The sequence below is a fragment of the Neptunomonas japonica DSM 18939 genome (genome assembly GCF_000422765.1).
In the GTDB taxonomy this organism is placed as follows: Bacteria; Pseudomonadota; Gammaproteobacteria; order Pseudomonadales; family Balneatricaceae; genus Neptunomonas; species Neptunomonas japonica.
In genome coordinates this window covers 173,015-230,685 of the sequence record NZ_AUGR01000002.1, presented here as the reverse complement: position 1 = coordinate 230,685, position 57,671 = coordinate 173,015, and the positions used below count along the sequence as shown (strand labels likewise).

The 57,671-nt window shown below is 44.0% G+C and carries 53 protein-coding genes, 2 tRNA genes and 2 pseudogenes (2 of these 57 running past the window's edge); 28 read left to right on the top strand and 29 right to left on the bottom strand.

The annotated features are described in order from the left end of the window. From cydD to G511_RS0103125, 7 genes are all read left to right on the top strand, one after another. A protein-coding gene (cydD, locus tag G511_RS21650; RefSeq protein WP_051221491.1) for a thiol reductant ABC exporter subunit CydD crosses the window boundary here: on the top strand, positions 1-420 show its 3' end. Its footprint begins 1,317 nt before the window's first position; only the last 420 of its 1,737 coding nucleotides appear in the window; its start codon lies beyond the left edge, outside the window; its stop codon occupies positions 418-420. Continuing rightward, positions 413-2,038 carry an amino acid ABC transporter ATP-binding/permease protein gene (locus G511_RS0103150; protein WP_028468337.1) on the top strand — a complete coding sequence of 542 codons (1,626 nt, stop codon included), beginning with the start codon at positions 413-415 and terminating at the stop codon, positions 2,036-2,038. The genes cydD and G511_RS0103150 overlap by 8 nt, the downstream gene beginning before the upstream one ends. A gap of 154 nt (positions 2,039-2,192) precedes the next feature. Then, complete coding sequence (locus tag G511_RS21645) at positions 2,193-2,792, top strand: TetR/AcrR family transcriptional regulator (protein ID WP_036551057.1); 600 nt, start codon at positions 2,193-2,195, stop codon at positions 2,790-2,792. Positions 2,793-2,959: 167 nt separating this feature from the next. Continuing rightward, positions 2,960-4,150 (top strand): NAD(P)/FAD-dependent oxidoreductase, encoded by a 1,191-nt coding sequence (locus tag G511_RS0103140; RefSeq protein WP_028468336.1) that lies wholly within the window; start codon positions 2,960-2,962, stop codon positions 4,148-4,150. Between the two features lie 20 nt (positions 4,151-4,170). Next, entirely contained in the window at positions 4,171-4,593 is a 423-nt protein-coding gene (locus G511_RS0103135; RefSeq protein ID WP_051221488.1) for a helical membrane plugin domain-containing protein, read from the top strand. A gap of 171 nt (positions 4,594-4,764) precedes the next feature. Further along, positions 4,765-5,469 carry a DsbA family protein gene (locus G511_RS0103130; RefSeq protein WP_028468334.1) on the top strand — a complete coding sequence of 235 codons (705 nt, stop codon included), beginning with the start codon at positions 4,765-4,767 and terminating at the stop codon, positions 5,467-5,469. A 293-nt stretch (positions 5,470-5,762) separates the two neighbouring features. Beyond that, positions 5,763-8,258 (top strand): bifunctional diguanylate cyclase/phosphodiesterase, encoded by a 2,496-nt coding sequence (locus G511_RS0103125; RefSeq protein WP_028468333.1) that lies wholly within the window; start codon positions 5,763-5,765, stop codon positions 8,256-8,258. Between the two features lie 152 nt (positions 8,259-8,410). Here the strand turns inward: G511_RS0103125 and G511_RS24610 are convergent, their stop codons facing one another. After that, positions 8,411-8,656, bottom strand: a complete 246-nt coding sequence (locus tag G511_RS24610) for a hypothetical protein (RefSeq protein ID WP_211224854.1) — start codon at positions 8,654-8,656, stop codon at positions 8,411-8,413. 40 nt (positions 8,657-8,696) lie between these two features. On the opposite strand from G511_RS24610, the gene G511_RS0103115 reads away from it, so the two are divergent. From G511_RS0103115 to G511_RS24600, 9 genes and pseudogenes are all read left to right on the top strand, one after another. Then, the gene (locus G511_RS0103115) at positions 8,697-10,235 is read left to right on the top strand and encodes a methyl-accepting chemotaxis protein (protein ID WP_051221485.1); all 1,539 of its coding nucleotides are present in this window, start codon (positions 8,697-8,699) and stop codon (positions 10,233-10,235) included. A 272-nt stretch (positions 10,236-10,507) separates the two neighbouring features. Then, positions 10,508-11,011, top strand: a complete 504-nt coding sequence (locus G511_RS0103110; RefSeq protein ID WP_028468330.1) for a DUF3087 family protein — start codon at positions 10,508-10,510, stop codon at positions 11,009-11,011. A gap of 44 nt (positions 11,012-11,055) precedes the next feature. Then, complete coding sequence (locus tag G511_RS0103105; protein WP_028468329.1) at positions 11,056-11,469, top strand: hypothetical protein; 414 nt, start codon at positions 11,056-11,058, stop codon at positions 11,467-11,469. A 108-nt stretch (positions 11,470-11,577) separates the two neighbouring features. Further along, positions 11,578-13,014 carry a YcjX family GTP-binding protein gene (locus G511_RS0103100; protein ID WP_051221483.1) on the top strand — a complete coding sequence of 479 codons (1,437 nt, stop codon included), beginning with the start codon at positions 11,578-11,580 and terminating at the stop codon, positions 13,012-13,014. Beyond that, complete coding sequence (locus G511_RS23725; protein WP_051221480.1) at positions 13,014-14,036, top strand: TIGR01620 family protein; 1,023 nt, start codon at positions 13,014-13,016, stop codon at positions 14,034-14,036. Before G511_RS0103100 ends, G511_RS23725 begins: the two co-directional genes overlap by 1 nt. A gap of 121 nt (positions 14,037-14,157) precedes the next feature. Continuing rightward, positions 14,158-16,278, top strand: a pseudogene (locus G511_RS0103090) (PAS domain S-box protein); the annotation flags it as partial. 15 nt (positions 16,279-16,293) lie between these two features. Continuing rightward, positions 16,294-18,342 (top strand): sensor domain-containing protein, encoded by a 2,049-nt coding sequence (locus G511_RS24790; RefSeq protein WP_051221478.1) that lies wholly within the window; start codon positions 16,294-16,296, stop codon positions 18,340-18,342. A gap of 144 nt (positions 18,343-18,486) precedes the next feature. After that, positions 18,487-19,860, top strand: coding sequence for an ABC transporter substrate-binding protein (locus tag G511_RS24605; protein ID WP_211224853.1), 1,374 nt, complete (start codon positions 18,487-18,489; stop codon positions 19,858-19,860). A 23-nt stretch (positions 19,861-19,883) separates the two neighbouring features. After that, positions 19,884-20,804: a transporter substrate-binding domain-containing diguanylate cyclase gene (locus G511_RS24600; protein ID WP_211224852.1), complete on the top strand. Its 921-nt coding sequence runs from the start codon at positions 19,884-19,886 to the stop codon at positions 20,802-20,804. 56 nt (positions 20,805-20,860) lie between these two features. Here G511_RS24600 and exaC read toward each other — a convergent pair whose 3' ends face one another. Then, a complete protein-coding gene (gene exaC, locus G511_RS0103075; RefSeq protein WP_028468326.1) occupies positions 20,861-22,381 on the bottom strand; it encodes an acetaldehyde dehydrogenase ExaC in 1,521 nt (506 codons plus the stop codon). 454 nt (positions 22,382-22,835) lie between these two features. Between exaC and G511_RS0103070 the strand changes: the two genes are divergently transcribed. Further along, positions 22,836-23,732, top strand: a complete 897-nt coding sequence (locus tag G511_RS0103070; RefSeq protein ID WP_028468325.1) for a LysR family transcriptional regulator — start codon at positions 22,836-22,838, stop codon at positions 23,730-23,732. An 82-nt stretch (positions 23,733-23,814) separates the two neighbouring features. Here the strand turns inward: G511_RS0103070 and G511_RS0103065 are convergent, their stop codons facing one another. From G511_RS0103065 to G511_RS0103040, 6 genes are all read right to left on the bottom strand, one after another. Beyond that, positions 23,815-25,605: a PQQ-dependent methanol/ethanol family dehydrogenase gene (locus G511_RS0103065; protein WP_028468324.1), complete on the bottom strand. Its 1,791-nt coding sequence runs from the start codon at positions 25,603-25,605 to the stop codon at positions 23,815-23,817. 215 nt (positions 25,606-25,820) lie between these two features. Continuing rightward, entirely contained in the window at positions 25,821-26,756 is a 936-nt protein-coding gene (locus G511_RS0103060) for a quinoprotein relay system zinc metallohydrolase 1 (RefSeq protein ID WP_036551052.1), read from the bottom strand. A gap of 9 nt (positions 26,757-26,765) precedes the next feature. Next, positions 26,766-27,530 carry a quinoprotein dehydrogenase-associated SoxYZ-like carrier gene (locus tag G511_RS0103055; protein ID WP_051221476.1) on the bottom strand — a complete coding sequence of 255 codons (765 nt, stop codon included), beginning with the start codon at positions 27,528-27,530 and terminating at the stop codon, positions 26,766-26,768. 47 nt (positions 27,531-27,577) lie between these two features. After that, positions 27,578-28,486 carry a substrate-binding periplasmic protein gene (locus G511_RS0103050; RefSeq protein WP_036551049.1) on the bottom strand — a complete coding sequence of 303 codons (909 nt, stop codon included), beginning with the start codon at positions 28,484-28,486 and terminating at the stop codon, positions 27,578-27,580. Then, complete coding sequence (gene pedF / locus G511_RS0103045; protein ID WP_028468515.1) at positions 28,479-28,922, bottom strand: cytochrome c-550 PedF; 444 nt, start codon at positions 28,920-28,922, stop codon at positions 28,479-28,481. The genes G511_RS0103050 and pedF overlap by 8 nt, the downstream gene beginning before the upstream one ends. Before the next feature lie 355 nt (positions 28,923-29,277). Further along, positions 29,278-29,715, bottom strand: coding sequence for a cupredoxin domain-containing protein (locus G511_RS0103040; RefSeq protein WP_036551047.1), 438 nt, complete (start codon positions 29,713-29,715; stop codon positions 29,278-29,280). Positions 29,716-29,891: 176 nt separating this feature from the next. Here G511_RS0103040 and G511_RS21625 point away from each other — a divergent pair, with 176 nt between their 5' ends. Genes G511_RS21625 through G511_RS0103020 form a run of 4 tightly spaced genes read left to right on the top strand, consistent with a single transcriptional unit; the run spans position 29,892 to position 33,633 of the window. After that, positions 29,892-31,112: an ABC transporter substrate-binding protein gene (locus G511_RS21625; RefSeq protein ID WP_036551045.1), complete on the top strand. Its 1,221-nt coding sequence runs from the start codon at positions 29,892-29,894 to the stop codon at positions 31,110-31,112. A gap of 15 nt (positions 31,113-31,127) precedes the next feature. Further along, positions 31,128-32,108: a YVTN family beta-propeller repeat protein gene (locus G511_RS0103030; RefSeq protein ID WP_028468319.1), complete on the top strand. Its 981-nt coding sequence runs from the start codon at positions 31,128-31,130 to the stop codon at positions 32,106-32,108. Continuing rightward, on the top strand, positions 32,105-32,839 hold the full coding sequence (locus G511_RS0103025) for an ABC transporter ATP-binding protein (protein ID WP_028468318.1): 735 nt from the start codon (positions 32,105-32,107) through the stop codon (positions 32,837-32,839). The genes G511_RS0103030 and G511_RS0103025 overlap by 4 nt, the downstream gene beginning before the upstream one ends. Beyond that, the gene (locus G511_RS0103020) at positions 32,836-33,633 is read left to right on the top strand and encodes an ABC transporter permease (RefSeq protein ID WP_342664780.1); all 798 of its coding nucleotides are present in this window, start codon (positions 32,836-32,838) and stop codon (positions 33,631-33,633) included. The genes G511_RS0103025 and G511_RS0103020 overlap by 4 nt, the downstream gene beginning before the upstream one ends. Positions 33,634-33,709: 76 nt before the next feature. Here G511_RS0103020 and G511_RS24115 read toward each other — a convergent pair whose 3' ends face one another. From G511_RS24115 to G511_RS0103005, 4 genes and pseudogenes are all read right to left on the bottom strand, one after another. Beyond that, positions 33,710-33,877, bottom strand: coding sequence for an oxidoreductase-like domain-containing protein (locus G511_RS24115; protein ID WP_084628991.1), 168 nt, complete (start codon positions 33,875-33,877; stop codon positions 33,710-33,712). Positions 33,878-34,093: 216 nt separating this feature from the next. Continuing rightward, positions 34,094-34,156 (bottom strand): annotated as a pseudogene (locus G511_RS24975) (WYL domain-containing protein); the annotation flags it as partial. After that, on the bottom strand, positions 34,141-34,524 hold the full coding sequence (locus G511_RS21620; RefSeq protein ID WP_245573802.1) for a helix-turn-helix transcriptional regulator: 384 nt from the start codon (positions 34,522-34,524) through the stop codon (positions 34,141-34,143). The pseudogene G511_RS24975 and the gene G511_RS21620, both read right to left, overlap by 16 nt. Before the next feature lie 75 nt (positions 34,525-34,599). Beyond that, the gene (locus tag G511_RS0103005) at positions 34,600-34,920 is read right to left on the bottom strand and encodes an antibiotic biosynthesis monooxygenase family protein (RefSeq protein ID WP_028468315.1); all 321 of its coding nucleotides are present in this window, start codon (positions 34,918-34,920) and stop codon (positions 34,600-34,602) included. Positions 34,921-35,064: 144 nt separating this feature from the next. Between G511_RS0103005 and G511_RS0103000 the strand changes: the two genes are divergently transcribed. From G511_RS0103000 to G511_RS0102990, 3 genes are all read left to right on the top strand, one after another. Further along, complete coding sequence (locus G511_RS0103000) at positions 35,065-35,682, top strand: LysE family translocator (protein ID WP_028468314.1); 618 nt, start codon at positions 35,065-35,067, stop codon at positions 35,680-35,682. Between the two features lie 125 nt (positions 35,683-35,807). Beyond that, on the top strand, positions 35,808-36,404 hold the full coding sequence (locus G511_RS21615; protein ID WP_211224851.1) for a rhodanese-like domain-containing protein: 597 nt from the start codon (positions 35,808-35,810) through the stop codon (positions 36,402-36,404). Between the two features lie 59 nt (positions 36,405-36,463). Continuing rightward, on the top strand, positions 36,464-37,132 hold the full coding sequence (locus G511_RS0102990; RefSeq protein WP_028468313.1) for a response regulator: 669 nt from the start codon (positions 36,464-36,466) through the stop codon (positions 37,130-37,132). Here the strand turns inward: G511_RS0102990 and G511_RS0102985 are convergent. The 4 genes from G511_RS0102985 to ercA all read right to left on the bottom strand — a co-directional run bounded on the left by G511_RS0102985 (position 37,129) and on the right by ercA (position 43,815). Continuing rightward, the gene (locus tag G511_RS0102985; protein ID WP_028468312.1) at positions 37,129-39,690 is read right to left on the bottom strand and encodes a hybrid sensor histidine kinase/response regulator; all 2,562 of its coding nucleotides are present in this window, start codon (positions 39,688-39,690) and stop codon (positions 37,129-37,131) included. The two genes, G511_RS0102990 and G511_RS0102985, sit on opposite strands and share 4 nt — an antisense overlap. Next, positions 39,683-40,825, bottom strand: a complete 1,143-nt coding sequence (gene nosP, locus G511_RS0102980; RefSeq protein WP_051221474.1) for a nitric oxide-sensing protein NosP — start codon at positions 40,823-40,825, stop codon at positions 39,683-39,685. The genes G511_RS0102985 and nosP overlap by 8 nt, the downstream gene beginning before the upstream one ends. A 106-nt stretch (positions 40,826-40,931) precedes the next feature. Then, positions 40,932-42,668, bottom strand: a complete 1,737-nt coding sequence (locus G511_RS0102975; protein WP_028468310.1) for a hybrid sensor histidine kinase/response regulator — start codon at positions 42,666-42,668, stop codon at positions 40,932-40,934. After that, entirely contained in the window at positions 42,652-43,815 is a 1,164-nt protein-coding gene (gene ercA / locus G511_RS0102970) for an alcohol dehydrogenase-like regulatory protein ErcA (RefSeq protein WP_028468309.1), read from the bottom strand. The genes G511_RS0102975 and ercA overlap by 17 nt, the downstream gene beginning before the upstream one ends. Before the next feature lie 340 nt (positions 43,816-44,155). On the opposite strand from ercA, the gene G511_RS0102965 reads away from it, so the two are divergent. Continuing rightward, a complete protein-coding gene (locus G511_RS0102965; protein ID WP_028468308.1) occupies positions 44,156-45,280 on the top strand; it encodes a porin in 1,125 nt (374 codons plus the stop codon). A gap of 53 nt (positions 45,281-45,333) precedes the next feature. Here G511_RS0102965 and G511_RS0102960 read toward each other — a convergent pair whose 3' ends face one another. Then, complete coding sequence (locus G511_RS0102960; RefSeq protein WP_028468307.1) at positions 45,334-46,281, bottom strand: DUF808 domain-containing protein; 948 nt, start codon at positions 46,279-46,281, stop codon at positions 45,334-45,336. A 282-nt stretch (positions 46,282-46,563) separates the two neighbouring features. Then, positions 46,564-47,181, bottom strand: a complete 618-nt coding sequence (locus tag G511_RS0102955) for a gamma-glutamylcyclotransferase family protein (protein WP_028468306.1) — start codon at positions 47,179-47,181, stop codon at positions 46,564-46,566. A gap of 179 nt (positions 47,182-47,360) precedes the next feature. Between G511_RS0102955 and G511_RS21610 the strand changes: the two genes are divergently transcribed. Continuing rightward, complete coding sequence (locus G511_RS21610; RefSeq protein ID WP_051221473.1) at positions 47,361-48,620, top strand: peptidoglycan DD-metalloendopeptidase family protein; 1,260 nt, start codon at positions 47,361-47,363, stop codon at positions 48,618-48,620. A gap of 16 nt (positions 48,621-48,636) precedes the next feature. On the opposite strand, the gene G511_RS0102945 is transcribed toward G511_RS21610, so the two are convergent. The 7 genes from G511_RS0102945 to G511_RS0102920 form a co-directional block, all read right to left on the bottom strand. Next, on the bottom strand, positions 48,637-50,511 hold the full coding sequence (locus G511_RS0102945) for an alpha/beta hydrolase family protein (protein WP_028468305.1): 1,875 nt from the start codon (positions 50,509-50,511) through the stop codon (positions 48,637-48,639). Further along, positions 50,492-51,649, bottom strand: coding sequence for a pyrroloquinoline quinone biosynthesis protein PqqE (pqqE, locus tag G511_RS0102940; protein WP_028468304.1), 1,158 nt, complete (start codon positions 51,647-51,649; stop codon positions 50,492-50,494). Before pqqE ends, G511_RS0102945 begins: the two co-directional genes overlap by 20 nt. Further along, positions 51,646-51,921 carry a pyrroloquinoline quinone biosynthesis peptide chaperone PqqD gene (gene pqqD / locus G511_RS0102935; protein ID WP_051221471.1) on the bottom strand — a complete coding sequence of 92 codons (276 nt, stop codon included), beginning with the start codon at positions 51,919-51,921 and terminating at the stop codon, positions 51,646-51,648. Before pqqD ends, pqqE begins: the two co-directional genes overlap by 4 nt. After that, entirely contained in the window at positions 51,918-52,691 is a 774-nt protein-coding gene (pqqC, locus tag G511_RS0102930; protein ID WP_084628990.1) for a pyrroloquinoline-quinone synthase PqqC, read from the bottom strand. Before pqqC ends, pqqD begins: the two co-directional genes overlap by 4 nt. Before the next feature lie 8 nt (positions 52,692-52,699). Next, the gene (gene pqqB, locus G511_RS0102925; protein ID WP_028468301.1) at positions 52,700-53,632 is read right to left on the bottom strand and encodes a pyrroloquinoline quinone biosynthesis protein PqqB; all 933 of its coding nucleotides are present in this window, start codon (positions 53,630-53,632) and stop codon (positions 52,700-52,702) included. 134 nt (positions 53,633-53,766) lie between these two features. After that, a complete protein-coding gene (gene pqqA, locus G511_RS24110) occupies positions 53,767-53,838 on the bottom strand; it encodes a pyrroloquinoline quinone precursor peptide PqqA (RefSeq protein WP_084332595.1) in 72 nt (23 codons plus the stop codon). A 188-nt stretch (positions 53,839-54,026) separates the two neighbouring features. Continuing rightward, positions 54,027-54,746, bottom strand: coding sequence for a hypothetical protein (locus G511_RS0102920; protein WP_051221468.1), 720 nt, complete (start codon positions 54,744-54,746; stop codon positions 54,027-54,029). A 203-nt stretch (positions 54,747-54,949) separates the two neighbouring features. Here G511_RS0102920 and G511_RS0102915 point away from each other — a divergent pair, with 203 nt between their 5' ends. After that, complete coding sequence (locus G511_RS0102915) at positions 54,950-55,693, top strand: HAD family hydrolase (protein ID WP_028468299.1); 744 nt, start codon at positions 54,950-54,952, stop codon at positions 55,691-55,693. Between the two features lie 52 nt (positions 55,694-55,745). On the opposite strand, the gene G511_RS24285 is transcribed toward G511_RS0102915, so the two are convergent. Further along, entirely contained in the window at positions 55,746-55,922 is a 177-nt protein-coding gene (locus G511_RS24285) for a hypothetical protein (RefSeq protein WP_156905133.1), read from the bottom strand. Positions 55,923-56,951: 1,029 nt separating this feature from the next. Between G511_RS24285 and G511_RS24785 the strand changes: the two genes are divergently transcribed. After that, complete coding sequence (locus G511_RS24785; protein ID WP_281170390.1) at positions 56,952-57,077, top strand: hypothetical protein; 126 nt, start codon at positions 56,952-56,954, stop codon at positions 57,075-57,077. Positions 57,078-57,269: 192 nt separating this feature from the next. On the opposite strand, the gene G511_RS0102895 is transcribed toward G511_RS24785, so the two are convergent. The 3 genes from G511_RS0102895 to znuA all read right to left on the bottom strand — a co-directional run. Next, positions 57,270-57,356: transfer RNA gene (locus G511_RS0102895), tRNA-Leu, on the bottom strand. Positions 57,357-57,440: 84 nt separating this feature from the next. After that, positions 57,441-57,527, bottom strand: a tRNA-Leu gene (locus tag G511_RS0102890). A gap of 98 nt (positions 57,528-57,625) precedes the next feature. Continuing rightward, positions 57,626-57,671: the 3' portion of a zinc ABC transporter substrate-binding protein ZnuA gene (znuA, locus tag G511_RS0102885; RefSeq protein WP_036551038.1), read on the bottom strand. 908 nt of this gene lie beyond the right edge of the window; only the last 46 of its 954 coding nucleotides appear in the window; the start codon falls outside the window, past its right edge; its stop codon occupies positions 57,626-57,628.

Sequence of the window (57,671 nt, the reverse complement as noted above, 5' to 3'; positions counted from 1 at the left end):
TATATGGCACAGCAACCAGAATTGTTGTTTGACAGCGTTCGTCACAACCTTTGTCTGGGCAGAGCATTTACTGATGAACAGTTATTTGACGCTCTAGAGGCGGCACAAGCTGGTGCTCTGGTAAGAGGGCTTCCTAAGCAGCTGGATTATCAGATCAGTGACAGCGGCGGTTACTTATCAGGAGGACAGGCGCAGCGTATTGCGTTGGCACGTATATTTTTGCACCAGCCAGACCTGCTCTTACTGGATGAGCCGACAGCCAACTTGGATGACGATACCGCCGACCTGTTTTTAAAAGCTCTGCAACAATTTACCCAGCAAGGAGGCATGCTAATCATGGCAAGCCACCGCATCAGTGATACGGCATTTTTTCAGCAAGTCATCACCCTACATAGTAAAGAGGAAGCCACTGATGCCTAGGTTAGTAGCACGCTATTTCAGCTTATTGTGGGAACAACGTTCAATGGCCGTTATTGGACTATTACTGGCAACCATTACCGCTATCGCAGGGATTGCACTGCTGGCAGTATCAGGTTGGTTTATTAGCGCCACAGCATTGGCAGGGTTGAGTATCGCAGGAGCCCACAGCTTTAACTACTTTGCTCCGGGCGCTATTGTCAGGGGCTTATCGATAACACGTACCGTGGGCCGTTATGGCGAACGAGTCACAACTCATGAAGCGACGTTACGTGTGATATCCAAGCTCAGAGCAGAACTGTTCAAAACAATAGCCAAGCAAAACTGGCAAGAAAACCCACTCAATAGCCACGAAACCAGCAGTCGCTTATTAGAAGATATTAAACATGCCGAGGCACTGTATTTGTCAGCACTCGTTCCAGGCTTGGTGATGCTCTTGTGTTGTCTGCTGTATCTTTTCGCCATGGCTGTTTTTTTACCTAATAGCGGTATTTGGTTAGTGCCATTAGTACTCACCTCAATCTTATTCATGCCTTGGCTATACCTGCGTAAAGTACTGGCACCGCAAAACAAACTCCATCGAGAACGTAACCTACAATGGAGCACCGCAAGCTCTATATTCAATAACCTACGCTTACTCATCCTGCATCAGCGCCTTGAAAAAACAGGCTCTGCGCTACTGGATCAAGCAAGTATTGCCGACTCTACCGAAAAACAAACCAGCCTTGCCCGAGAAGCCGTACTTTCAATCAATCAAGCCATTTTAGCCATACTCACGCTCGTTGTTCTCTGGCAAGGGCTGCTCGCTTTATCAGCAGCACAAATTGAAGGTTCCCAACTATTTATGTTGCTGTTATTGACGCTGGGCACACAAGAAATCATCTTAAACGGCACCAGTGCATTGGCAAATTTTGGGCTGGGGTACGCCGCGCTAGAAAGAATTGATAACCTTTCTCCCTCTCACGCCCAACCTGAGAGTGAATATGGGTCTAGGCAATTTATTGATACACAAAATATTTCAGTACAATTCTCTAATCTAAACTATCAATACCCTCAACAAACTCCAGCAGTCATTTCGCAGCTCAGCGGCACACTAACCGCTCCCCATTGGTATTGGTTAACAGCGCCTAGCGGGCATGGAAAAACAACATTGCAGCACTTGCTAACAGGACGCCTTACACCTAGCTCTGGAAATATAAATATTCACGGTAGTCATGCTGAGCAAATCAACAGCATGCCTCAAAAAATCGACCTTTTACGTGGTACTGTGCGATACAACCTCTGCTTGCACCAGACTCATACTGATGAAGCCCTGATTAAAGCACTTACGCTGGTAGAACTAGATGATTGGCTACAACAGTTGCCCGACGGGCTCAACACCTGGCTTGGCCATGGTGAGCGCATGCCATCGGGAGGGGAGTTAAAGCGGCTCGGTATTGCGCGATTGCTACTCCAAGATAGCCGTATATTATTATTAGACGAGCCTACGGCTGGTATTGACCAGCCACGAGCAACACGCATACTCAACAAACTACATCAACACTGGGCAGGAAAGCTTGTCATCATCAACAGCCATGACTCATCATTGATAAGCAGCTCAGACAAAATATTCAATTTCTAATTATATATCTAACTCATTTTGCTATTTTAATGCTCACATAACATAGTCGTTTTGTATGATATGTGGGTATTGGACAGCAGATCAACACAAGGAAAGCATGCTACAATCTTGCACTATCAATTATTGCTACGTTTAAAGTGTATATGGAACAACGATGACCGCACCTGTACAATCCGTTTTCTTTAATGAACTACCGCTTCGTAACGCACAAACCCTCACAACCGCTTTACACCTCTTCACCGCTAAAGGCTTTTTTAAAACATCTGTGCACGACATTGCGGAGCACGCTCAAGTTTCTATCGGTTTCATTTACCATCATTTTAAAGATAAAGAAGGCATCGCGAGGGCTTTATATAATCACTTGCTTGAGCACATGAATGTACTTATAGACCACATTGAAGCCTCTTTTCAAACGGCGAAAGAACGCAGCTATGCCATTATTCGAACATTGTTTGATTTAACAGAAAAGGAGCCGGAGGTGATGCAGTTTATCATTCATGCTCGCCACAAAGAGTTTCTCCCAAATGAGAAGTCTATTTGCTCAGCTTCCGCTTTTGTGCGCATGAGATCCTTCGTATTTCAAGGTATTGAAAGCAAAGAAATTCGTGAAATGGACCCTCTTGTAGCAGCCATGATTGTTTATGGTGGTGCTATCAGAATGATCTGTCTACGCCTTGATAATGTCATAGAAGTGCCACTTCCCGACATGTTAGATGATCTATGGGTGAACACTTGGGGCGGGCTTGACCCGTAATTTTTTCTAACATAACATTAAAAACGAATATTCGTTCTGTTTTGTATAAAAAGCGCTTTTCGAGTGCTTTTTTATATCCACCAAACAGAATGAACGTTCGTTTTGTTTTAGTTGTATTCACATTCAACCGTTGCCATCAATAAAAAATATAAAATGGAGTACGCAGCATGAAAAAACGCATTCTCGTTATTGGAGGAGGTATTGGCGGCACCATGACCGCTAACCATCTTGTAAGCAAACTCTACCCAGAGATAAGCAGAAACAAAGTTGAGGTCTCTCTACTTTCAAACTCGCCATGGCACTACTACAAACCTGCATTTATGTACGTTGCCTTTAATAAGTTTTTTAAAGATGAATTGCGTCGCCCACAGCAGAGCCTGTTAAGACCCGAAATTAACTTCATTGTCGACGAGGTTGAATCTTTTGAGTTCAATGCAAACAGGGTGCGCTGCTCCAGCGGAAAATTCTACGATTACGATTACTTAGTAATATCTACAGGTTGTCTACCCGCACCAGAAAGAATCGAAGGGCTAAAAGAAGCTGGCGATCACTTTTACCAATATGCGCCTGCTAAAGCCTTAGCTGAGAAATTAACAACAATTAAAAAAGGTCGAATTTTTGTTACTGTTAACTTTCCTCAGACACCTAATGTACCCCATCAATGTGGTATTGCGCCGATCGAGACCACATTAATGCTCGATGATTTATTACGTAAAAGAGGCGTTAGAGACAAAGTAGAAATTGTTTATACTTATCCTACCGTCTCTCAGCTGCTACGCAATTGCTTATTTATGCAAAAAGATACATGTGAGGTTCTACCCACAATTTTTGAGCAGCGTGATATTAAATATCAACACGGCTTTTCTCTATCTCACGTTGACCCTGATAAGAAAATTGCATACTCACATGAAGGCAAAGAAGAAAACTTCGACATTTTGATGGCTACTCCGCCTATCCGCGCCGTTGATGCGGTGATTAATTCAGGCGTATCTCAAGCTCAAAATAATGAAGGCTGGCTACCAACAGACCATGAAACCATGGAAGTTTATGGTTTAAATAATGTATTTGTACTGGGTGATACTGTCGACCTTCCCGTCAGCAAAGCCGGCGGCTCTTGTCATAGCCAATCACCAGTCATCGTCAATAACATTGCCTCACATATCCGCTTAGGACGACTATGCGATCAATACGATGGACGAGTGGTCGCAATTGCACAAATGGGCCTAGAAGATGGCATGCCACTTTGGTATGACTACTCTTCAGACGTTCAGCCAACACCTCCTAATAAACTCGGTGGACTCATGCGCAAAAGCTTTAATAGAGGCGTCTATTGGTCTGTAGCTCGCGGTTTGGTTTAAGTGATTGACGGAGACAAAAAATGAACACCCAAAATGAAAATATCGAAGATATAACTAACACTAACAACCTTCTTACTAACCCTGACGCACAGGAAGGATTGGTGGAATTAATTCAAAAGCTAGAGCCTCTATTAGCAGGCCGTCGGCTCAACAGGATTGTTGACCTTATGTCAGTCACCGCTGATGTTGTTGATATGACCGACGACTATATGATTGAGAAGCTTTGCAAAAGCTATGAAGAGGTCATTGGTGGTGCTTGGACTGCTGGCAACATCGTGCGTATGGCTGGAAATGAAGTTCGACAAATGGAGGAGCCTCCTACTCTATGGTCGCTTCTAAAAACCGCCAAAGACCCTGAAGTTCGTCGCGGCTTGGCATTCATGTTGATGATGGCCAGAGGAATAGGTAAGCAAATGAACCAACCTTTGCCAGAATATGATTGAAGGAATTTAGCTATGATGAGCCAATATAAAAAATTTTGGCTCATTCAGTTATCTCATTACCTTCCCTAGCGTTAGTTTTATAAACGCTCAAACAACTCTACGCAGATATTCTTAAACCAGTTTTTAACTCACTCCCTATCCAACACATAAGCTATTTACTAAGAGGCAATCATGACTCCATCTCAGCTGATATATGTTACAGACCCGCTCTGCCTTTGGTGCTACGGAATGGCTCCTGCATTAGATTCTTTTTATAACAACCTACCCGATGAGCTTAACTGTATCACAATCAACGGCGGTCTTTTTCCTGACTCACGAGCAAGAGTGACTGATATAGAATTTCGTGAATACTTAAAAAACGCAGCTCAACATGTAACGGCCAAAACGGGGCAAGTGTTTAGTAAATCTTTTTGGTCGCTTTTAGAGACTCAGGGGTTTCGATACGACACAGAGCCTAGCGCAAGGGCATCGGTGGTAGTCAAATCCCTCACAGATGAAACCCACATGCGCCAATTTATCCACGCCCTACAACGCGCTGTGTTTATTGACGGTATCAACCCGAATATCACTGACAACTTATCATCAATAGCTGAACAATCGGGTATTGAGAAAGGCAGCTTTATAGCATCTTTCAATGATCCTACTAGTCTTGAAGCAACTCACAATGAATACGCTCTGGCTAACAAAATGGGCGTTCAAGGGTTTCCTGCTCTTATTTATCAACATCAAAAACGTGCCTACAGTCTCGCTGCTGGATACGCTCCTTTGGAAGAACTTCAAACCGCTCTCAATTGGGCTAGAAGTGAATCTAATCAACCGACGGTTATCTCGAAGAAAAACACCAATGTGTGTAATAGTCAAGGATGTTCAATTTAAATAAAAAAATCAGCTAGACTCAGCTTTTTAATATGCAGAGTCTAGCCCACTCTCGCTAATAGCCCGAAGCACCCGAGCATACACAACACCGTCCTAATAAAACCTAACCTATTGTTCAAGAATAGGTATTCCTGCAAATACCTAAAAATAGTGCGAGTTATCTCAATGTGAATTCTTATAACCTAGTCTATAGTCAAAGAAGCATCGGATGCTTTTTATTACATGCTAGTTATACGTTTTTGCGTGTTAGTAGCGCAGACAATTTTGAGTGATGCTGGAACCCTATTAGAACGATGAAAATAATATCCGATCAGAAACTTATCCGTCTTATCAAAGTGGCTCCAGTTCTGGTCGTTGGGGTTTTTATCATATTGCTTAGTACTATCATCATTTATAACAATCATACGAAAGCAAAAAGTGATATCGCCTCGCTACGCGATAACTTTATGGCTCTTCAAAAAGCAGTTGCTAAAAGCCAGATCGATCAAGTTTTTCAAGATATCCAGTTCGAGAAAAACCAAACTAAAAACACCCTTAAAAATGACATTAAGCAACGTGTTAATGAAGCTTATGCAATTACTGAAAGCATTTATCAACAAAATCAAGATAAACCAGAAGCAGAAGTAACCCAACTAATAACTGACAGCTTACGCCGAATCTCCTTCAATGGTGGCCGTGGCTACTTCTTTATCTATAAAACTAATGGCATCAATGTGATGCACCCTCTACTCCCTCAGATGGAAGGCACATCAAAATGGGACCTGAAAGATATAAGAGGCCGTTATATCGTCCGGGAGATGGGAGAGTTAGTTAAAACCAATGGCGAAAGCTTTTATCATTGGTGGTTTGTTAAGCCTCAAGATAAAAATCATCAATTCGAGAAAATAGGCTTTGGAAAGTATTTTGCTCCTTATGACTGGTTCATAGGTACAGGTGAATACCTTGTCGATGTTGAAAATGATATCAAAGCACGACTACTAAAAAGGATCAGTAATATCCGCTACGGCGATAATGGCTATGTTTTTGTGATTGATTACCAAGGTAACTACCTGTCACATTTCAAAAAGTCACTTGTGGGTACAAACAACCTCGATGGAAGAGGGGCTAATGGCTTCCCCTTTGTTAGGAAAATCATTAATACAGCACAGCAAGGTGGTGATTATGTTCAATACATTGGTTCAGTTATGCCCACAACAGGCCTGCCTGCTAAAAAAATTAGCTATGTAAAAGGGATTACAGACTGGAACTGGGTTATTGGCACTGGCGTGTATATTAAAGAAGTCGAAAACTACTTAATGAAGCGAGAAGCCATTGTTCGCGACCAAAATAAGGATGAACTACAGAAAATCTTATTACTCAGTTTTTTAGCTACACTCATTCTAATTTTGGTATTAGTTTATTTAGGCCGCAGTATTTCTAGAAGGTTCGATAAGTTTCAACAACACATCAGCAGCAATATTGATGAATTGCAGCGCACCAAAGATCAGCTTCACTATGTTGCCCACCATGACGCTCTTACTCAATTGCCAAACCGCCTATTATTGAAAGAACGAATTACACAAGGTATCGAACGTTCAAAACTTAACAACACTCAGTTTGCTTTAATGTTTGTTGATCTTGATGACTTCAAGAAAATCAACGACCTTTATGGGCATTCTATCGGCGACAAATTACTTCAAGCGCTTAGTCATGAATTTGAAAGCATCTTACAAACAGGCGACAGTATTACCCGATTTGGTGGTGATGAGTTTATTTTTTGCTTTCCTGAGTTACAAGATTTAAGAGCAGCTGAGAAAAAAGTAGAGCGCATTCAGAGTATTTTTAGAAACTCATTTTCTATTGCGGGAAAAGTCATTCATTCCAGTTGTAGCATTGGTGTGACTATGTACCCCGATGATGGTGATGACCCAGAAAAACTGATTAGCAAATCCGATATCGTACTGTACAAGTCTAAGGAACGACAAAAGGGAGGGGTTCTGTTTTTTAATCCCCAGATCAACCAACAAGTACATAAGGACCTAAAAATAGAGTCCGCACTGCGGCTAGCATTGAAAAGAAACGAAATCAGCGTGGTTTACCAACCACAAATTATGATCCAAAGTGGTGAGATACATGGTGTAGAGGCACTCGTGCGCTGGCACAGTGAGCAGCTAGGGCATATCTCCCCCGTAGACTTTATTGGTATTGCCGAAGATACGGGGCTCATTCATGAAATAGGCATGTTCGTATTAGAGCAATCCTTAGCAGACATTAGCTATTTCAATCTCGATCAAGATCACACTATTGCTCTTTCTGTGAATCTTTCTCCACGGCAGTTAAATGCACCCCAATTCGTGGAAAGTCTCGTTGCTACTGTGTCAAAACACAATATAGATAATCAATTGATTACTTTAGAAATAACTGAGAACCTTCTCATTGAAGACTTAACCTATGTATCTCCAATATTGAAGCAGTTAAGGGATCATGGTTTCAACCTATCTTTAGATGACTTTGGTACAGGGTACTCATCACTCAGCTACTTAAGCAATTTACCCATCAATGAAATAAAAATAGACCGCTCATTTGTGAATAAGTTATTAACTAATAGTGAAAGCGATAATTTGGTGAGAGCCATCATTGCTATTGGTGAGTCATACCGACTCACGATGGTAGCGGAAGGTGTTGAGACCGCTGAACAACTCGCTAAACTAAGCAATTACCACTGCCATATTGCTCAGGGCTACTATTTTGATAAACCACTATCTCTAACTGACTTAACATATAAATACCGCGCAATAGTGGATAGCTAAAGACAAACGGCTTTTAACCTTTCTTCTGTAGACTTTAGCCAAGTTCATGGGGAACCTCACCCGCTCAAAGCATGCGCGTTTAGCGCTCATTTTCTTAATCTTTAGTTATTTAATACATAATCTATAATTAATGACTACAATAAGCGCATTGTTCAGCCAAGATACATAAGCAACGGAATATATGATTGCTGCACCGCAGCATTGCACGTATAGTACTTATCGTACTTATCGTACTTATCGTACTTATCGTACTTATCGTACTTATCGTACTTATCGTACTTATCGTACTTATCGTACTTATCGTACTTATCGTACTTATCGTACTTATCGTACTTATCGTACTTATCGTACTTATCGTACTTATCGTACATAGCAGTATTACTCTGAACTTTAAGCACCTCAGCACACCCAGAAAAATCTCTAAAGGAAGCAGAGAAAATGGCCAGCATTGAACGTAAATTTTCAAATGATGTAAGGTTAATTTCAACAACCGATTTACGTGGACATATTATTTATGCCAACCCCGAATTCTGTGAAGTTTCTGGCTACTCTTCTGAAGAGCTAATCGGTCAACCTCACAGTATGGTAAGACATCCAGATATGCCACCTGCTGCTTTTGCCGATCTATGGGCACACCTAAAAAATGACCAACCTTGGATGGGCATGGTTAAGAACCTTTGTAAAAACAAAGAGCATTATTGGGTACAAGCTTACGTTATGCCGCTTTTTGATATCAACGGCAAAAAAATTGGCTATCAGTCTGTACGCACACGCCCTACAGATGAAAAAATAGCACACGCTGAAAGCGTATATGCCAAAATCAACAACAATCCTAATATCAAAATACAACGCACCAATACGGCTAACAAACTCACAATTATTACAAGTATCTTAGCAGCCCTATTAGTCATCACCCACTTCGCACCTATAGCAGCACTTTTACAACATTCTCTGATTATAGTTTTAGCATTAATGCTAGTTATAAGCATTGCCTGGTTCACTACGCCTTTCAGAAAAGCATCCTCCTTCGCCGACGAAGTTTATGACAATAAGCTTGCCCAGTGGGTAATGACAGACAATATGAATGAGTCTGGAGCGGTGGAGTTATCACTATTAATGATGAGGGCCCGCTTAAGAACAGTGATAGGACGAGTAGAAGACAGCATCAACACACTGGCAGATGTCATGCAGCATACCAATGAGTCTATCGACCAAACCACATCAGGTATTGAGCAACAGGACCAAGAAAGCGATATGTTAGCAACGGCCGCTAACCAGATGTCATCAACCGCACATGAAGTTGCCAAAAATACGGCGCAAACATCAGAAGCCACGAAAAAAACAGCGGCACTGGCTAAAACTGGAAAAAGCAAAGTGGAAGAAATGGTATCTGGTATCCAGCTACTTGTAGAAGATGTACAAAACGCTAGCCATGCATCTTTAGAATTAAAGAAAGAAGCCATCTCAATTGAAGATGTTGTAAACATTATTAACGGCATTGCTGACCAAACCAACCTCTTAGCACTTAATGCTGCCATTGAGGCTGCACGGGCAGGAGAGCAAGGCCGAGGTTTTTCTGTTGTCGCAGATGAAGTCCGCGTACTGGCACAACGCACTCAACAGTCAACGAGCGAAATAAGACAAACCGTTGAATCTATCCAGGACAAAGTAGACCTTACTGCACAAGCCATGGAGCGCTGTCACCGACATGCGGCTACCAATATTCAATGCGCTGAAGAAGCAGGAGATGCTTTCCAAAAAGCCAATATGGCCATGGTAGAAATTTCTGATCGAAGCACTCAAGTAGCAGCAGCTTCAGAAGAACAAAGTGCAGTGTCAGAAGAGGTCAATCGTAATATTCACAATATCAGGAATATTTCTTCTAACAACCTAGCTGCTGCGGGTAAAACTGCCGACGCATCTAAAGACTTAAGCGAACTCATATTAGATCTTAAATCTACAGTCAAAGCGTTCTAGGCTCACTCCTATGCTACCTTTTAAGGTTAATAAACGCCTTAGAAGGTACTAGCGTACACTGCTTTAATCCTGTTTCGTTAACAATTGCAATGCTTCGCCACTTTCACAAAAGCGGGACATCGCTTGCTATATTCACAATAATGCGCTGCCAATAAATACAAATAATCAAATAAGTACCTGTGTATAAATGCTTTACTTTATACTTGTATAACATTGCTACCTGTTTTATTTCTGCCCACTTCATTCACACATAAACCGGAATTACTAAACCAATGCAGTTGGAAGATATTGATAAAGCCCGTTACAACAAGCATATAAAAATCACATTTATTGCTATCTGCATTTTCATGCTCGCCGTATCTTTAACGGTATCCTCCCTACTCATCCATTTTTGGGGAGGCCCTGAAGGAGAAAACCTACATTGGAATATAGCGGGAGTCATCATCGCTGCTCTTTTGCTAGCGAAAATACTCACTGCTTACAAACAACACCCCTTTCTTTACGAAGCGGTGTATATGCGTAAAGTAAAAGCTGAGCTGAACCGTATCTATCGAAAGCAGCGAAAAATCAAGGAAGCTGCAGCCGCAGGCGATGCACGAGCCATGGCAATTTTAGATTTCAGCTACCGTGCCTCTAGGCATGTTTTTGAATTAGACAACAACACCATCACACTCGATGACCTCACTAAAAATCAGAATGATTTACTAACATTACAACAGAAATTCAATATCGAAGATTTAGCGCCTTATCAAGCGGAATGGGTTAAAGAATATTAATCATCGTTTTTTATTTGTAATGAAAATCATAAAGGGAAAGCAATATGGATATATCTAATACATTGGTCAATGAGTGGAATACCCTACAGAACCAATCAGACTCTTATGAAAAGCACTCGCTTTATATCAAGCTATTAGCCATTGCGATTACGGCTAGTGCAGCTTTATTAATAGCTCAAACTAATTTATACATTGTCATCATTCTGGCAATTTTATGGCTACAAGACGCCATCTGGAAAACCTTTCAAGCAAGGATTTCTGAGCGTCTAATTAAAATAGAAACCGCTTTGCGAGATACGAGTTCGCTTCATAATGTCCCGCCCTGTCAGCTAAATTCAGAATGGTTAGCGAAACGTTCAGGGTTTGTTGGACTTATAAAAGAGTACTTATGCCAAGCAGCTCGTCCTACTATCGCTTTTCCCTACATTCTTTTGATTGGCTTGCTCCTTAGTATATAAAGGAGCGCTAAGCCGACACCTTAAAAACTCATCACCAGTACTTTTGTTGGCACTGATTCAGCTTTATTCTGTCACACTAGAGTATCGTTATTATTGGGGATATAAAGCATGGGTTTGGGCTCCAAATTAAAAAACCTTATTGGTGAAGAACTACTGGATGATATCCAACATCAACTTAAAGAAGTTGCTACCCAGGGCTTAGACAAGCATGTGAAAATTGCCGTAACAGGGCTTAGTCGTAGTGGCAAGACCGTCTTTATTACTTCCTTGGTCCATCACTTATTGGAAGCGAGCCAAAGCCGTTCTTTACCTTTTTTTGAAGTCGCTAGTGAACAGCGAATTATCAGCGTTAAAAACCTCAGCCGTTCATCAGATAGTCCTTTTCCTTTAACCCAATCAATTCAAGCATTAGGGCAGGAACCGCCAAACTGGCCAGAATCGACAACAGGCTTATCTGAAGTAAAGCTCGCTATAAAATACAAACCCGCTAGCCGCCTGAAACGCCTAGTAAATGATACAGCCACCTTGTACCTCGACATTATTGATTACCCCGGAGAGTGGCTACTAGACCTACCGTTACTTCACTTGAACTTTGAGCAGTGGTGCAGTAAGCAGCAAAAACTATTCTTGCTTGAACCTAGAGCAACGCTGGCTAAAAACTGGGTAACGGCACAAAACACAATCGACTGGTGCGCTCCTGCTGATGAGCAGCTATTGTCCGTTTTGAGTGACGAATACACCAAGCTTTTACACCTACTTCGCAATAATGAGAACGCATTAAGCCTGATTCAACCGGGGCGCTGCGTTTTACCCGGCGACTTAGCATCTAGCCCCTTATTGCAGTTATTTCCGGTCCTGCAACCTCCTAGTGATCTAAAGTCTGTCCCCGAAGGATCAATGTATCAGCTATTGGAACAACGCTATGAAACCTATCGTGAAGACATTGTTAAACGCTTTTATCGCGAGCACTTTTCACGTTTTGACCGACAAGTCGTTCTCGTTGATTGTCTCAAAGCATTGAATCATGGCAAGCCCTGCTTTGATGACATGAAACTAGCACTCACCGATATACTCCAGAGCTTCAACTATGGGCCGTCAGGCTTCTTACGTCGCCTCTTCAGCCCGCGTATTGATAAAGTCCTGTTTGCGTCCTCTAAAGCGGATCATGTAACGTCGAACCAACACCATAATTTAGACAAGTTTCTTGAACTAATTATCCAAGATGCTCAACGCGATATTCGCTTTGAAGGCATAGAGACCCGTTGCATGGCACTGGCATCTATCCGCTCAACTGAAGCAGCTGAAGCAGTGCTCGATGGACAGACCATTTCCTGCTTGAAAGGAATCAACAAACAAACAGGTGAAGCAATAGCCTTGTTCCCTGGCGAAGTACCGACTGAACTACCAACTCAGCTCGATTGGAATAGTAGCCGTTTCCGCTTCCTTGACTTTGCACCTCAAAAGCTTCCACAAACTAACTTAAAACCTGCGCACCATATTCGTTTAGACCAAGCACTAGAGTACTTAACAGGAGATATATTCTGATGAGCAAGCAAACAGAATGGAAAGAGCCTGTATTGATCGACCCTGACAAGCTGCAAAGTCACACAGACAAAGAACAAGAAGCACCCAAGGCGCAAGAGATTCCTCTGCAATCAGTATCTGTGGTAACAGAAGACAACAACAGCACTCTGCAGGCTGACAAACCGCTCCATACAGATAAAAAAAGCAGCCGCTGGACAACTGTCTTTATGACATCCATTGCCCTACTGTTATCGGCAGGTGTTATTGGTGAAATATACCGCCTTATTAACTGGGGATTTGTTATACACCCGGCACTGGGTATCGCCTTTAGTACACTAACCGGTGTAACCATTATCAGTGGTCTATTCTGGGTATGGCAGGGTTTTAAAGGACTACGTCAACTCAAAAAAACCGAAGAGCTACATGCTCAAGCAGAAGCATTGCGAGGACAAAAAACTCACGGGCAAGCCCAGCCCTTACTCAAGAAGTTAGACGCATATTACGAAAATACGCCGGTTAATAAGCCCTTTAAAGAAGCCGTTCGACAAGTAGATTCCGCCTACAATGATGGCGAAATTATCAGCTATATTTCCCAACATGCACTAAAAGAGCAAGACGAAGCTGCTCGCCAATGCGTTCACCGCTACAGTGTACAGTCAGGCATCATGGTAGCGCTAAGCCCCTACGCTACATTTGATATGTGGCTAGTCGGTTGGCGGAACCTTAAAATGCTACGTGAGATAACAAATATTTATGGCATCTCTGCCGGAGCAACCACACAGTGGAGCTTACTGAAGAAAGTATTACATAATATTGCTTTTGCTGGCTTGAGTGAGATGACTATACACGCTAGCTCACACATATTAGGAAGCTCGTTAACCTCCACTATTTCGGCAAGAGCAGGACAAGGGATAGGCGCGGGCTTGTTCACCGCACGGTCGGGTTTACAGGCCATAAAACTTTGCCGTCCTCTTCCACAAGAGCAAAGCGAGCAACTGCAACTCTCTTCCGTGACGCAATCCATACTGCGTGATCTCAAATAATATAAGTAGATACCACTAATAACCTAGCTAAATACTAAGTTATTGACTCTCATCAACTATGCGATTAGGTTGTTAATATAGTATATGGGGCTTTATTTCTGAACGGAAACTGAATGGCCGGATGGATAACTTTCACAGGCTCACATTACAATCTATTTGCTCTTGCTCGTTAGTATCAATAGCTACCGATACCTTCGCGTCAGACATTATCCGCATCATGAGAGAACAGCGGTTGAGCTCTCTTATTGTGCTCGATTTATCAAAAAAACTGGTTGGAATAGTCACTGAAAGTAATATTATCCATGTAGCCAGCTCTACAGATATCAGTTCGCTACTAGCCGCAGATATTATGACATCCCCTGTTATCTCTGCTCCCTCCGATATGCCATACCACGAAGCTTATCATTTGCTCACTCAGCATGACATTAGACACCTAGTGGTCGTCAATAATGAAGAGCAGCCTATAGGTATAGCCACACCGACTGACTTTATTCATCATCTGGGTATTGAATATCTAATGGAGGTAAAATATGTCGATAATGTCATTGACCACAAACTTCAATTTGTACCTGCCAATGCCAGTCTCAAAGAAACATTCCGGTTATTCTCAAAAAACAAAGCTAACTGCCTTCTTATCGGTTCACGTACGAACGTACAAGGCATACTGACTGAAAAGGATATTGTACGCTTACTCGATGAAAAGATAGATCTCGATACCACAACTGCCCAAACGGTAATGAATACACCTGTTTTTAATGTTCGCTATGGCACTCCATTAAGTGAAGCTCGAGAACAAATGATTGCCCAAGGTTGTCACCGGCTACTCGTAACAGATGAACACGGCTTTGCCGCCGGTATAATTACCCGAAAAGGGTTAATAAGCGGCATTGAGTCACGTTATATAGCACTATTACAAGAGTCCGTTCTCAAATTAAACCACCAGCTAGACGTTGCAGAAAAGGAGATTCAGGAGAGCCACTTTGCCCAAGCTTTGGAGCATGTTGCTGCTCGTATGCTAAGTGCCACAGACATCAATACTCTTTTATCTGAGTCTATTACAGACCTATGCAGAGTGCTCTGTGCAGACCGCGTAAGCCTATTACTGGCGAACGACACCGAGCTCTCATCTGCTACCATTCTTTATGAAAGTTGCTCTCCTAACTTTCCTGGCGCACTTGCCCAATCAAGCCAGCTACCCTTTACAGAAGCAATGAAAGAAGCGGTGCAGAGAACAATTGAACAACAGAGTATATTCATTGACCATGACTCTCCCACCTCGCCTCTACACAGCATTTATCAACAGTGGAAAATAAAAACGTTATTTAATGCGCCTCTTCGCATCCCACGGACAAACCCAGCTTTTCTGTCTGTACATTTCTGTAAAGAAATACGCCAACCGTCTTCATCAGAACTACGTTTGTTACAAGAATTTACAGCCTATTTCTCTTCAGCCATGACGAGCCAATATTTACAAGAACGCTTAGCACAAGATATTAAAACAAGAAAAGCCACTGAACAGCATTTACAAGCAATTCTGAATACATTACCTCACGGTATCCAAGAACATGATCTTAATGGACGTATTACTTTCAGCAACCCTGCATATCATAAAATACTCGGGTATGACGCAGGGGAGCTCATCGGTAAATATGTGTGGGACCTAGGGTTCGATACAAAAGAGCGAAAAAAAACCAAAGCGCTCTTCAGCAAAGTTCTAGCGGAACAACCGTTCCCTTTTCCCATTGAAACAACCAAAGCTCATAAAAATGGAAGCCCAGTTGATATACGCCTTAACTGGTCTTATCAATATGACCAACAAGGGGGCTTAACAGGCTTTCTTGCAGTAATTACTGATATTACCCAACAAAACCTTATTGAAAATGAGTTGCTGATAAAGGATCGCGCCGTTCGTTCTACTGAAGATGGCATTCTTATTACTTCAGCACAGGGCGACTTACCCATTATTTATGCTAACCCAGCAATTGAAGAGATGACAGGCTACTCTCAAGAGGAGTTGCTGGGAAGAAACTCGAGATTTATGTAAAACGAAGACCGAGACCAGCCCTCTTTAGATACCATTAGAGAAGCAATAGAAAAAGGTGACTCTTGCTCAGTCGAGCTACGAAACTATAAAAAGAATGGCCAACTGTTTTGGGTAAGAATAAGTATATCCCCTGTCTATAATGATATTGGCGAACTGACGCACTTTATAGGTGTTCAAAAAGATGTAACCGCAAGTAAAGCAGCCCTCAAAGCTTTGGAAGACAGCGAGCATAAGTACCAAACATTCTTTGAAGATTCTAACGACGCAATTCTTGTTTTGAACCCAAACGATTGGAGTATTTTTGAAGTAAACCCAAAAGCAACGCAGATGTTCGGTTTTTCCTCACCCATAGAACAGCCTACGAACACGCGACCTAAAGATAGACAATTTAAGTCCAAGGTCATTATCACTGAGCTAAGCCCTTTCAAAAACACTGTATTTGATAATATGCAGGCGGCCTTTATTAAGGGAGATACAAGCTATCGCGGTCATGGCTATTGCGTCTCTTGCTCGGGGCAGCGCATACCTGTTGAAGTATCAGCAACACAGCTTACTGTTCAAAATCAGGAAATGGTCATTGCCACCCTACATGATCAGAGCTTCCAAGTTGACGCAGAGGAACGCTTACAACAATCTGCCGTAGTGTTTGAAAACAGCTTGGAAGGCGTGATTATTACTGACGCTTTCACGCGCATTATTTCTATCAATAAAGCATTCGAAAATATTACGGGTTATTCAGAAAAAGATGCACTCGGCCAAAAGCCCGCCATTCTGCGCTCTGGTCGTCATAATGCTGCTTTTTATCATGCTATGTGGTCCGAAGTCCGACGTAACAGGAAATGGACTGGCGAAGTATGGAACCGCCGTAAAAATGGTGAGGTATACCCGCAGTTATTAACAATTACCGCCATTGTCGACAAACAAGGCGATGTACAGAACTATGTAGCGGTTTTTTCAGATGTCTCAGCGCTTAAGGAGTCTCAGCAAGCTTTAGAGCATCAAGCCCATTATGACTCACTAACAGGGTTGCCAAACAAGCTTCTATTAGAAGCGCGTGTTTTACATCTTCTGGAACACCTACAGCGTGCAGGCGGACAGTTTGCCGTCTTGTTTCTTGATCTTGATCACTTTAAAAATATTAATGATAGTCTCGGCCACGTCGCTGGCGACACGTTATTAGTCGCTGTGACAGAAAGACTACAAAAATGTATTCGCAAAGATGACACGCTAGCAAGACTGGGCGGAGATGAGTTTGTCTTTGTTATGGAAGATATACACCAAGTAAAAGAATCAGCGGTAATGGCTGAAAAAATTATTAACCAGTTCTCTCTTCCCTTCACCATTGTTAACCAAGAAGTTTATATTTCAGTGAGTATCGGTATTAGCCTCACCTCTAAAAACAATGAAACCTATGACGAGCTTATCAGCAACGCTGATGCCGCCATGTTTCAAGCAAAAGCAGAAGGGCGCAACACTTACCAATACTATTCAAAAGAGATGACTAGCTTGGCTTTCGAGCGCTTAAGCTTTGAAGCAATGATGAGACAATCATTACAAGCAAACGACTTTACGCTCTACTATCAGCCTCAAATTCGCTTAGCCGATGAGAAACTCGTTGGTTACGAAGCACTAATTCGCTGGCAGCATCCAAGTTTAGGGCTAGTGATGCCTGATAAATTTATTGCTATTGCAGAAGAGAGCAATATTATTTTAGCGCTGGGTGAGTGGGTACTTTTCGAAGCCTGTCGAAAAGGAAAGCAATTACTCGAATCAGGGAAGTCATTTGATTACATCGCTATCAACGTATCGGTCCCGCAACTGAAAAAAGGTGACTTTCTCTCGTCAGTAAAAACGGCACTCTCAGAAACAGGGTTCCCTGCCAATAAGCTTGAGATAGAAATAACTGAGTCATTCTTGATGGGCAACGAGCTAGAAGCCACCCGAGTGTTAAGTCATTTACGCAACATGGGCATACATATCGCCATTGATGACTTCGGCACAGGTTATTCATCACTGAACTATCTAAAACAGTTGCCCATTGATAAACTAAAAATTGATCGATCTTTCATTCAACATCTTCCAGGCTCGCATAAAGACAGAGCTATCGTACAAACCGTGATCGCACTGGGGCAAGCACTTGGCCTAGAGGTTATTGCTGAGGGTGTTGAGACACAAGACCAGAAGAACCTTCTACTGTCGCTTGGTTGCTTTTCTGCACAAGGGTACCTTTATTCCCGCCCCCTACCTTCAGAGTCAGTTTGATACTCTTACAGACTCCCTCTTTCTACATAAAAAGGAGGTAAATTTTTCCTGTGCTAATATTAAATTAGCTAAAACCTCATAAGCCGTTTTCTTTCAACACTGTTAGAAAACCACATGCTAAATAACATAGGGATATGATTATCGATGCGAACTCTGCATTTACTAGACATTAAACATCGTCTTTTCTTACTCCCTCTCATTACTCTTGCAGTAATGCTGATCATTAGTACTAAAGCGTTTGCCCTGGAAAAAGTTTCTTTACAACTAGACTGGAAATTTCAATTTGAGTTTGCCGGCTTCATCATGGCAAAAGAGAAAGGTTTTTATCAAGACGCAGGATTAGATGTAGAGCTACTAGAATACCAAGCAGGCTTTGATACCGTTGAAAAAGTGCTTTCTCAAGAAAATAATTACGGTATACATAACTCCAGTGTCATTATCCACGAAGGTGAGCTTCAACCCATCATTTTACTAGCGACCTATTACCAACAGTCGCCGCTTATATTTGTCACTTCTAAAGAGATAAAAACACCGAAGGACCTGATAGGTAAAACAATTATGGGTACTAAAGATGAGCTTAAATACAGCTCATTAGCACTGATGTTAGACCATTTTTTTATAACCAAAGACAATGCAGAACTAGTTGAACACTCTTTTAACATCGAAGACTTTATTAACCACAAAACTGATGCCATGAGTGCCTTTAGAACCAATCAGTTATTTGAACTCGACAAACAAGGGATTGAATACAATATTATTGACCCTGCCGATTATGGCTTCTTTATGAGTGCCGTTAATTTGTTCACATCACAAACTGAAGCATTACAGCACCCAGAAAGAACGCAGAAGTTTATCGATGCATCTAATCAAGGTTGGGCCTACGCCTTAAAAAACCCACGAGAAACTATTGCCACTATTTACCAAAAATATTCCCAGGAAAAAACTGTCGACGCACTCACTTATGAGGTTGCTGTCACTAAAAAGATGATGCTATTAGACTTTTTTGAAGTAGGCGCCATTAATACCGATTTAAGCCTTAGAGCAGTAAAGCAACTACACCATAGCGGCCTATTACCCTCCACCCAAGAACTGGGCACCTTTCTGTTTGACGACCTGCTCTTAAAATACAACCACACTGTAATCTTTAATGAAAAACAGCAACTGTACTTACAAAAGAAAAAATTCATTAACCTTTGTGTAGACCCCGACTGGATGCCATTTGAAAGTATTCAAAACGGCAAGCATGTCGGCATTGCCGCCGATATCATCTCCTCTTTAGCTAAGCAACTACCCATACCTATTCATCTGATACCGACTCAAAGCTGGCAAGAGTCTATTCAAAAAGCCAAAAGTAGACAATGTGATATTTTTTCAATGGCATCAATCACACCAGAGCGCTCGCGCTATATGGATTTTACCACCGCTTACACAACCTTTCCTGTCGTGATGGCAACGACTACAGATAAGTTTTTCATCAGTGACATTGCTGACATTAAAGATAAAAAATTGGCGTGGTAAAAGGCTATTCCGTAGAAGAAAGTTTGCGTAAAGAAGTCCCGGGAATCAATATTATAGAGGTCGAATCTATCAATGACGGGTTACAGCAAGTAGAGAATGGCCAACTCTATGGCTACATTGATAACCTCATGACGATTGCGACAGCCATACAGAAAGATTATACCGGCAGCTTAAAGATATCATCTAGATTAGAGAATGATATCAACCTATCAATCGCCACACGAAATGATGAGCCCCTGCTGCAGGAGATATTTCAAAAACTCATACACAATATTGATCCTGAATTTAAACAGGCGACATTCAATAAGTGGGTACCTGTTAAGCAAGAAGTCTCTTTTGATTATTCTCTCATGTGGAAGATTATCATTGGCTTATTCTTATTATCACTCGGTTTTATCTATCACTACCATCAGCTCAGAAGGCTGAACCAGCGCCTTAAAAAGCTATCTGTTACAGACAAGTTAACAGGGCTTTATAACCGAGTAAAAATGGATGATGTTCTGATCGAACAAAAAGCAGAGGTAGACCGTTATAACGTTAATGCCTCCATTATCTTGCTTGATATAGATTTCTTTAAACGTGTAAATGATACCTACGGGCATGCTGTTGGTGATGCTGTATTAGTTGAACTCTCTAACGTTTTACAAGAAAACGTTCGTAGCACCGATTACGTTGGCCGATGGGGAGGAGAAGAATTCATTATTGTCTGCCCTCACATCGATGTTGAAGAAGGGAGAAATCTAGCAGAAAAACTACTGGCCAAAATACGCGAACATTCCTACAAACATATTGGAAAAATGACGGCCAGTGCAGGAGTCTCAAACTTTTTGCCATCTGTCACGATTAAAGAATCCCTCTATAACGTCGATCAAGCCCTTTACCAATCTAAGCTAGCTAATAGGGACAAGGTATCCGTCAAAAAAGGAATGGAATTACCACGATAGCCTTTAAACAAAAAAGAGGGCCGAAGCCCTCTAAAAGACCCAAGTAGATCGTAAGCTTAGAAGAAGCCCATCGGATTAATATCGTAGCTAACCAACATATTCTTGGTCTGCTGATAATGATCCAACATCATTTTATGTGTTTCACGGCCAACACCCGATTTCTTGTAACCACCGAATGCAGAATGTGCTGGATAATGGTGATAACAGTTAGTCCATACACGACCGGCTTGAATACCACGACCCATGCGGTATGAACGATTCATATCACGTGTCCATAACCCTGCACCTAAACCAAACTCAGTATCGTTAGCAATTTCCAACGCTTCTGCTTCATCTTTAAAGGTTGTCACAGAGACGACTGGGCCAAAAATTTCTTCCTGGAATACACGCATGCTGTTGTTACCTTTCAGTAACGTTGGCTGAATATAGTAACCATTATTTAAGCCATCACTTAAGCTTTCAGCACCGCCACCTATCAATACTTCTGCACCTTCTTCACGACCGATTTCGAAGTAGCTCAAGATCTTATCAAACTGTTCTTGTGAGGCCTGAGCACCCACCATAACTTCAGTATCAAGAGGGTTACCACGTTTAATCTGGCCAATACGCTTAATGACCATCTCGATGAACTTGTCGTAAATAGATTCCTGAACCAACAAGCGTGATGGGCAAGTACATACTTCACCTTGGTTAAAGAATGCGAGTACTGTTCCTTCGACACACTTACTAATGAATTCATCTTCATGGTTCATGATATCTTCGAAGTAGATATTCGGAGACTTACCACCTAGCTCTACTGTTGAAGGAATAATGTTTTCAGCTGCACATTTTAAAATATGCGAACCGACTGGCGTTGATCCAGTGAAAGCAATCTTGGCAATACGCTTGCTAGTCGCTAGTGCTTGCCCTGCTTCAGCACCGTAACCATTTACAACATTCAAAACACCCGCTGGTAATAAGTCACCAATGACTTCCATTAACACAAGAATTGACGCTGGCGTCTGCTCAGCTGGCTTAAGCACAACACAGTTACCCGCGACAAGTGCAGGAGCAAGCTTCCAAGCAGCCATCAATAACGGGAAGTTCCAAGGAATGATCTGACCAACAACCCCAAGCGGCTCATGGAAATGGTAGGCAACAGTATTACCATCAATTTCGCCAATAGAACCTTCTTGTGCACGAATACAACCTGCGTAATAACGGAAATGATCCACACATAAAGGTACATCAGCATTTAGGGTTTCACGTACAGCTTTACCGTTGTCCCATGTTTCTGCTACAGCCAACCTTTCGAGATTAGCTTCAATTCTGTCAGCAATTTTTAATAAGATATTTGAACGCGCTGTAACAGAAGTTCCCGCCCATGCATCTTTGGCTGCATGTGCTGCATCCAGTGCTAAATTAATATCGGCTTCTGTTGAGCGAGGGATTTCACAAAAAGACTCACCATCTACGGGTGATACGTTTTTAAAGTATTGTCCATTAACCGGTGCAACCCATTCGCCACCGATGTAGTTACCATAGCGCTCTTGAAAAGTAACAACTGAGCCTTCAGCTCCTGGCTGTGCATAAATCATCTTCTTGGCCTCTTTCTTGTTATATCAGCCCTGCCCAACCAGCAGGCGCCATTCAATTAATCACAGTTCGATATTAGCGACTCACAAGCCAAGTCAGGTATCACCCTTTGGAAGCGAAAAACTACTACTTTAGTGCTTATAATGAGAGCGAGGCATTAGAAAACCACACAGAAAAAACATAAAAATATTTAAATTAAACTTAATAATCAACAATTTATAAAAATTAAAACCATTATTACTGTCATATTTTATTTTAATATTACTTATTGTCGCATCCTCATTTTTTGCTCTGAAAAAGCACATTTAAGCATTTTCATATCTCTATTTATGACATTTTCGAACCCCGAAAATAATTTTCTAACAAGCCAGCTGGCTCAATAGTTAAGGTGTCTTTATTATAAAAGGCATAAAATAAGCAGGGTAATTTTTATTATATTTATGGGCACCTTTTTTCATGAAGCTATCTGATCTTGATCTTTTTATTCGCACTGCCGATAGCGGGAATATTACAGCAGCTGCCCGAGAACTAGACTTATCACCCGCCACTGCCAGTGCCGCACTGAAACGTTTAGAACAACAATTAGATACCAGCCTCTTTATCCGCTCCACTCGCAAGCTACGCTTAACAGAGGCTGGAGAGCGCTACCTTCCTCACTGTCGGCGTGCACTCTCTGAACTTAAAGAAGCTCAAGAAGCTCTTGAACAAGACAAAACACGACTCAATGGTGCGTTGCGCATATCTGTTTCTTCCGATTTTGGAAGAAACGTTTTACTGCCTTGGCTCGATGATTTTATGCAACAACATCCTCAGCTTTCGATAAGCCTAAATGCCAGCGATAGCCTCTCAGACTTTTACCATGACCGCGTGGATATCGCATTACGCTACGGGAAACCCGAAGACTCTTCCCTCATCGCATTCCCCATCTGCGAATCTGATCGGGTGGTATGCGCATCACCCGAATATGTTGAGCGTCATGGCCAGCCAAAGCATCCTAACGACCTTGCCGAACACAACTGTCTTTTATACTTGTTAGGAGACCGCACATACGATTTGTGGAGTTTTCGCGATGACCAAGAGCTAATGCGTATCAGGGTACAAGGCAACCGTATTTGCAATGATGCTGACCTCGTTCACCGTTGGGCCGTATCAGGCCAAGGAGTTGCATTCAAATCTAGACTAGATATGGCAGAAGACCTTCAAGCAGGGAGGGTTGTCGAATTAATGCAAGGATACTCAACAGAAGCGGCTAATTTATGGCTGGTCTGCCCCAATAGAAAACAGGTCACACCCGCAGTAATCATGTTTCGTGATATGTTGCGCCAACGCTGTAAAGCATTATTAGAACGTTAAAAAAAGCCTGGCTCTTACGAGTTCAGGCTTTTTTGCATTCCTATTTCAAGGATTGAATTTAAAGAGCTAGTCCCTAAATCAATTAGTTACTTGCTAGGTTCGCGTTCTGTTTTGGTAGCTTAAACGTCCAAACCATGCCGCCTTGGTTTAAGTTTTTAATACGTTTAGCCACTTCACCGCCCCACAATGGAACCGCGCCACCCCAACCGGACACAACGGAAACATACTGCTCTCCACCCATATCCCAGGTAATTGGCGTACCGACAATCCCGGAGCCTGTATTGAACTTGTACATCTCTTCGCCTGTTTTCGCATTAAATGCTTTCAGGTAACCTTCTGGCGTACCCATAAACACTAGGTTACCCTTAGTAACCATAGTGCCACCCCACAATGGTGAGTAGTTCTTGTAATCCCAAACCACTTTCCCGGTCTTAGGATCTATCGCACGCAACACACCAATGTAGTCTTCATTAACGGCTTTGATAGTAAAGCCTGCACCTAGGTATGCCGCCCCTTTCTTGTACGATACTGGCTCATTCCAGATATCCATTTCCCACTCATTGGAAGGCACATAGAACAAACCCGTGTCCTTACTGTATGACATCGGCATCCAGTTCTTACCGCCTAAGAACGCCGGTGCTGCTGCAACTGAGCTACCCTGTTTACCATCAGCTGACGCTGCCGGATTTCCCGGACGAAATGCCTCGTTATAAATCGGACGTCCGTTTTCATCCAGTCCTTTAGCCCATGTCATTTTATCCACAAACGGGAAACCACGAATAAAGCCGCCGTTCTCGCGATTCAAGACATAGAAAAAACCGTTACGGTCAGCAGTCCCTGCCGCCTTAATGGTTTTTCCGTCAGCTTTGTAGTCAAAAGAGATTAGCTCGTTTACACCATCGTAATCCCAACCATCATGCGGTGTAGTTTGGAAGTGCCATACGATTTTCCCATCATCAGGATCAATACCTAAACGTGAAGAAGAGAACAGGTTATCCCCAGGGCGCAAGTGAGAGTTCCATGGTGCTGGGTTACCTGTACCAAAGAAGAGTAGATCTACGTCAGCATCATAGGTGCCGCCTAACCATGTGGCTGCACCACCGGTTTTCCATAAGTCGCCAGGCCAAGTTTTACCGGCTTCGCCACCAGAAATACCGCTTTCAACTTTTTTGCCATCTTTCCATACATAACCCATGTGGCCTTCAACCGTAGGGCGTGTCCACGCTAATTGTCCTGTTTTCGCATCGTAAGCTTCTACTTTACCGACAACGCCGAACTCACCACCGGAAACACCCGTAATGACTTTACCTTTAACAATAATGGGAGCCGCGGTTAATGAATAACCCGCTTTATAATCTTCCACTTTCTTTTTCCACACCACTTTACCGGTATCTTTGTTCAAGGCGACCAGCTTGGCATCCAAGGTACCAAAGATAACGAGATCACCGTACAAAGCTACACCGCGGTTGATGACATCACAGCACGGCATGATGGCATCAGGTAAGCGAGCATCATACTGCCACAACTCATCGCCGGTTTTAACATCAATAGCAAAAACACGTGAGTAAGAACCCGTCACAAACATCACACCGTCTTTAACAACAGGCTGAGACTCTTGCCCGCGTTGTTTTTCACCACCAAACGAGAACGCCCACACTGGGCGAAGGTCTTTAACTGTATTTGGGTTAACGGCCGTCAATGTGCTGTAGCGCTGTCCGCGTAAACCCATACCATTGGAAACAACATCACCCGTTGTTGCCTGATCATTCATAATATCTTTATCAGTTACACCGGCCGAAACAACAGCAGAGAACGAGATAGCTGCGGCGAGCGTGCTGACCGCGAAACCTGTGCCTAAAGTCGTTTTGTTCATCACTAGCTCCTTTACGGAATCGTTTTTTATTGTGGGGTGAGCCGGGAAAGCTTCCCCGAATCATGTCCCTCATTTTGAAGTTTTAGTAGATTCCAACAATTACACCCCAGAACAACTTTTCTCGTTACTTAGTACTACTACCTGTTCCAAATAAGCAAAAAAAGACGCCACGAGGGCGCCAAAAGTCTTGCAGATGTTTGGTCGTATTAATGTGTTTAAAAAGAGGCTTCTTCGTAGCGGCTATAAAGATGAAATACCGAACGCACAAACTCTGATCTTGTCAGGGATATGCCACTAAAACGTTCATCGATAGGTAGCGCCATAACCTCATTCATACTAAGCCCTTGTGACGCTGCAGCGGTTAACGTGTTATCCAACCAATGCAAGTAATCGATCATCTGCTCTACCGCTAAGCCTGTTGTATCCACAGGCCCATGGCCTGGCACAATCGTATTGTATTGCCAGTTTTTAAGTTGCTCTAAATTCTCTATCCACACACTTAAACTAGGTGTATGCGGTGTTGTTAAAGCGCGTTGATAAAACACAATATCCGAGGCAAAAAGCACCCCTGTCGTTTCATCTAGCATCAGCAGGTCGGCACCGCTATGCCCTACCATTTTGAAAAACCGAAAATGATGTTTACCCACCGCCATCAACGGCACAGCAGCTATATCTAGCGGCTCAGTCGGTAACTGCACCTCAGTAGAGCGCATCCAGTCTCCCACCAAGCGATACATATTTTCGGCGAAAGCATTACCGTGTTGCGCTATGAGCTTACCGGTTTCGGGTAACGCCCAAATTTTTGTATCATTAAAGGCCTGATTTCCCAAAAAATGGTCTGGGTGATGATGGCTATTAAACACATGAACAACTGGTTTATCCGTGATCGAGGAGATCACTTGGCGCATTGCTTCGCCATAACGCTTAGAGGGCCCAGTATCAAAGACCACAACGCCATCCTCTGTAACGATAAAGGCGGTATTGACTATGTTACCGCCATTTTTACGCGTAAAATCTTCCAACTTGCCTTGTAGTAGCCAGGTATCATCCGCAATTTTTTGGGGTTCTAGCAAATAGGAAAGCTTGGCCGCAAATACAGAATAAGAAAGACCAACCAGTAAAAAACATAGCAAGCACTGTATCTTTTTCATTGATCTCTCCTAGAGCGGCTGCTCAAACTCATTACCATTATTATCGCGCAGCCATAAACGGTGCTGTGCACTCGGTTGAGTGACATCAAAGGAAAAAACCGGGTTCTCACTAACCGGTTGTGACAGGTCCATTTTTACCAGCGCATCTCCCTGTGCATCACGCAACTCAAGCTGCTGCAGGTAAAATTCTGGAATAGCATCCACCAGCCCGGTATCCATAGGGTGCACCACTTTAAACTTATAACGACCAAACGCTTCTCGTTGGAATTTCTTAGCGCTAATCTCACCTAAATGACTTTCCCAGTATGGGCTGGCATTAGCCACACTAGGTGTTGTGCAACCGCCACCCGCTGCATCTAAATAGCTAGTACCTATTAACCAATGGCCTTTTTTTGTTAAGACAGCCGCACGTATAGGCGTAGCCTGTTGCACCTTGATGCGTAAAGAAACGTTAGGTTTTACATCTTTAAGTGGGTAATAGGTATAGATATGTTGAATGGGGTTTAGGTCTGCCCATACCACGATTTTTTCTATTTTTTCAGACAGCCCTGTAGCATCAACCGTCACCGGTACTTGCGTTGGGTCTTCAGCAAAAGGAGGCACAGAAACAACAATACGATCATCAAATTGATAAGGCGTATCGCCTAAAAAAACATTACGTAAATAGTCCCACATAGGAGACTGAAGAGGGTCATCAGAGGCGTGCAGGGCCGGACTAACTACAAAACAGAGTAGTAAAGTAACACGACACAAGATCACATTAATAAAACGCATCTACACCTCCTAATAACACTTCGAACTAGAAACCATCAATGACGTTCCTATTGTATTTCTTGATATAGTCCTGGTAGTTCGTACGTTAATCCATAGCGGCTAAACAGTGCTTCCATTTCACCGGAGCGCACCATGCCATCAACAACTTCCTCGATGGCGTAGCCCAGTTGCCGATATGTACTTTTTACAGCCATACCCACATCCCATTTTTGCTTACCCATTGATGGAAAACCATTTTCAGCCACTTTATAACGCGGGTCATTCGCCTCAAATAACAGATGATCAATCTCTGAGCGCATTGCCATCACGGCATTAACCTTACCGTCTTGCATGGCGCTAAAGGCTTTACGTGCATTTCCATAATGATGAACGTTTTTGCGCATACGGCCCCGAAAACCTGATGTCAGATAAAAATCAGGCAGGCTGTCTATCTCAACACCAATCGGATAATACTGAAAAATAGCCATAGTTTTTACTGCTTCAATTTTTTCTGCATCAAACGAAACCCGCCAAGACTCACGCTGATATGGCCCGAACATAACAACCTGCTCATTCACCATTTCACCGGTCTGGGTATCTTGTCGATATGCAAACTCGCGGTCATACGGAACCCGCATCATCACATCAGCGAGCTTTTTCATCGCCAGCGGGTTTTCTGTATTCTTATCGAGATAATGACCTTTCCAAACATTATTGCGCAGGTCATCTTCCAGATTTTCGTCTGGCGTGATCCAGTGTAACTTCAGCTCAAGGTCAAATGCGGTGGCTATCGCTTTACCAAGCTCGATATCAACACCTTTAGGCTGACCATCGACAAGATAAGAATAGGGAGGGAAATCATGATAAACACCAACAGTAAGATATCTTGAAGCAATCACGTCATCGTAGGCTCGCGCTTGCACCTGTCCGGATAACACCAAGCAGATACTGATTGCCAGTACGCAGAGCCTACTCATCAACACTCACCGATTCTAACCAAGTGCGGATCGCCCATAGCGCTTCTTGGCTCAGATAATCTGCCATTTTTGGCATGTAAACAGCACCATCTCGTACCGCACCGTTCACAACACGATACTGATACCACTCATCACCCTCAAGACCAGTTTCAAGCATTCGCAAGTCAGGCGCTATACCGCCGGAAATACCTTCCAAACCATGGCAACGGGCACAGTTTTGAGTATAGGCAGAGAAGCCAATCTTGATAGCCTGTGCATTCTTTTCATAAGGTGGGCGGTATGGATTTTCTTCCAGCCATTCTTCACCCAGTGGATCCAATCCCTGTGTATCAACACCTTGAGGTGTCACATCTCCATGTGCCATCGCTTGAGTTGAAAGACCCGCACAAAACACTAGTGCAGCCGTCGATAGTAATAGTTTGTTTTTCAGGAACATAAGATTCACCACTTTTTTGTTTTCACGACACATCTGTCGGTTTTAAATAGACAGTGTTTCACTCTTCATCAAATAATGACGTAAGCTTGGCAATCCAAAAAGTGTACTTTGGCGCGCAAAAACTAGTTCCTTGGTACTAGGTTTTAACGCCAATGCCAGAACAGTGTCCACCATCACAACTGAGTATTTTTTGTTAATAAACAACGGGCTACTTGAGTAAATAGAGATACTAGATCGAGCGGGGCTTGAGTATTGGGGAGAGACATTTGATACCCACATACCCTCTATGATTACGAGAAAACTCACAGAGGGTATGGGCAGCTTGGCATTTGTAACCATAAGGAAATGCGGCTCCCTACTTCACACTAAAAATCCCTTTCATACCTTTTACTTTCAAACCTTCTGAGTAAAACTCAAACTCACCCGTTTTTACGGGTACAAAGTAGATTTCGGCTTCTCCTTCCTGCTCAAACTCCAGTTCAGTTAAGCTCATTGCTTTAATTTCCATATCGCCTGCTTCTACTTTTCGAAGAAATATAGACTGAAAAAAGCCCGGTGCTTTAATAGCATATTCGGTTTGGCCGCTAGAAATTATTTTCAGTTTATAAGACTTACCCGTTACTAATTCATAACGTGTTTGCGATAAGTGGTAACGATTATCTTCCGTGCCTAACACCAAGTTTGGTAGCTTCACTGGGCGTCTCGTTAAGTCTCCTTCGGCAAGCGCCTGCTGACCAGACAATAACATAGCGGCACAAATGGCCGGTGTAAGTAGCTTATTAATCAATCGCATTTCATCACCCCGTGCATAGCATCTTTAATTTTCTCTTACTTATGCTAAAGCGCCTGCCTAACAACAAAATACTACTTCAGTACTAAAAGTTTTGTACTTTATTCATATTTCCCCCTCTGTGCTTCCTGCTTATGCTGGGTACTCCACTTTACGAATAAAAATAAGAATGAGTCATCATGAATAATTACATAGGTTGGCCAGGCACGTACCTGTTGCGATATTTATTGAGTGGGCTACTTTTCTTTATGCACTCTGCACATGCACAACTCGATGTTGATATTGCCTATATAAAACTACAACAAGAGCACCGTCCGGTGTTGTCAAATATACTTCCTGAGCCTAAGGATGCAGGCCTGCGTGGTGCTGAATTAGCCCTGCAAGATAGCAACACAACAGGACGATTTCTTAAGCAGACTTTCCACCTAAGGACAGACATTAGCGATAACCCGGAAGAGACCCTCACACAGATACAGTTCCGCTACGAACAAGGCATACGTTTATTTGTTTTTGATCTGCCTGCCGATACGCTCAAAACAGCGTCAACGTGGTTGGCTAAAGCATCACTGAACACTGGCACAACCGATGATGTGCTAATTTTTAACACCCAAGCCAAAGAAAACGCACTACGCGTTAATCAATGTATCGACAATGTACTGCACACAATCCCTAGCCGTGCCATGTTGGCCGATGCACTCGCCCAATGGCTAACAGAGAAGCGATTGAATAAGTGGTTACTGATTAAAGGCAGTACAGAGGCAGATCACGCTTATGCACAATCAATGCAAAGAGCCGCAAAACGCTTTGGCAATAAAATAGTGGCACAAAAACAATGGAGTTTTGATACAGACCTGCGGCGTTTAGCACAAAAAGAGATGCCTCTATTTACACAAACAGAAGAATACGATGTCGTTGTTGTAGCCGATGAGCTGGGTGATTTTGGCGAGTACGTCTTATATAACACCTGGTATCCACGCCCTGTTGTGGGCACTCAAGGGCTCACCCCTGTTGCTTGGCATAGAGTCGTTGAGCAGTGGGGAGCAGCCCAGCTGCAGAGTCGTTTTGAAAAACTCACCGGCCGTTGGATGGACAGCAAAGACTACGCCAGTTGGCTGGCTGTGCGCTCTATTGCTGAAGCAGTCACACGTACCAATACCGCAGATACAAACACATTAAAGCAATACATTATTTCAGATAAGTTCGAGCTGGCAGGCTTTAAAGGCCGCAAGCTTAATTTTCGTACGTGGAATGGCCAGCTCAGACAACCAATACCGTTGGTCCACCCACGCTCTCTTGTCTCACAATCACCACAGGCTGGTTTTTTGCACCCATCATCTGAGCTAGATACGCTGGGATTTGATGCGCCAGAGAGCCAATGCCGTCTAGCGAAGCGCTTTTAGCGATAGGAAAAAACCATGAAAAAAACACAGCGCCTAACTCAGTTTTTAGCCATCTCAGCCCTGCTATTAAGTGTGCAAACAGCACAGGCTCAAACAGCTTACGTGTCTAATGAGAAAGATGACACGCTATCTGTTATCAACCTAGATACCTATGAGGTTACCGCTACGATTGATGTAGGGCAGCGGCCACGCGGCATTATCCTCTCCAAAGATCAAAGTAAGCTTTATATCTGCGCTTCAGACTCTGACACCGTTCAAGTAATGGACTTATCAACACATCAAATCATTAAAGAACTACCCTCTGGCGAAGACCCTGAGCAGTTTGCTTTACACCCCAATGACCGCCACCTCTATATTGCCAATGAAGATGATGCCCTAGCGACCATTGTGGACACACAAACGAGTGAAGTGCTGGCACAAATAGATGTCGGTGTTGAGCCCGAAGGCATGGCCGTTAGCCCTGACGGGAAAATAGCAGTTAACACCAGCGAAACCACTAACATGGTGCATTGGATCGATACAGAAACCATGCAGCTTGTAGATAACACGCTAGTTGACCAACGCCCCCGTCATGTGGAATTTTCAAAAGATAGCAAAGTATTATGGGCCAGCTCAGAGATTGGCGGGAATGTATCCATCATTGATGTCGCCAGTCGCCAAATCACCCATAAGGTCACTTTTAAAATTCGAGGCGTTCACCCTGATAAAATTCAACCCGTAGGTATTAAACTCAGTGATGATGGACAATATGCCTTTGTTGCACTGGGTCCTGCCAATCACATTGCCGTAATCGATACCAAAACGTTTAAAGTCTTAGAATATATTCTGGTAGGACGCCGAGTGTGGCATATGGCGTTTAACGCAGACCAATCACTACTACTCACTACCAATGGCATTAGTGGTGATGTGACTGTCGTTGATGTCGCTAAAATGAAAGCCATAAAATCCATCAAGGTAGGTCGCTACCCTTGGGGCATTGTTGTGAAATCACAATGAGCATCAACGTTGAACAACTAAGCTTTAGTTACGGAAGAAAAACGGCCCTAAGCGACCTTAACTTCACACTAGAGCGTGGAGAGTTTAGTGCTTTACTCGGCCCAAACGGTGCAGGTAAAAGCACCTTATTTGCTCTACTGACACGACTTTTCTCATTACAAAGTGGCAGTATTCAATTGCAAGGATTAGACCTGCAAAAGACACCCACACAAGTCATGCAGCAAGTAGGCGTAGTCTTTCAACAAAGCACACTAGATCTTGACCTTAGCGTGCAACAAAACCTTGTCTACCATGCGGCATTACATGGATTTAGCAGCGCTGAAGCGAACGCACGCATAGCAATAGAACTTGATCGTATGTCGATGGCCGATAGAGCCAATGAAAAAGTGAGAGCGCTCAATGGAGGTCACAGAAGGCGCGTTGAGATTGCCAGAGCGCTACTACATCAACCCAGCGTACTATTATTGGACGAACCCACCTCTGGACTCGACCCACAAACCAGAAAAATATTAAACCAACATGTCCGACAACTCTGTGAAGATCAACAACTCACGGTGTTGTGGGCAACCCACCTGATTGACGAAATCCATGCTAATGATCGTGCTTTATTGTTACACCAAGGAAAACTTCTTTCCTCTAGTACAGGGCAGAACTTATGCACGCTTAGTGGTAAGGAGCAATTAGCCCATGCTTTTGAGCACCTAACACAACAAACGGTAGCCGCCGCATGAATATGAGTTCAGCACAGTATTGGCACTGCTTTAGGGGTGTTTTGGTACGCGAGTACCTGCGCTTTATACAGCAACGTACACGCTTTTTTAGCGCATTGGTTCGTCCGCTTTTGTGGTTAGTGGTATTTGCAGCAGGGTTTCGTGCAGCACTGGGTATCGCGATTATTGAGCCCTACGAAACCTATATCACTTATGAAGTGTATATTGCACCAGGGCTTTGCTGCATGATCTTGCTATTTAACGGCATGCAAAGCTCGCTATCTATGGTCTATGATCGCGAGATGGGTAGCATGCGGGTACTCTTGATGAGCCCTTTACCACGCTGGTTTTTGCTGGTCTGTAAGCTTCTTTCTATCGCGCTGGTATCGTTACTGCAAGTCTATGCTTTCTTACTCATAGCACTTTTAGTAGACGTTGAACCGCCATTGTGGGGGTACCTTACAGCTCTACCCGCATTTTTGCTGGTCGCTGTTATGCTCGGCGCTATCGGTCTGTTTATTTCATCATGGATAAAGCAGCTAGAAAACTTTGCAGGGGTGATGAACTTTGTGATTTTCCCAATGTTTTTCCTCTCCTCAGCACTTTATCCGTTATGGAAAATGCAAGAAGCAAGCGAATGGCTCTATTGGATCTGTTCTAGCAATCCTTTTACCTATGCAGTCGAACTAGTAAGGCATGCGCTGTATATGAAATTTGATCTGCTTGCCTTCAGCGTTACTCTAAGTACTACGATACTTTTCTCTTTGCTGGCCATTAACGGATTTAACCCACAACGTGCCGCGAAAGGAAAATAAGAGCAAAGCTGCCCCGTCATAGTGATCTAATCTAATTCGTATCCAGCGGGTGAGATAACAGCTATTGAGGATGCAACTAAGGTTCGGCGATCTCGCTGTTGCCTTCAGTATTCTCAGCTGCTTTTAGTTTCGCCTGTTCCTCTTTCCATTCACGCATATCTTCGTAATATATATCCCAAACGCATGGCTCACACGCGCTTTCGCAACATTCATAATCCCCTGGAGGAGTCGGTTTTTCTAACATCGTTGTACCGTCATCTTTGTAAAGTATATCGCTATTTTACCACACACAGATCTATAACCAACTACCCTTAAACCACCACTTCGTTGATTATTCTGAACATTTAACCTGCTCTAGGTAGTGCTGCAAGCTGATAGTGTCAGTCGTCTCGAAATTTTTTGCGACTAGCTGCAAACGGCCAATTCTATCCAACCGAAACATCCGATACGCCTGTCGCAGCTCACACCAAGCAACGAGAGTCCATGCACGTCCCCAAAAGACTAACCCTAACGGCCAAACCACTCAGGTTTAAGCGTATGCTCCTGGTGCTGGCGCTCGGAGAGTACTGCACGAATTTTTTGCAAAGCACTATCCGCTGCTTTTCCAAGCGCTTCATCACTCCAGCCCTGAACCATTCGCACCCCTAGTAGTAATGCTTCCAATTCATCCTGATCAAACATGATCGGAGGCACAGTAAAGCCAGGATGTAATCGATATCCAACACCGGCCTCTCCTTCAATGGGCACACCGGAAAGCGATAACGCCTGTATATCACGATAGATTGTTCGTTCCGACACCTGTAAACGCTCAGCAAGATAACAGGCAGTAACCACTGTTCGCCGGCTACGTAATATCGTTAATAGTTGAAACAAACGCTCCGCTTTTCTCACCTTGTTTAATTACTCCTAGCCTCGAATATGAGCTACATAAGCAGCTCTATTTGAGCTGCTTATGTTTAGTTTTGATTAGTTCTCTGGGTCACATCCCATGGCGCAGGTAGCAACTGGCATATGAAGCACTTTACAGCTTTCTTCATCAATAAGAGCGCACAATGCTTGCCCAGCACTACTATCGATAAAGGCAGCAGAGCCTGCTTTAGCCTTCTCCATGTTTTCCCAATAAATCACATCAAACCAATTCCCTTTCCCATCATGACTTTGAGAGCGATAGTGAAACCCTGGCTGCGCAACTAGAACATTATTCACACCCTCATAAGTTTCTGCTACCTGTGCTTCGCTTATACCTGCGGCTAATTTAAAGGTTACCATCTCAACGACTGTTGTCATGCTGTCTACTCCTTAACTAATTGAAGTACCCAGCATATGGCTCCACTACTGACAGCGTTGTGTCAGTAGTGTTTGATACATGTTATAAATTCATATTATGTTGCTGGCAACTCACTCCAGCTAACACCAACGAGGCTAAACCCTATGTCTTTCGAAAGTGCTATTACATTCTTTATCGCCATTTTTATTTTTGGCATTACTCCAGGCCCTGGCATCTTCGCAATTTTAGCGCGAGCCATGACGGAAGGTAGCCGCTCATGTTTTTCACTCGCCTTAGGAATGACCATCAGTGACATTATTTATCTAGTGCTGGCCTGCTTTGGTTTAGCGGCCATTGCTGAGCATTGGGGAGGTGTGTTTACTGTAATTCGTTTTGCTGGCGCCGCCTACCTTTGTTACCTCGGCTGGAAGCTCTGGACTACACCGATAGACTTATCGGATGACTCTTCTGCGGCCAAGCCCCGACATGGCATCATGAGCTTTGTGCAAGGCTTTTTGATCTCTGCCTCAAACCCTAAAGTCATTCTATTCTATATTGCTTTCTTGCCTACATTCATGGACTTATCGGCACTAAGTGCAACCGATATTGTATTAGCTTCCACTCTGCAACTTGTCGCTCTCATGCTAGGGCTAATGATCATTGCTTACATGGCGTCTAAAGCCAGGAGCTTCTTTAAGTCAGAAAAATCCATGCGTAACCTAAACCGCTCAGCAGGGTCTATTATGATAGGTGCTGGCACCTACCTTGCTACTCGCCACTAGTCGCTTCTTTTTACTCCTGACGCTCAGAACCAGTACTTTAGTACTGGTTTTTTCACTCCAATGCAGAATGTACCTCACCCTCGATAGCACGGTGTAATACAGACTGTTAGAAAGAGTGAATCTGTATGAAAAAAATGATCGCTTGGTTTTGTTTACTGCTCTCATGCTCTCAAACACTACCAGCGCAAGAACAACAGGCTGTTCATAATGAGCCAACACCCTGGCCAAGCTCACCAGAAGATGAAAGTGAGCTTTACACCATGGAAGGCTATCGACTTTTTCGTTATCGCAGCCCAACACCCAAACAGCACGCTCAAGCAATAATGGTTTCCACCCAACAGCTGGTCACTTTATTAAAACAAACGCCCACACCAATATTGCTAGATGTGCAGCCATTGACCTGGAAGAGTGGTTTTTTTATTGAGAAAGAGCCTCGCTTGCACATTCCGGGTAGTCATTGGCTACCCAATGTCGGGCAAGGCGAGTTAGAAGAGGCCTGGGCAGATTATTTTCTGCGGTATTTACAAGATTTATCACGAGGACGACAAGACTACCCTATTGTGATTTACTGCACTGCAGATTGTTGGATGTCTTGGAATGCAGTCAAGCGTGCAGCACAATGGGGATACTCTCATCTTTACTGGTACCGGGATGGTTCCGATGGCTGGCAAGAAGCTGGTTTAGAAACAGCAAAAGGAAAACCAGAAAAATTTACACCCTGACCTTCAGCATGTAAGCCTTGCTGTCTGATCAATAATAACTATAAGTAAGGGAGAGTCTTGTGTATAAAATACTGATTGCGGATGATCATCCTCTGTTTAGGGAAGCAATTAGCAATGTCATTCATACCAGTTTTCCTGACTGTGAATTACTTGAAACCCAAACCCTAGAAAGCGCACTTGAGACCACACTCGAGCATGACGATTTAGATCTCATTCTATTAGATTTAAATATGCCGGGTATGAATGGTTTAAATGGCCTTATCACCTTACGCAACGAATCCCCGACTATTCCTGTCGTGATTGTCTCAGCAGAAGAAGATAAACAGATCGTACTTCAAGCAATTACTTACGGTGCTGTGGGCTTTATCACTAAGTCATCCTCACGCGAGCAGATGACCGATGCTTTAAAGCAAATTTTGGCCGGTAATGTTTATTTACCTTCTGACATTATTCGCAGTAACTCACCGGAAACACGACGCCAACCACGTCACGACGACAACCGTATTGCACCTGAGGCGTTGTCATCACTTACCCGTCGTCAGCTACTCGTCTTAGAAAGAATGTCCACAGGTGAGTCAAACAAGCAGATTGCCTATAATCTCAATATTGCAGAGACAACTGTAAAAGCCCATGTGTCTGCTATTTTGCGCAAGCTGAACGTACACAACCGTATTCAGGCGGTTTTATCAGCAGGTAATATCAATTTTAGTGAATATCTAAAACGCTAGCGATTTTTCAATAGATGCAGCAGAGTCGTTTTTAGTTTTAACGGCTTAACGGGCTTATTCATCAGAATATAGCCCAGTTCACGAATCTCTTGTTTCAGATCCTTGTTGTAGTTAGCCGTAATCATTAACACGGACAACTCACCTGCCATTCTTTGAGAGATCGAACGTGCTGCATCCACACCATTCTTACCATCATCCAAGTGATAGTCTGCAATCAGCAGGTCTACGGGGTCACTAGCCGGATCAACCAAAGCTAATAAATGCTCTGATGATAAAGCAGTTGTTACACAACAACCCCAGCCTTCCAGTAACGTTTGCATTCCCTGACAAATGGCTAGGTCATTATCGATCACCCATATATGCGCGCCTCGCAGGCAATCCTGAGCAACCTCATGACCTAATACAGGAATGGCCGAGTATAGAGCGAGTTCACCGTACGGCACCTCTACAGAGAACACTGAGCCCTTACCCCTGATGGACCGCACTGAGATAGGATGCGCTAGTACTCTTGAAATCTTATCCACAATAGCGAGTCCTAACCCAAGGCCTTTATCTTGCCCTTGGTCCTGGGGATTAAGCCGTCTAAACTCCTGAAAAACCTCCAGCAGCTGTGTTTCATGAATACCCACACCGGTATCCCACACTTCAATGATCAGTGAGTGTTGCTTACGCCTGCAGCCGAATAAGATACGGCCAGAAGAGGTGTAGCGAATGGCGTTTGAAAGAAAGTTCCTAATAATACGCGCCAACAATTGCGAGTCTGTGGATATCACTGCAGATGATGGAATATAGGACATCTTTAGTCCTTCCTGCTGTGCAAATTGACCAAACTCATTGGCGATATTCGCCATTAACTCTTGCACCCTAAATGTGGTTATATCTGGCGTAACAACACCGGCATCCAACTTAGAAATATCCACCAATGTACCGAGTAATGATTCAACATCGCTAAGTGCATGAGACACCGAATTAACTAGAGGACGTGTCGCTTCACTTAGCTGTTTTTCGGAAAGAGCCCCCGTAAATAAGCGCGCTGCGTTTAACGGTTGTAGCAAGTCATGGCTAACCGCCGCCAAAAACTTAGTCTTCGACAAGTTCGCCTGCTCTGCATCTTTTTTAGCTTCACGTAGGCGTGCTTCTACTTGAGTACGCTCTTCTATTTCCAAGAGTAAGTGCTCATTCACAGCCGTGAGCTCTGAAGTGCGCTCATCAACACGATGCTCAAGGTTTTGATAGGCCGCTTCAAGTTCTAGAGCCACTTTACGACGATCAGTGATATCTCGAATCATGACAAAGAAACCGACCGTTTTACCATCCGCACCTATATTAGGCACATAGGATTTGAGCATGTGACGCTGCTCACCTTCACCGTTACGTTCAGCTATATCAAAGGTGACATTTTCGCCAGACAGAGCTTGTTTGATATAAGGTTGTAGCTCGAGAAAGCTTTGCTCTCCGTGCACTTGAGTAATACTTTCTCCTGCTAAAGCCCCTCTCTCCCAGCCATACCACTCATCATAAACTTTATTGGTAAAGCGATAGCAAAGGTCATCACCCACATAAGCAATCAGTGCAGGTACGTGGTCGGTAATTAAGCGTATCCATTGCTCGCTTTCTTTTAAGGTTTCTGCATATTGGTAGCGTTCAGCAATATCGGTGTAAGTATTCACATACCAGCCATCAGGCATGGCGTGTGTCCTCACTTCAATAATATGCTCATCATGACGCATCACATTTGAGGTGTCAGATTGGCCACCTTTGGCTTTCATATCATGAAAGTGCCTAACATTTAACGCTCGAAACGGAGGATAAGACTCAGCCTCAGAGCGAGAAACACCGGTTAACGTCAAGAAACGGTCATTCCAAATCTCAAGCTGATCACTGGCATTAACCAAGGCCACACCTTGTGACAAGTTATCCACAGTTCGCTGTAACAACTCAGACTTTTGCGCTAAGGCTGCTTCTCTACGTTGTGTTTCGGATGCCTTCAATTGGCTAATATCCGTGTATAAAACAACCATGCCGCCATCCGCTGTAGGACGTTCGCTCATCTGTACCCATTGCCCAGAAGACAAGCGGAACACTTTATTGCCATCACCCGTTTCACCATACTCTTCTGCTATCAGGCCATGTTCGTCTGCTAAACGACGCACATCCTGAATGGTGGTTCCGGTGGCAATAACCTGTCCTGTATTTTTCCAAACAGACTGAAACTGACTATTAAACAAAACAATACGCCGCTCACGATCAAACAGCACAAAAGCATCAGAAATACTTTCAATAGCATCTACCAAACGCTGGTTGGCAAGATCTGCTATTTGATTAGCGCTTTTTAAGGCACGATGGCTACTTTTAAGCTCTGATAACGCTTCGTTTAACGCTTCTGTGCGTTCACGTACTTGATCAGCCAATACAACGGAATGCTCAAAAGCCGCATACGGGTTAGCCCCTTGAGCAGTGCTGGACTCCACTCGTTCAATCAACGCTTGGTTTATTCGTTGGAGCTTGTAGTTCTCCTTTTCTAACTGAGCCAAGCGTGCTTGCTCTGCCTCAATCATCACAAGGTCTCCCTATGACAACACCAGTAAATGTCTGGTTGATATGCATACCTTCTAGATGTTCACCGTACGTATTAAAACCAACCACTTTATGTTGACGTAACAGATTAGAAGCTTGTGTTGATATACCCAGGTGCTCAACTTCAAGACGACGTAAAAAACAGTCACAGCCAATAATTAGCTGCGGTGAACCGACTTTCTCTTCGATGCGTTCCAGCTGCACTGTCAGGTTTCTCAACATATCACCACGCTGCATCCGTGTGAGTACGATGCCATTTTCAACCGCACAGTAAAATGTCAGGCTCAGGTCAGGATTGACCTTTTGAATCGCGCGTACATAGAAGACTTCGCCAATTTTAACCGCCAAGGGGTTAAGTGCGAACACTTCTGGGTTTAACTCATCGACTGATACACCAATGAGGTTGGCATATTCTTGAGCAGCAGGCTCTGCATTTAGCTCAAACACCCTACGGCTATCTCGCTCTGCCGCTGTCACCACCAGCTTTTCGCTTAAAGGCTCCAGGTGATGCGTGGTAAACACTTCAAACTCACAATCCGTATTAAATAGCAGTACTACCGCTGCGCCTGTGTGAAAAGCACCATGGGCAAAAACATGTGTGTGAGCTAAATGAACATCGTCACCTGCCGATCCACCAAAATGTGGGATGTTTCCCAGTGCGGAGCTCAGTGTTGCTAATACTTGTTCCTCCTGAACCGACAAGCCATCAAGTAGCGTTAATACAAAGCTATTACCTTTAATCGGCGCTAGCTGCTTCTTCCTGCCTTTATTAATAAAGGATTCAACCACCGACTGCGCTTGCGTTAGCGTGAAATTATCCATCGCCTCAATAAGACAGGTCTCTACCGTGAAATGGCCGCGACTAAAACCGATGGCACTGATTGCCCCTTGCGCATAACCTTCAGAGGTTATCTCTCCTGCCGTTGTACAGCCAGCTAACGCTATATCAGGAAATGCAAAGTTCATTGCCTCTGCTAGCTGTTCTAAATCATATTCTGTCGAGCAGAAGAACAACACGAAGCTCAAATCATCAAAACGTAGTTGTTGGCGCAACTCTGCGGCTGCAGAAAACGGGTCGCTTTGATTGGAAAAACAAGACACGGCTGGTTCAGACATTAATATGACTATCCTTATCTGATGAGATCTCTCTTCAGTCTAGGCAGACTATTAAGTAGAGAACATACTACTTGCGACCTAAATATTTTCGCACTTGCAGAAATTATCAGGGCACTGATAACACATGCGTTAAGAACGCACGCAACTTTCCGGGTTTAACCGGTTTATTTAGCACTTGTAGCCCTAGTTCACGAAACAACTTCAAACTTTGATCTGCTCGTTCTGCCGTGAGCATTGCTGCGGGTACCCTTTCATCAAAGTGTTGTTCTAATTGCTCCAGCACATCGATACCGGTTTCATCATTATCAAGGTGATAATCCAGCAATAACACCCGCGGAATAACACTGTACTGCTGACATAATTTAATAGCACTAGCGGCATCCGTGACGGTATAAGGCCTAAGCCCCCACTGCTTTAGCAAAGTACTCATACTTAACAAAATATCGCGATCATTATCGACCACCAAGACAACTTCATCACAAAAATGGCTATTGCTCTGTACATGAGAAACCGGCAGCGGTGGTCTATTACTGGCTACCGCCAAAGGCACCCTTATAGAGAATACAGATCCCTTATCGGTTTTTGATTCAACATAAATAGGATGTTCAAGTACCCGGGCGGTACGCTCAACAATGGCTAAGCCAAGCCCTACTCCTGTGCGCATCCCATTACGATGTTGAGCCAACTGATTGAACTCTTGAAAGATATCCACAAGGCACTCGTCTGGGATACCTTCGCCACTGTCCCAGACCTGAATATCAAGATGCTCACCCCGCTTTCGACAGCCCACTAAAACTCCACCACTATTGGTGTAGCGCAAGGCATTGCTCACAAAATTACGAAGTACTCGCATCAACAAACGAGCATCCGAGTTAACAACGCACGCCGTACTTCGTATTTTCAACCGCAACCCCGCACTCTCAGCGACAGGTTTAAACTCACTCTCAAGAGTACTCATCAACTGTGACAAGTGAAATGCAGTGGGGTCAGACTGCACCGCATTTTGATCCAGCTTTGAGATATCAAGTAGGTCAGTTAGTAAGCTCTCAGCGCCTTCCAGAGCAACATGAACGCGCTCAACCAAATGATTATCTTGTGCTGCCATGTCTCGCTCGCGTAACGCAGCAACCAACAAGCGTGCGGCATTCATTGGCTGTAACAAATCATGGCTTGCCGCCGCTAAATATTTATCTTTACTAAGATTGGCTGATTCAGCTTGATCTTTAGCGACAGTCAGCTGTTGCTCCGCGACTTCTCGCTCGCGAATCTCTTCCCACAACTTAGAATTCACCGCAGCCAGGGCGTTGGTGCGCTCTTCTACACGCTGCTCAAGCTCTTCATTGAGCTTTTTTAAGCGAGCCTGATCTCGCACACGCTCACTAATATCCTGTACGAATGCTTCAATAGTGATGTCGCCCTCTTCCTGTTTTAGCAGGACATTCATCGATACATGCAGCGCTTCGCCATCCGCTTTGAGTAAACGTGTTTCATAACGATAAACTTTGCCGTCACGACGCAATCGATCCAACAGTACTTGGTAGTCCTGCGGCTCAACAAATAACTGCTGATCAATCGCACGAATACGGTGAACCAGCTGGCTTTCTGAGCAATAACCACACAGGGTTGCCATAGCGGGATTAGCCGCCCGAAAACGCCCACTAAGATCGGCCTGAAAAATACCGTGCAAGGCATTTTCAAACAGCCATTTGTAACGGTTACGCTCGGTTTCTAGCTCATCTAGTTTTTGCGCCAGCTCAGGGTAATAGTTCTTACGAGCAGAGTGATCCCCAAGACCTATCAGGTCTTCAAAAGAGGGGTTGTTATCATCAGAGCGCTTCTTCATAGACCGCTTCAACATCTCGCTGGTTTGATTTACGCGGATTTGTCACGATACAAGGGTCTTTCATCGCTTTAGACGATAAGGTTGGTATATCGGTGAGACTCACCCCTTGAGCAGCTAATTTTTGCGTCAGCCCTACATCGGCTTTAAGTGAGATGACATGTTGCATTAAGCGCTGCTTGATCTGTGGAGTGGTTAAACCACGCGTATCAATACCCATCGTTTGGGCAACAACTTTAAATCGGTCTGTCGCTTCAGAGTAGTTAAAATCAATCACGTGCTCCAACAACATCGCATTACATAAACCATGTGGCAGGTCTAAAAAGCCACCCAAGCTATGCGACATTGCATGTACTGCCCCCAAAATAGCATTAGAAAAGGCTAAGCCTGCTTTCATTGAGCCCAACATAATCTGCTCACGCAGATGCATGTCCTTGGGGTCTTCTACGAGGGGAACAATGTTCATATTGATCAAGCGGATAGCATCCAGTGCATGCATATCCGTTAAAGGGCCTGCACCAGTAGACACAAAAGCTTCGATCGCGTGGACAAGCGCATCAATACCGGTACAGGCACTCAAAAAACCATCCATTGTTGCTGTTGTTTCAGGGTCAATAAGTGACACATCTGGCACAACAGCTTTGCTCACAATGGAAAATTTCACCTTCTCATTTTGATCAGAAATAATCGCAAACTGAGAGACATCCGCCGAGGTCCCCGCAGTAGTGGGTATAAAGATAAGCGGAGGGATGGCCACATCGATGGTATCTACACCCTCAAACTCTAAAATATGACGGCCATGCGCGCTAACAATACCGATACCTTTAGCGCAATCCATCGGACTACCACCGCCAATACCAACAATAACATTGCAGCCTTGCTGCTCGTAAAACTGAGCACCGCTCATCACCTCTTCACAACGAGGGTTAGGCGATACATCCGTAAACACCGCATAGGGGATCTGCTGATCTTCTAAGCTGGTGATAACATCTTCAATCCAGCCAGCTTTCATCACACCTGGATCAGAAACAATCAGTACCTTACGTGCACCAAAGGTTCGCGCATAATTTGCAACAGTGTGGCGTGCGCCTGCACCGAAGATAATTTCCGGTGATACAAATTTACGTAAGTTAGAAATATCAGTGCTCATGAACTGTACTCAACTTTCTTATTGTCTTAGACGCCGCAATGAATCTGGCGTATTAGAGAGGATATGAAGTTTACACAGTTTTTACAATCCAGCCGGTATTTAGGGCTATGCTGCACCTGCCCAAAAAACTACCACTAAAAGCCCCTCCCAGTATTACACCTAGACCCACGACCATGGCACTAAGTCATTATATTACAGAGAGTTAGATTCTTTAAGACACGAGTACGACAAGGCTAATAGCCGATCAATTCAGCGCCAAAGAGGCATTCGCCAATGGGCCGCTAACCCCGATGATATGTACGTCACAGCGCTAAGCTAAACACACACTTTCGGGGACAATATGAAAAATAAAAAGTCACACCTCAAATCACATCTAAAGCTATTAACCTGCGCGGTGGCCGTTGGCCTATGCACCCAAGCATCAGCAGGTCTTAACCTTTATGATCAAGATGAAACTACTTTTAGCACCGATGGACTCATCAACACTTTTTACGTAAATAGCCAAATTGATGATATCGACAACACACTAGACCGTAGCCAGTCACGTGTAAAAATGGGTTTCTTGCCTAACTATATTGGTTTCAACTTTAAAAAACAGGTAGACGATCTTAAACTCGGTGCTCGCTCTTCTTTTTGGGTCTCTGTGAATGATGCAAATACCAACCTTACCTCTACCGGTATCGATGTTCGTCAATTTTACGGCACCGTCGACGGCGAGTGGGGACAAATTCTCATCGGTAAAGACTTCTCGTTATTTGGCCGCAGCAACATCCTGGGAGATGAACTATTACTCGGTTACGGACAAGTAGGCACTGACGGCTTAGTTGATGGGCAAGGCGTATCCTTTGGTAATATTGGTACAGGTTACTTATACCCTTTCCCTAATGCGCAGATCACTTATCGCACTCCTACATCTAATGGCTTCCAGCTGGCCTTGGGTTTAATGGATCCAAGTAAATCAAGTGCTGGCTCAGAAGAAAGCGCACCTCGTTTAGAGGCAGAACTAACTTTTGCTACACAGTTAAGCGAGAACGTCCCCCTTAAAGCTTGGATTAGCGGGATGGCGCAAAGCTCCGACTCTGGCACAGCTGATGTTGACTCTAGCGGCGTGGCCTATGGTGTTAATGTTAAGGTATCGGGCCTATCTCTTACCGCTTCTGGTTTTAGTGCTAGCGGTGTAGGTACGGCGGGGTTAGCTAACCTAGTCACCTCTGACAGCGCCGATGTAGATGGCTATCTGGTTCAGGCGTCTTACACTATGGGTAATGAGCGTCTAGTGGCGTCTTATGGAGAGAATTCAGGGGGCACAACGGCAGCAGCCAATGATCTAGATGCACAAAATACCGCCGTTGCTTGGTTCCATACAGTGAATAACAACCTCAAACTAGTAGCAGAGTACGACCGTACAGAAAGTGACGCCCGTGAAACGGACACTGTTGCACTGGGTGCCGTATTAACCTGGTAAGCAACACTTGCCACAGAGTGCGGCCCCCTTCACTTCACTCTGTGGTTTTTCTGCTACTTCTCTTTGTTAAAGATTTTCTGCCCTAAGCTCACAACCGCGACAGTTAAAGCACCCGCAACTATACCAATACCAAAATTCAATAACGTCGGCGTCAAAGCACCTAAAATAGAACCGACTGCCGGTAGCATTTCAGCTTTAGTTTCAGCACCTTCTATCAAGTGGTGCAGCACAGGGATTCCGTGCGAAATAATACCGCCACCAACAAGAAACATAGCGATAGTACCTACCGTTGCTAACCCTTTCATCAGGTAAGGCGCAGCGAGAATAATCCAATGCCCCAGCTTTTTCTGAAAGCTAATCCAAGCACTCACTCCTTTTTTAGCGTTCAGATAAAAACCCAAATCGTCTAATTTCACGATACCAGCAACAATCCCATAAACACCGACAGTAACCGCTAATGCTATTGTGATAAGCACGGCCAACTGAGTCACCAACGGCGCTCCTGCAACCGTTCCCAGAGTAATAACAATAATTTCTGCGGATAAGATAAAATCGGTACGAATAGCGCCTTTGATTTTCTTTGCTTCAAACGCCACCATATCAACACTGGCATCATCGATTGCGGCTTCAAGCTCAGCACGGTGTGCTTTATCTTCATCAGCACTGTGAAGATACTTATGAGCGACCTTCTCAAAGCCCTCATAACACAGAAACAACCCTCCCAGCATGAGCATAGGAATAATGAGCCATGGCAGAAAATAGCTAATCGCTAAAGCTCCGGGCACCAAAAAAACTTTATTAAGTAGCGAGCCTTTGGCAACAGCCCAAACAACGGGTAACTCACGGTCGGCTTTGACACCCGAGACTTGCTCAGCATTAAGAGCAAGATCATCACCTAAGACTCCTGCTGTCTTTTTAGCAGCTATCTTGGTCATTAACGCCACATCATCAAGTAACGTCGCAATATCATCAATTAAGGTTAACAGGCTAGAACCGGCCATCTTTTATCCTACTTATAGAAACACAAAGAGCTAAATCATAGCGGATTACGATGAATAATGTCTGACTCTACAACCTTTCAGGCATAAAAAAACCCGCATTAGATGCGGGCAAAAAGACCTGTTGATAACAGTAGAATACCAACGAAAAAACAGGAATGGCTTGAAGAAACAACAGGTAAATTATGCTTTTTCTTGCGGCTTTAATCCCTTCTGCAAAAGCGCAAATTTACTACTACTGTCGCTTTGCTGCTTTAGTATTAGATTACAGAAGGGAGTTTGGAGTTACTGTTTAGGCTCTTTATAGGGCACAGATAACTCTTCCTGCGTTAAATTAATCGCCCCCGCAATAAACATGTTGATTTTGTGCGTACAAAGCTGTGGCTGTACACGTGGGTAACGAGGCGTGATGCGATCATTAAGTGCCGGAAACTCCCAGCCTTTTGTTAAAGATATAAACTCACAAGCAAACTCGTGACCATGCTCAATACAACCCGCTAAAATTACGTCGGCATAACTCAAGGCGATGGGACAATCTTGTGTAGGGGGAGTAATTTCACAGGCGTGGTAGATCCACAAGGTCCCTTCTGGCAAAACAATCTCTTGATAAGCCTCTATCTGATGAGGCTCGATTCTTGAACGCTCGTATCCCTGCTCACGCAAATCAAAATGAGGAATTTCGCTCTCAGGCACTTCGACCAACACACCGTTACAATAAGCGCCTTCACGCTGCACGACAGCAACAGAACTCATGCCAAAGTCAGGTGACATCACCGACCAAGATCTTTCATATCCCATCACTTTTACGGGCAACACGGCACCAGACTCTCCTGTTACCGCTCGGCTAAGGCTGTTGATTAAACTACCGTAACCAAAAATATAGTGCTTATTCAGCGTACTCATTGATGTGTGCTTCTCTAATAATTTTTAAACTAAACTCATTCTGCGGGATGCCTTCCCCGATGAAAAGCCCATAAATACACTATTTGCACCCGTAAATAGGCCTTCAGGCTTGGCATATAAAGCCTAATCAGCTACTTTAACCGCCATATATCTCATCTTTTGTATGGTTTTACGCTTATATGCGCCAAGTTATGATGAATGCGGATCTTTTTTGGTCCCGTTTACCTTCGCTCCACAAATTTCTATCTGTGCTTCTTGCTCTATTAGTATTTTTAATACTGTTCTTGGGTGGAAACGATTCCAGCAAAACACTGACACTACCAAAGCTTGCTTCTTCAGAAGTCGACCTTAGCGACTTTGAATACAAAACTGACAGTAAAGACCCAGCAAATTACGCCTACAGTATCTCCAAAGGAGACTCTCTAAGTTCAATTTTTGAGCTGTTGCGTATCCCGCAATCAACCATGTATGCCATTTTAGAAACCGACCTTGCCATTCTTGCATTGGACACACTAAAACCAGGTAATACATTACGCTTCTGGTTAAACACAGAAACACAGAAACTAGACAGATTAGAAATCGAGTTCAGCCTGGCACACAAGGTTGTTTATCAACAGGTAGCTGCCGGTGGGTTTGAGTACCAAGAGTTGATTATTCCAGGTACTTGGAAGCAAGAAGTACTGGCTGGTGATGTTAAAGGTAGTTTTTATAACTCAGCATCTCGTGCTGGCCTTAAAGCTGGCGACATCATGGAAATATCCTCTTTATTGAAAGAAAAAATCAATTTTAATAAAGGTTTCCGTCTGGGCGATACCTTTCAGATTATTCGCTCCAAACAAGCGGTTGAAGGCCAAGAGACAGGCGAAACGCGTGTTGAAGCCATCCGTATCATTAATCGCAAACAAGAAGTCACTGCTTATCTCTATAAAGACAGCTATTACGATAAAAAAGGTGTCGGCCTAGAGCGTGCTTTTTCCCGCTATCCCTTGGTTAAAAAGTTCCGTATTACCTCTGGCTTTAACCCTAGGCGCCGCCATCCCATTACTCGCTTAATTAGGCCACACAATGGTACCGATTTTGCCACTCCGATTGGTACACCAGTATTATCAACCGGAGATGGTATTGTCACTGAAGTAAAGAAGCACACGTATGCGGGCCTTTATATCAAAATCAAACACGGCCAGAAGTACAAAACACGTTATTTGCACCTGAAGAAGGCTTATGTTCGTAAAGGCCAGCGCGTATCTCGTGGCCAAAAAATTGCTTTATCAGGTAACTCAGGGCGCTCAACAGGGGCTCATCTACATTACGAACTACATATAAATAATCGTGCAGTAAATGCTATGAGTTCAGATATTCCTATCATGACCGAGATTGAAGGCAGAAACCGCACTGCTTTTAAGAAGATGGTAGCGGCTTACAAAAAGAAAATGGGTTAAAGCAGAAAAGCCCAAATCATGCGTCAACGATACGCTGGTAGAAGTCATACTCTTTTTCCAGTGCATCAGCCAAGTTCTCACTCGATCTAAAGCCATGCCCCTCTTGCGCATAGTAATAGGCTTCAACAGGTATCGATTGATCATTTAACGCTTGTACCATGGCTCGCGTCTGCTCCGGCACAACCACCGCATCTCGCTCCCCTTGAAAAAAAATCACCGGCACCTGAATCTGCTTGGCATGCGCTAAAGGAGAACGAGCCTGATAAACCTCTTGTTCTGTAAGAGGTGAGCCAATAAGCCAGTCCAGGTAGTGCGACTCAAACTTATGCGTGGCCTTGGCAAGGGCTAAAGGATCTGTAACACCATACAAGCTGGCCCCTGCGGCAAAGCGATTTGAAAAAGCTAACGCCGCTAGCGCCGTAAAGCCACCAGCACTGCTGCCACGCACAAACACTTTGTGTGCATTAATTAAGCCTCTGCTTGATAAAAAATCAACGGCAGCGTCTGCATCTTCTACATCACTAATGCCCCACTGCTTATGTAACAGCAATCGATAATTACGGCCATAGCCACTACTACCCCGGTAATTTAGATCCATCACGGCATAACCGCGCTGCGTCCAATACTGAATACGCGGATTTAGTACGGGGTAGGCACACGCCGTAGGCCCTCCATGAAAGAACAACACCAAGGGCGGTGGAGAATCACCAACTTGCTTAGCAAGATATCCATCAAGCGGGGGATAAAACAAACCGAATGCTTCGCCGCTTTTTACCGGAAAACTAACATGCCTTGGTAATGAAAGCTCAGTGAGATTATTTACAGAACCAGATAGCTCTAGCGCCTTGCCACTAAACTGATCAATCTCGATCACCACTGGCAAACAAGAGGGAGAGTTCGCAACAGCGTATATTTTATGCGCAGTGCTAATCATTGACCTAAACTGGCTGTACTCTCTGCCAAGCTGGCGAATCACTTCACCTTTGTGTAGCTGCAATAAAGCAGCTGACGCTTGCTGGAGGCGCACCAGCGTGATTTTGCGCTGTGTAATCGCATAATGATAACCACCAAACTGCCAAGGTGCTGTCGTGCAATCCGCTTCTACTGACCAATAGGGTGTGAATACTTGCTGCTTGCTATCGTAACAACTCAGGTTCCACCATCCCGACTGATCGGTAACCGCCCAAACATTGCCCTCTTCATCAAACGACGGCTGTAAAATTGATTCTTCTACATCACGGCTCCCTGACAAGACGCAAGCATCAATCACATGGCCTGTAGCATCAAATGAGCAATGATGCAGCTGAGTCGCTATCCATGGCTGATTGGGGTGATCCCAGCTAATAAAAATACAATGCTGGCCATCCGATGAAAGCGCGATAGAGCTATAAAAATCATGCACTTGGTGCAATACCGTCAAGCGACCACTGGACAAACACAAAGACACGACACGATTTAATACATTCTTGCTGGAATGCATCTCTTCAAGCATGATAATACGGTGATGTTGCGCATCATAATGAGGCTCACCAAACCTAGATTCCAAATGGAATGTTAACTGTTTAGGTGGTTCTATATGAAGTGTTTGCAGGTATAGCTGTTGATCTTGCTTATTCACAAAAACCCAGCTTTGTGAATCAATTAAACACCAGCTTAAACCACCGTACTCATGCACAGTACTACGTACATCAAACTCAGCGGGGGTTAGGTTCTGCGGGTGTCCATTTGCATAGCGAATGAGGCAGTTTCGTCCAGCCTCTTCTGGGCGGTACTCAACCCAAAATAAAACACCCTCTGCATCACAGGCGAGCTGCCCATAATCTTTAAGCCCAGCGACTGCCTGCTCAGCAGTCAGTGGTATTAATGGCGTTTTAGCCTTTACAGAAGACACGTGAATTACGCTCGTTACGGTATAAGAACGGCTCAGCGGCGGGCTTTTCGGCCTCAGCTCTAGCGTTTAGGATGATGTCATGATGCGAGGATTTACTGCACACAGGGTCAGTATTATGCGCATCGCCTGTCATCATATACGCCTGACAACGACAACCACCAAAATCTTTCTCTTTCTCATCACACGAGCGACATGGCTCTTTCATCCACTCATAACCACGAAAGTGATTAAAACCAAATGACTCATTCCAGATATGGTCAAGCGAGTGCTCACGCACATTAGGGAACTCGATAGGCAGCATTCTTGCGCTATGGCACGGCAATGCTTGCCCGTCTGGTGTTACTGTCAAGAAGACTTGCCCCCAGCCATTCATACAGCCCTTAGGGCGCTCTTCGTAATAGTCGGGGGTAACAAAGATTAATTTAATCGGATTACCCGCAGCGGCCAGCTTAGCACGATATTCGTTAGTAATACGCTCAGCACGCTCCAGTTGAGCCCGTGTGGGCATCAATTGTTGGCGATTTTCATACGCCCAACCGTAATATTGGCAGGTAGCTAACTCAACATAATCTGCCTCTAACTCAACACAAAGCTCGATAATACGGTCTATTTGATCAATATTATGCCGATGTGTAACAAAGTTAAGCACCATAGGATAACCTTGAGCTTTTACCTCGCGGGCCATTTTTAACTTCTGTTGAAACGCCTTTTGTGAACCTGCCAACATATTGTTAACGCTTTCATCACTGGCTTGGAAGCTCACTTGGATATGATCGAGCCCCGCATCACGAAACTCCGCTACCTTGCGCTCGTTCAGACCAACACCCGAGGTGATTAAGTTAGTGTAATAACCTAGCTTGCGTGCTTCATGAATTAGCCTGCTCAGGTCTTGGCGTACCAAAGGTTCACCACCAGAAAAACCGAGCTGCACTGCGCCTAACTTGCGGCCTTCTTCAAATACTTTTATCCACTCCTCTGTCGTTAGTTCTTCAGTGAAATCGGCAAAGTCTTTCGGGTTAGAGCAATACGGGCACTGTAAGGGGCATTTATAGGTTAGCTCAGCTAATAACCAGAGCGGTTGCCCATGAGTAGGGGTTTCAGGCAATGAAGAGGGTTTCCCCTGGCAGCTACCACTCATACCACACCTCTAATCCAGTTTTGCTCTAGGGCGTCATCTATAAACACCACCACATCTTTATCAAGATCTTCTGCCTGTGGATATTTATCAACAAGCAGGCCGATAATATCAACTAGGTTACGCTTCCCATCGACTAATGACAAAATCTCACCTGCCGGGCCATTTAGCTTTACCATCCCTTCTGGATAGAGCAGTACATAGCACTGCTGGGCTTCTTCCCATTGAAAACGAAACATACTTTCTAATACGGGGATCATCTCCATACTCATCATACGGATAGCCCTCGATGGTAAACGCGCTGATCCGTGACCGTATGGTAAGGCGGCCGGTTTAGCTCGTAGGCCATGGTCATCGAATCTAACATGCTCCAGAGAATGTCAAGTTTGAACTGTAGTATCTCTAGCATCCGATCTTGCTGTTCACGCGTTGTGTAGTGATCAAGTGTAATCGTCAAACCATGCTCAACATCACGGCGAGCTTCGGTTAAACGGTTACGAAAGTACTGATAACCCTCCGCTTTTATCCACGGATAGTGTGTCGGCCAAGTATCCAAGCGGTTTTGGTGAATCATGGGGGCAAATAGCTCTGTTAATGAGGAGCTAGCAGCTTCTTTCCAATTAGCCCGGCGTGCAAAGTTAATGTATGCATCAACAGCAAAGCGAACACCGGGTAATACGTGCTCTTCAGAGAGTATCTCTTCACGCGTTAAACCTACCGATTCACCTAAACGCAGCCATGCTTCAATACCGCCTTCAGCACCTTCATAACCATCATGATCCAAAATCCGTTGCACCCATTGGCGGCGTGCATCTCGGTCTGGGCAATTAGCCATAATCGCCGCATCTTTTACCGGAATACTAATTTGGTAATAAAAACGGTTCGCCACCCAACCCTTAATTTGTTCTGGTGTACAGCGCCCTTCATACATCGCTATATGGTATGGATGCTGCGTATGGTAAAAATTCCCTTTGGCACGTAAAGTAATTTCAAATTCTTTACGTGTCATAGGTAATGTATTTGCATTACCTGCTTGATGGCTCATAGAAACACCTACAACTCGATACTCATCCCGTCATAAGAGATCTCAATACCGTGCGCAATCACCTCTTTACGCTCGGCAGAGTCCTCATCCAGAATCGGGTTTGTATTATTGATGTGGATAAGTATCTTGCGCGGCTTGGTAAGCGTATCCAGATACTCAATCATGCCACCCTCACCAGACTGTGGTAAGTGCCCCATGGTGACGCCCAATTTATCGCCAACACCGGCGGTAATCATCTCGTCTTCACGCCACAAGGTGCCGTCTACCAGTAAACAGTCAGCATTAGACATAAGAGGATTCAAATGGGGTTCTATTTTTCCTAAACCCGGCGCATAGAACAGCGTTTTTCCGCTACGTGTATCTTCTATGAGAATACCAATGTTATCCCCAGGATGAGGGTCATTACGGTGTGGCGAATAAGGTGGTGCACTGCTACGCAAAGGAATAGCCGTTAGTTTTAGCTGCGGTACTTGAGGCACCACAAAACTACTACCCTCTGCATTACTATCACTACTAACAGGAATAGTGTGACGCTCAATGCCACCGTTCCAGTGCTTCAACATAGAGAACACCGGAAAGCCTGTTGTCAGATCCTGATATACCATATCGGTACACCACACCTGATGCGGGCAACCTTCACGCAGCATCAGCAAACCCGTGGTGTGGTCTATCTGGCTATCCATATAGACGATAGCGGCAATACCCGTATCACGGATAGTTCTGGCGGGTTGCATGGGAGCAAACGCTGCTAATTGTTCGCGAATATCGGGAGATGTATTGAACAAAATCCACTCAATACCATCAATACTCACCGCAATAGAAGACTGCGTTCGTGCTTTGGCATTTAAGGTGCCATCACGAAACCCCTTACAATTGCGACAATTACAGTTCCATTGCGGGAAACCGCCACCGGCGGCAGAACCTAACACCTGTATTTTCATAAAAGACTCATGGCTCAGAAGCGTTTAATCGTTATTATTATAAAATGCTAGAAACGCAGCACCGGTGAGCATGAACCCGGCGCTGGTCTAGGCACTCTGTACTCTTAATTCTGAACACGGAGCACCGTCAATGCTTAACGGTTTGCGAAGTACATTGTTACTTCGAAGCCGATACGCAGATCTTGATAAGCTGGCTTAGTCCACATAGTAGGTACCTCTATTGTGATTAAGTGATATGAGAAATGTCCGAAGACTCACTAAATCATATGAGAGGTCAATAGATACCTATATGGTACTTTGGAACGAGAAACCACCTGTTTTGGTCGTAGGGTTGTAAGTGTAGTGCAACACTAAATCTGATTAAGCCTAGCGCATTCCTGTTTTAGCCCCTGCTTTAATTCTGTATCTTTGGTAGTGCCTTTTCTGTAGACACACTGAAATCGGCCAAATTTATAGTCGCCGTGTAGCCAATATCACCTCTCTGATACACAACCAATAATGATTCTTGACCCGTTAAAGAGTAACCAACCACACGATCGATACCCTGCAACACTTCACGGTAGGCTTGGCCGCTTGGCAGCGATATCGCTACGTTTTTAACATCCTTAGCCGTGAGCCTGTCATCATTGTTTGTATCTGAGGTTATCACCGTAAAGAGAATTGCCAGTGCTACTGCTTGGCCGGTGCTTGTGCTCTCAGACAACACATCGGCTTTCATTATGAGATGTTTATTGTCGCTTAACAGCCAGTGCTGCTGGTTTTCCTGCTTGTTGATAAACAAGTAATTACGTATGGAAGACGCCGATTTATCATAATATGACTGTGAATATTGCTGATCCGAGCTTAACGGAATCATCACAAAAGGAGTGCCCTGTATTGACGAGAGGTAACCCAACTGCCACTTCTCTTTAACCTCAGCAGACGTTTCTATATTCACAATACCGCTAACCCCACGCTCACGTATTGTCTCTTTAAAAATCTGATACGTAGCAAACATCAGAACACCAATGGCCAACAAACCGGCCACCAGAATAATGACGCCATTAATGCGCCAAACCTGCTTAAAAAACTGACTATTTTCCATATCGGACTTATCCACAGAAGGTTTTAACATTGTATTCCCTTTTAATGCCCTAAGGCTGCTAGCAGCATAGCAACACTCTGCTTTGGATTAACACCTGCTGTAGCTAATAAAACCTGTCTTAATACCCGCTTACAAGGTTACATGAGCCATGAATAAAGCAAACACTTGCTACTGGGCCACTCTCCCTGCTTACGTTATCATGCACTGCATTATTACAAGTTCACGGAGTCCCCATGCTAAAAGCCCTCTTCCTCGATATGGATGAAACCCTCTGCGATACACCTGGCGCTAATGAGAAGGCCAAGTTATTAATGGCACAGGCATTACAAACACAGCATGGTAAAGCATTTGACGGACAGAGGTTTGCCGATGCCTATGTAACGGGTATTTACCGTGAATGGAGCAGCGCACAACGGGCGCGCTATATGCCGATTATTGAACAACAAAGTGAAGAGGCTTTTCGCGTACAACTCATTCGAGACCTGATGGCCGAACACGGCGTGAATGACCTGAGCGATGAATCAATTCAAAGCCTGCAGAACAAATTTGATCAGGATCGTATCGACGCCTTTGATTTTTATCCCGGCATTAAAGAATGGCTAGCCCAGGCGCGTAAGATTTTTACACTGGTAGTGATCACCAACGGACCTGCGTTTTCACAGGTTCCCAAGGTTGAGCAAGTGAATATGATCGAACATGTGGATCATCTGATTATCGGTGGCCAAGAGCCAGAGGAAAAGCCCTTCCCCTCAATCTTTGAAAAAGCCCTTAGACTCGCCAACTGCGAAGCCCATGAAGCGATCCATGTGGGCGACAGTCTGGCGTCAGATATTGCCGGCGCTAACAACAGCGGTATTACATCGGTATGGATTCAACACCAGCGCCCATTGGATGCAGAACTAGGCATCAACCCAAGCCATACAATCGTGCACCCTTCCGAAATACCCGCACTGGTAAACAAGCTACATCAACAGTAAAAAAACCTACTATGCGCGCTATCAAGCGCGCAAACAGGTTAATCCGGCTTATCTAATCCTTTTCTATAGCCAACAGATAAAAACCGTTAACGGCATAAACAACTTCTACTGACTTTTTGATTCCATATTTCATTTTTAAGCTTTCGATCAGCTCATCTATGGCAGTCTCTACCGAGCGCTTAAGCTGAGCATGCTTGGTGAATCTATAGATAGATATACTCTGAGCCATTTATTGACGACCTTGTTAGCGAGATTAAATAGGAGTGACTTTCGTAATAAGCCCCCCTAAATATGACTTATAACCGGAAAGTCGAAATTGATCGCTATTAGACTTGTAGATTGATTGGCTTATGCATAGATGACGAGGAAAACCACTCTCAATAACCCCACCTTCGCTTCGATAATCACAAGCAAATCTTTCGTACTTATTAGTTGTTATTGCTGATGCATTAAAAATATGGCTCTGACCTTGAAGTCTTGTGTATAAAGTTGGAACTGTGTGCGCGAATAAAACCCAAGAGATACAAAGAGTGAATGCATAAGCCATCAAGGTAAAAAAGTAATGAACCCACGAGCTCTCTTTTTTATATTTTAATTTATAAATTGAGACGGTGCTCTTGAAGCTAACGAGCATGTATACACCTGTAAGAAAGCACGCCGCATAAAAACCGTATTTTGATGTTAATGATGTAGGAAGGAAATCCTCAAATATTGAATAGAAAAAAGATGAAAGCAGAACAATCCAAAAAAATGCATGTGCCTTGCTACGTCTCTTATCTTTTGAAAGCTTAAATTCCATAGTCTGAGCTTAATCTCGCTAACGCCTGCCCTTAGGCACTTATAAAACGGCAAGTAGTTCACAAATCAATAACTTGAGGAGTTCATGGATGTGGCGTCGATATACAAAAGAAGCCTCCATGCTCTTACTACTATTCACTCCCTTACAGTGAGCATAAACCTCCCACTTTAAAGATCAATGAGTTATCACTACTTTCTTTTTTATTAAGGAAGAACGTTAAAAGCGCTAAAGGGTGCACTGAACAAGGCAGTTTTAGCCTCTGCACCCTAAGACAAATATGACAGCAAAATGCCACTATTGACTAAATCTGTGTCACTTCAAGTTATTCCACTATCGCGGCTCTGCCACCGCTGATTAATAAAACCAACCAGAAACAAGCAGTTATAGCACAAAGTATAAAACTGGCACTGTCATTGCAATATCTATGGTAATTAAACAAACATGCGTGGAGATACGACAATGACACATACACATGAAGAAGGCGTTGAAGTAATTGGTGTAGTTCCCTCGATCCTAATGGTGCTAGGTGGACTCGCTATCGCTATTTTACCCGCCATTATGCAGATTATTATTCTCGCGAAGTAATTCCCCTTTTCCACCCACCTTTTTGCCGGGTTTGTCCCGGCTTTTTCATGCCCGAAAATCGTGAAACACGCCTTAGCTAAGCTCAAATGAGCGCAGCTATGCGCACGCAAAGTATGAAGACAAAAGTCAGCAAAAATAGAAGTTGATAGGCGTAACAAGATGAGGGATGTTGCGAACACAGCATTAACCGATTGGTGCAGATGGGGAGACTCGAACTCCCACGCCCGTGAAGGCACTAGCACCTGAAGCTAGCGTGTCTACCAATTCCACCACATCTGCATCGGTCTTACTTTTAAAGAAGGCATGCAGAAAACACACCTTTTAATTTTCTACTTTGCGCACCAAGCCTGAAGATTCAGAGTTTGGTGCAGATGGGGAGACTCGAACTCCCACGCCCGTGAAGGCACTAGCACCTGAAGCTAGCGTGTCTACCAATTCCACCACATCTGCTCGAAAGTGGGCGGTATTATATAGACCAGCTTTGTCTTTTGGAAGCCGTTCAGAATGTAATTTAGCTATTTCAATAGGCCACAGCTGCTAGGCTTTCTTTAATCCTGTAAACACTTCTTAAAGACCTGTGAAAAATCAGAAAGG

Coding starts and splice junctions, on each gene's coding strand:
- G511_RS0103150 (WP_028468337.1), top strand. CDS start 413: ATGCCTAGGTTAGTAGCACGCTATTTCAGCTTATTGTGGGAACAACGT.
- G511_RS21645 (WP_036551057.1), top strand. CDS start 2,193: ATGACCGCACCTGTACAATCCGTTTTCTTTAATGAACTACCGCTTCGT.
- G511_RS0103140 (WP_028468336.1), top strand. CDS start 2,960: ATGAAAAAACGCATTCTCGTTATTGGAGGAGGTATTGGCGGCACCATG.
- G511_RS0103135 (WP_051221488.1), top strand. CDS start 4,171: ATGAACACCCAAAATGAAAATATCGAAGATATAACTAACACTAACAAC.
- G511_RS0103130 (WP_028468334.1), top strand. CDS start 4,765: ATGACTCCATCTCAGCTGATATATGTTACAGACCCGCTCTGCCTTTGG.
- G511_RS0103125 (WP_028468333.1), top strand. CDS start 5,763: ATGAAAATAATATCCGATCAGAAACTTATCCGTCTTATCAAAGTGGCT.
- G511_RS0103115 (WP_051221485.1), top strand. CDS start 8,697: ATGGCCAGCATTGAACGTAAATTTTCAAATGATGTAAGGTTAATTTCA.
- G511_RS0103110 (WP_028468330.1), top strand. CDS start 10,508: ATGCAGTTGGAAGATATTGATAAAGCCCGTTACAACAAGCATATAAAA.
- G511_RS0103105 (WP_028468329.1), top strand. CDS start 11,056: ATGGATATATCTAATACATTGGTCAATGAGTGGAATACCCTACAGAAC.
- G511_RS0103100 (WP_051221483.1), top strand. CDS start 11,578: ATGGGTTTGGGCTCCAAATTAAAAAACCTTATTGGTGAAGAACTACTG.
- G511_RS23725 (WP_051221480.1), top strand. CDS start 13,014: ATGAGCAAGCAAACAGAATGGAAAGAGCCTGTATTGATCGACCCTGAC.
- G511_RS24605 (WP_211224853.1), top strand. CDS start 18,487: ATGCGAACTCTGCATTTACTAGACATTAAACATCGTCTTTTCTTACTC.
- exaC (WP_028468326.1), bottom strand. CDS start 22,381: ATGATTTATGCACAGCCAGGAGCTGAAGGCTCAGTTGTTACTTTTCAA.
- G511_RS0103070 (WP_028468325.1), top strand. CDS start 22,836: ATGAAGCTATCTGATCTTGATCTTTTTATTCGCACTGCCGATAGCGGG.
- G511_RS0103065 (WP_028468324.1), bottom strand. CDS start 25,605: ATGAACAAAACGACTTTAGGCACAGGTTTCGCGGTCAGCACGCTCGCC.
- G511_RS0103060 (WP_036551052.1), bottom strand. CDS start 26,756: ATGAAAAAGATACAGTGCTTGCTATGTTTTTTACTGGTTGGTCTTTCT.
- G511_RS0103055 (WP_051221476.1), bottom strand. CDS start 27,530: ATGCGTTTTATTAATGTGATCTTGTGTCGTGTTACTTTACTACTCTGT.
- G511_RS0103050 (WP_036551049.1), bottom strand. CDS start 28,486: ATGAGTAGGCTCTGCGTACTGGCAATCAGTATCTGCTTGGTGTTATCC.
- pedF (WP_028468515.1), bottom strand. CDS start 28,922: ATGTTCCTGAAAAACAAACTATTACTATCGACGGCTGCACTAGTGTTT.
- G511_RS0103040 (WP_036551047.1), bottom strand. CDS start 29,715: ATGCGATTGATTAATAAGCTACTTACACCGGCCATTTGTGCCGCTATG.
- G511_RS21625 (WP_036551045.1), top strand. CDS start 29,892: ATGAATAATTACATAGGTTGGCCAGGCACGTACCTGTTGCGATATTTA.
- G511_RS0103030 (WP_028468319.1), top strand. CDS start 31,128: ATGAAAAAAACACAGCGCCTAACTCAGTTTTTAGCCATCTCAGCCCTG.
- G511_RS0103025 (WP_028468318.1), top strand. CDS start 32,105: ATGAGCATCAACGTTGAACAACTAAGCTTTAGTTACGGAAGAAAAACG.
- G511_RS0103020 (WP_342664780.1), top strand. CDS start 32,836: ATGAATATGAGTTCAGCACAGTATTGGCACTGCTTTAGGGGTGTTTTG.
- G511_RS24115 (WP_084628991.1), bottom strand. CDS start 33,877: ATGTTAGAAAAACCGACTCCTCCAGGGGATTATGAATGTTGCGAAAGC.
- G511_RS0103005 (WP_028468315.1), bottom strand. CDS start 34,920: ATGACAACAGTCGTTGAGATGGTAACCTTTAAATTAGCCGCAGGTATA.
- G511_RS0103000 (WP_028468314.1), top strand. CDS start 35,065: ATGTCTTTCGAAAGTGCTATTACATTCTTTATCGCCATTTTTATTTTT.
- G511_RS21615 (WP_211224851.1), top strand. CDS start 35,808: ATGAAAAAAATGATCGCTTGGTTTTGTTTACTGCTCTCATGCTCTCAA.
- G511_RS0102985 (WP_028468312.1), bottom strand. CDS start 39,690: ATGATTGAGGCAGAGCAAGCACGCTTGGCTCAGTTAGAAAAGGAGAAC.
- nosP (WP_051221474.1), bottom strand. CDS start 40,825: ATGTCTGAACCAGCCGTGTCTTGTTTTTCCAATCAAAGCGACCCGTTT.
- G511_RS0102975 (WP_028468310.1), bottom strand. CDS start 42,668: ATGAAGAAGCGCTCTGATGATAACAACCCCTCTTTTGAAGACCTGATA.
- ercA (WP_028468309.1), bottom strand. CDS start 43,815: ATGAGCACTGATATTTCTAACTTACGTAAATTTGTATCACCGGAAATT.
- G511_RS0102965 (WP_028468308.1), top strand. CDS start 44,156: ATGAAAAATAAAAAGTCACACCTCAAATCACATCTAAAGCTATTAACC.
- G511_RS0102960 (WP_028468307.1), bottom strand. CDS start 46,281: ATGGCCGGTTCTAGCCTGTTAACCTTAATTGATGATATTGCGACGTTA.
- G511_RS0102955 (WP_028468306.1), bottom strand. CDS start 47,181: ATGAGTACGCTGAATAAGCACTATATTTTTGGTTACGGTAGTTTAATC.
- G511_RS21610 (WP_051221473.1), top strand. CDS start 47,361: ATGCGCCAAGTTATGATGAATGCGGATCTTTTTTGGTCCCGTTTACCT.
- pqqE (WP_028468304.1), bottom strand. CDS start 51,649: ATGAGTGGTAGCTGCCAGGGGAAACCCTCTTCATTGCCTGAAACCCCT.
- pqqD (WP_051221471.1), bottom strand. CDS start 51,921: ATGATGAGTATGGAGATGATCCCCGTATTAGAAAGTATGTTTCGTTTT.
- pqqC (WP_084628990.1), bottom strand. CDS start 52,691: ATGAGCCATCAAGCAGGTAATGCAAATACATTACCTATGACACGTAAA.
- pqqB (WP_028468301.1), bottom strand. CDS start 53,632: ATGAAAATACAGGTGTTAGGTTCTGCCGCCGGTGGCGGTTTCCCGCAA.
- G511_RS0102920 (WP_051221468.1), bottom strand. CDS start 54,746: ATGTTAAAACCTTCTGTGGATAAGTCCGATATGGAAAATAGTCAGTTT.
- G511_RS0102915 (WP_028468299.1), top strand. CDS start 54,950: ATGCTAAAAGCCCTCTTCCTCGATATGGATGAAACCCTCTGCGATACA.
- G511_RS24285 (WP_156905133.1), bottom strand. CDS start 55,922: ATGGCTCAGAGTATATCTATCTATAGATTCACCAAGCATGCTCAGCTT.
- G511_RS24785 (WP_281170390.1), top strand. CDS start 56,952: ATGACACATACACATGAAGAAGGCGTTGAAGTAATTGGTGTAGTTCCC.